Source organism: Candidatus Methylomirabilota bacterium (assembly GCA_035764725.1).
GTDB lineage: Bacteria > Methylomirabilota > Methylomirabilia > Rokubacteriales > CSP1-6 > DASRWT01.
The window spans coordinates 1-57671 of the sequence record DASTYT010000019.1; the positions used below are offsets into that span (position 1 = coordinate 1).

General features: G+C 69.9%; 53 protein-coding genes and 1 pseudogene (1 of these 54 running past the window's edge). 32 read left to right on the forward strand and 22 right to left on the reverse strand.

All coding sequences use genetic code 11. The annotated features are described in order from the left end of the window. Positions 1-883, reverse strand: an 883-nt coding sequence (locus tag VFX14_02405; protein HEU5188520.1) for an outer membrane beta-barrel protein, incomplete at its 3' end; no start/stop codon positions are given. Between the two features lie 341 nt (positions 884-1224). Here VFX14_02405 and VFX14_02410 point away from each other — a divergent pair. Next, entirely contained in the window at positions 1225-4689 is a 3465-nt protein-coding gene (locus VFX14_02410) for an adenylate/guanylate cyclase domain-containing protein (GenBank protein ID HEU5188521.1), read from the forward strand. Positions 4690-4720: 31 nt separating this feature from the next. Here VFX14_02410 and VFX14_02415 read toward each other — a convergent pair whose 3' ends face one another. The 11 genes from VFX14_02415 to VFX14_02465 all read right to left on the reverse strand — a co-directional run bounded on the left by VFX14_02415 (position 4721) and on the right by VFX14_02465 (position 15071). Next, positions 4721-5005: a putative quinol monooxygenase gene (locus VFX14_02415; protein ID HEU5188522.1), complete on the reverse strand. Its 285-nt coding sequence runs from the start codon at positions 5003-5005 to the stop codon at positions 4721-4723. Continuing rightward, the gene (locus VFX14_02420) at positions 5005-5526 is read right to left on the reverse strand and encodes a PH domain-containing protein (GenBank protein HEU5188523.1); all 522 of its coding nucleotides are present in this window, start codon (positions 5524-5526) and stop codon (positions 5005-5007) included. Before VFX14_02420 ends, VFX14_02415 begins: the two co-directional genes overlap by 1 nt. Before the next feature lie 4 nt (positions 5527-5530). After that, positions 5531-6310, reverse strand: a complete 780-nt coding sequence (locus VFX14_02425) for an SDR family NAD(P)-dependent oxidoreductase (protein HEU5188524.1) — start codon at positions 6308-6310, stop codon at positions 5531-5533. A gap of 17 nt (positions 6311-6327) precedes the next feature. Continuing rightward, a complete protein-coding gene (locus VFX14_02430; protein ID HEU5188525.1) occupies positions 6328-7569 on the reverse strand; it encodes a lipocalin-like domain-containing protein in 1242 nt (413 codons plus the stop codon). Then, the gene (locus VFX14_02435; GenBank protein HEU5188526.1) at positions 7562-10114 is read right to left on the reverse strand and encodes an ABC transporter permease; all 2553 of its coding nucleotides are present in this window, start codon (positions 10112-10114) and stop codon (positions 7562-7564) included. The genes VFX14_02430 and VFX14_02435 overlap by 8 nt, the downstream gene beginning before the upstream one ends. Further along, positions 10111-10809, reverse strand: coding sequence for an ABC transporter ATP-binding protein (locus VFX14_02440; protein HEU5188527.1), 699 nt, complete (start codon positions 10807-10809; stop codon positions 10111-10113). Before VFX14_02440 ends, VFX14_02435 begins: the two co-directional genes overlap by 4 nt. 118 nt (positions 10810-10927) lie before the next feature. Further along, positions 10928-11659: a nuclease-related domain-containing protein gene (locus VFX14_02445; GenBank protein ID HEU5188528.1), complete on the reverse strand. Its 732-nt coding sequence runs from the start codon at positions 11657-11659 to the stop codon at positions 10928-10930. Positions 11660-11870: 211 nt separating this feature from the next. Then, positions 11871-12260 carry a Rid family detoxifying hydrolase gene (locus tag VFX14_02450; protein ID HEU5188529.1) on the reverse strand — a complete coding sequence of 130 codons (390 nt, stop codon included), beginning with the start codon at positions 12258-12260 and terminating at the stop codon, positions 11871-11873. Between the two features lie 2 nt (positions 12261-12262). Beyond that, positions 12263-13450 (reverse strand): M20 family metallopeptidase, encoded by a 1188-nt coding sequence (locus tag VFX14_02455; GenBank protein ID HEU5188530.1) that lies wholly within the window; start codon positions 13448-13450, stop codon positions 12263-12265. A 15-nt stretch (positions 13451-13465) separates the two neighbouring features. Next, the gene (locus tag VFX14_02460; protein HEU5188531.1) at positions 13466-14674 is read right to left on the reverse strand and encodes an MFS transporter; all 1209 of its coding nucleotides are present in this window, start codon (positions 14672-14674) and stop codon (positions 13466-13468) included. A 19-nt stretch (positions 14675-14693) separates the two neighbouring features. After that, positions 14694-15071: a RidA family protein gene (locus VFX14_02465; protein ID HEU5188532.1), complete on the reverse strand. Its 378-nt coding sequence runs from the start codon at positions 15069-15071 to the stop codon at positions 14694-14696. A gap of 77 nt (positions 15072-15148) precedes the next feature. Between VFX14_02465 and VFX14_02470 the strand changes: the two genes are divergently transcribed. Genes VFX14_02470 through VFX14_02480 form a run of 3 tightly spaced genes read left to right on the forward strand, consistent with a single transcriptional unit; the run spans position 15149 to position 18030 of the window. Next, the gene (locus tag VFX14_02470; GenBank protein HEU5188533.1) at positions 15149-15583 is read left to right on the forward strand and encodes a PaaI family thioesterase; all 435 of its coding nucleotides are present in this window, start codon (positions 15149-15151) and stop codon (positions 15581-15583) included. A 25-nt stretch (positions 15584-15608) separates the two neighbouring features. Continuing rightward, positions 15609-16580 carry a 2-hydroxyacid dehydrogenase gene (locus VFX14_02475; GenBank protein HEU5188534.1) on the forward strand — a complete coding sequence of 324 codons (972 nt, stop codon included), beginning with the start codon at positions 15609-15611 and terminating at the stop codon, positions 16578-16580. Positions 16581-16602: 22 nt separating this feature from the next. Then, positions 16603-18030, forward strand: coding sequence for an amidase (locus VFX14_02480; protein HEU5188535.1), 1428 nt, complete (start codon positions 16603-16605; stop codon positions 18028-18030). Between the two features lie 21 nt (positions 18031-18051). On the opposite strand, the pseudogene VFX14_02485 reads toward VFX14_02480, so the two are convergent. The 3 genes and pseudogenes from VFX14_02485 to VFX14_02495 form a co-directional block, all read right to left on the reverse strand. After that, positions 18052-18623 (reverse strand): annotated as a pseudogene (locus VFX14_02485) (NADPH-dependent FMN reductase). After that, entirely contained in the window at positions 18620-19465 is an 846-nt protein-coding gene (locus tag VFX14_02490; protein ID HEU5188536.1) for an LLM class flavin-dependent oxidoreductase, read from the reverse strand. The pseudogene VFX14_02485 and the gene VFX14_02490 overlap by 4 nt, the downstream one beginning before the upstream one ends. A gap of 17 nt (positions 19466-19482) precedes the next feature. Then, a complete protein-coding gene (locus tag VFX14_02495; GenBank protein HEU5188537.1) occupies positions 19483-20733 on the reverse strand; it encodes an outer membrane beta-barrel protein in 1251 nt (416 codons plus the stop codon). Between the two features lie 82 nt (positions 20734-20815). Between VFX14_02495 and VFX14_02500 the strand changes: the two genes are divergently transcribed. The 5 genes from VFX14_02500 (at position 20816) to VFX14_02520 (ending at position 24322) form a co-directional block, all read left to right on the forward strand. Then, complete coding sequence (locus VFX14_02500) at positions 20816-21187, forward strand: DUF6152 family protein (GenBank protein HEU5188538.1); 372 nt, start codon at positions 20816-20818, stop codon at positions 21185-21187. Then, on the forward strand, positions 21184-21681 hold the full coding sequence (locus VFX14_02505; protein HEU5188539.1) for a DUF6644 family protein: 498 nt from the start codon (positions 21184-21186) through the stop codon (positions 21679-21681). Before VFX14_02500 ends, VFX14_02505 begins: the two co-directional genes overlap by 4 nt. Then, positions 21678-22544, forward strand: a complete 867-nt coding sequence (locus tag VFX14_02510; GenBank protein HEU5188540.1) for an EamA family transporter — start codon at positions 21678-21680, stop codon at positions 22542-22544. Before VFX14_02505 ends, VFX14_02510 begins: the two co-directional genes overlap by 4 nt. Positions 22545-22647: 103 nt before the next feature. Next, positions 22648-23544 carry a TIGR03619 family F420-dependent LLM class oxidoreductase gene (locus VFX14_02515; protein HEU5188541.1) on the forward strand — a complete coding sequence of 299 codons (897 nt, stop codon included), beginning with the start codon at positions 22648-22650 and terminating at the stop codon, positions 23542-23544. Between the two features lie 4 nt (positions 23545-23548). After that, entirely contained in the window at positions 23549-24322 is a 774-nt protein-coding gene (locus VFX14_02520; GenBank protein HEU5188542.1) for a DUF4239 domain-containing protein, read from the forward strand. Between the two features lie 30 nt (positions 24323-24352). Here the strand turns inward: VFX14_02520 and VFX14_02525 are convergent, their stop codons facing one another. Both VFX14_02525 and VFX14_02530 read right to left on the reverse strand, forming a co-directional pair. After that, positions 24353-25156 carry an alpha/beta hydrolase gene (locus tag VFX14_02525; GenBank protein ID HEU5188543.1) on the reverse strand — a complete coding sequence of 268 codons (804 nt, stop codon included), beginning with the start codon at positions 25154-25156 and terminating at the stop codon, positions 24353-24355. Then, on the reverse strand, positions 25153-26040 hold the full coding sequence (locus tag VFX14_02530; GenBank protein HEU5188544.1) for a phytanoyl-CoA dioxygenase family protein: 888 nt from the start codon (positions 26038-26040) through the stop codon (positions 25153-25155). The genes VFX14_02525 and VFX14_02530 overlap by 4 nt, the downstream gene beginning before the upstream one ends. A 76-nt stretch (positions 26041-26116) precedes the next feature. On the opposite strand from VFX14_02530, the gene VFX14_02535 reads away from it, so the two are divergent. From VFX14_02535 to VFX14_02610, 16 genes are all read left to right on the forward strand, one after another. Then, positions 26117-27469: an extracellular solute-binding protein gene (locus VFX14_02535; GenBank protein ID HEU5188545.1), complete on the forward strand. Its 1353-nt coding sequence runs from the start codon at positions 26117-26119 to the stop codon at positions 27467-27469. Continuing rightward, entirely contained in the window at positions 27466-28371 is a 906-nt protein-coding gene (locus tag VFX14_02540) for a sugar ABC transporter permease (protein ID HEU5188546.1), read from the forward strand. The genes VFX14_02535 and VFX14_02540 overlap by 4 nt, the downstream gene beginning before the upstream one ends. Before the next feature lie 7 nt (positions 28372-28378). Further along, a complete protein-coding gene (locus tag VFX14_02545; GenBank protein ID HEU5188547.1) occupies positions 28379-29194 on the forward strand; it encodes a carbohydrate ABC transporter permease in 816 nt (271 codons plus the stop codon). A 146-nt stretch (positions 29195-29340) separates the two neighbouring features. After that, on the forward strand, positions 29341-29613 hold the full coding sequence (locus VFX14_02550; GenBank protein ID HEU5188548.1) for a hypothetical protein: 273 nt from the start codon (positions 29341-29343) through the stop codon (positions 29611-29613). A gap of 14 nt (positions 29614-29627) precedes the next feature. Then, a complete protein-coding gene (locus VFX14_02555) occupies positions 29628-30512 on the forward strand; it encodes an alpha/beta hydrolase (protein ID HEU5188549.1) in 885 nt (294 codons plus the stop codon). A gap of 13 nt (positions 30513-30525) precedes the next feature. After that, positions 30526-31410 carry a haloalkane dehalogenase gene (locus tag VFX14_02560; protein ID HEU5188550.1) on the forward strand — a complete coding sequence of 295 codons (885 nt, stop codon included), beginning with the start codon at positions 30526-30528 and terminating at the stop codon, positions 31408-31410. Next, positions 31407-33884 carry a CoA transferase gene (locus VFX14_02565; protein ID HEU5188551.1) on the forward strand — a complete coding sequence of 826 codons (2478 nt, stop codon included), beginning with the start codon at positions 31407-31409 and terminating at the stop codon, positions 33882-33884. Before VFX14_02560 ends, VFX14_02565 begins: the two co-directional genes overlap by 4 nt. Positions 33885-33912: 28 nt before the next feature. Further along, positions 33913-35085: a cytochrome P450 gene (locus VFX14_02570; GenBank protein ID HEU5188552.1), complete on the forward strand. Its 1173-nt coding sequence runs from the start codon at positions 33913-33915 to the stop codon at positions 35083-35085. Positions 35086-35095: 10 nt separating this feature from the next. Continuing rightward, a complete protein-coding gene (locus tag VFX14_02575; GenBank protein ID HEU5188553.1) occupies positions 35096-36508 on the forward strand; it encodes an OB-fold domain-containing protein in 1413 nt (470 codons plus the stop codon). A 21-nt stretch (positions 36509-36529) separates the two neighbouring features. Beyond that, entirely contained in the window at positions 36530-37726 is a 1197-nt protein-coding gene (locus VFX14_02580; GenBank protein ID HEU5188554.1) for an acetyl-CoA acetyltransferase, read from the forward strand. Between the two features lie 4 nt (positions 37727-37730). Next, positions 37731-38642 (forward strand): sulfurtransferase, encoded by a 912-nt coding sequence (locus VFX14_02585; GenBank protein ID HEU5188555.1) that lies wholly within the window; start codon positions 37731-37733, stop codon positions 38640-38642. Between the two features lie 3 nt (positions 38643-38645). Beyond that, a complete protein-coding gene (locus VFX14_02590; protein HEU5188556.1) occupies positions 38646-39416 on the forward strand; it encodes an SDR family oxidoreductase in 771 nt (256 codons plus the stop codon). 80 nt (positions 39417-39496) lie between these two features. After that, positions 39497-39922 (forward strand): MaoC family dehydratase, encoded by a 426-nt coding sequence (locus VFX14_02595; protein ID HEU5188557.1) that lies wholly within the window; start codon positions 39497-39499, stop codon positions 39920-39922. 19 nt (positions 39923-39941) lie between these two features. Beyond that, positions 39942-40436: a nitroreductase family protein gene (locus VFX14_02600; GenBank protein ID HEU5188558.1), complete on the forward strand. Its 495-nt coding sequence runs from the start codon at positions 39942-39944 to the stop codon at positions 40434-40436. Next, positions 40436-41281 (forward strand): alpha/beta hydrolase, encoded by an 846-nt coding sequence (locus VFX14_02605; GenBank protein ID HEU5188559.1) that lies wholly within the window; start codon positions 40436-40438, stop codon positions 41279-41281. Before VFX14_02600 ends, VFX14_02605 begins: the two co-directional genes overlap by 1 nt. A gap of 906 nt (positions 41282-42187) precedes the next feature. After that, entirely contained in the window at positions 42188-42400 is a 213-nt protein-coding gene (locus tag VFX14_02610; GenBank protein ID HEU5188560.1) for a hypothetical protein, read from the forward strand. A 97-nt stretch (positions 42401-42497) separates the two neighbouring features. Here VFX14_02610 and VFX14_02615 read toward each other — a convergent pair whose 3' ends face one another. Genes VFX14_02615 through VFX14_02625 form a run of 3 tightly spaced genes read right to left on the reverse strand, consistent with a single transcriptional unit; the run spans position 42498 to position 44267 of the window. Continuing rightward, positions 42498-42800: a hypothetical protein gene (locus tag VFX14_02615; GenBank protein ID HEU5188561.1), complete on the reverse strand. Its 303-nt coding sequence runs from the start codon at positions 42798-42800 to the stop codon at positions 42498-42500. Then, a complete protein-coding gene (locus VFX14_02620; protein ID HEU5188562.1) occupies positions 42801-43019 on the reverse strand; it encodes a hypothetical protein in 219 nt (72 codons plus the stop codon). A gap of 57 nt (positions 43020-43076) precedes the next feature. Beyond that, positions 43077-44267: a branched-chain amino acid ABC transporter substrate-binding protein gene (locus VFX14_02625; protein ID HEU5188563.1), complete on the reverse strand. Its 1191-nt coding sequence runs from the start codon at positions 44265-44267 to the stop codon at positions 43077-43079. A gap of 99 nt (positions 44268-44366) precedes the next feature. Here VFX14_02625 and VFX14_02630 point away from each other — a divergent pair, with 99 nt between their 5' ends. Both VFX14_02630 and VFX14_02635 read left to right on the forward strand, forming a co-directional pair. Continuing rightward, the gene (locus VFX14_02630; protein ID HEU5188564.1) at positions 44367-45002 is read left to right on the forward strand and encodes a CGNR zinc finger domain-containing protein; all 636 of its coding nucleotides are present in this window, start codon (positions 44367-44369) and stop codon (positions 45000-45002) included. 150 nt (positions 45003-45152) lie between these two features. After that, on the forward strand, positions 45153-45473 hold the full coding sequence (locus tag VFX14_02635) for a DUF411 domain-containing protein (GenBank protein HEU5188565.1): 321 nt from the start codon (positions 45153-45155) through the stop codon (positions 45471-45473). A 45-nt stretch (positions 45474-45518) separates the two neighbouring features. Here the strand turns inward: VFX14_02635 and cydB are convergent, their stop codons facing one another. Beyond that, entirely contained in the window at positions 45519-46565 is a 1047-nt protein-coding gene (cydB, locus tag VFX14_02640; GenBank protein HEU5188566.1) for a cytochrome d ubiquinol oxidase subunit II, read from the reverse strand. Beyond that, on the reverse strand, positions 46558-47916 hold the full coding sequence (locus tag VFX14_02645) for a cytochrome ubiquinol oxidase subunit I (protein HEU5188567.1): 1359 nt from the start codon (positions 47914-47916) through the stop codon (positions 46558-46560). The genes cydB and VFX14_02645 overlap by 8 nt, the downstream gene beginning before the upstream one ends. A gap of 111 nt (positions 47917-48027) precedes the next feature. Here VFX14_02645 and VFX14_02650 point away from each other — a divergent pair, with 111 nt between their 5' ends. From VFX14_02650 to VFX14_02670, 5 genes are all read left to right on the forward strand, one after another. After that, entirely contained in the window at positions 48028-50754 is a 2727-nt protein-coding gene (locus tag VFX14_02650; GenBank protein HEU5188568.1) for a glucosidase, read from the forward strand. A 1-nt stretch (position 50755) separates the two neighbouring features. Next, positions 50756-52234, forward strand: coding sequence for an alpha-amylase family glycosyl hydrolase (locus tag VFX14_02655; GenBank protein HEU5188569.1), 1479 nt, complete (start codon positions 50756-50758; stop codon positions 52232-52234). After that, positions 52231-53427 carry a hypothetical protein gene (locus VFX14_02660; GenBank protein ID HEU5188570.1) on the forward strand — a complete coding sequence of 399 codons (1197 nt, stop codon included), beginning with the start codon at positions 52231-52233 and terminating at the stop codon, positions 53425-53427. Before VFX14_02655 ends, VFX14_02660 begins: the two co-directional genes overlap by 4 nt. 251 nt (positions 53428-53678) lie before the next feature. Next, positions 53679-54998, forward strand: coding sequence for an OprD family outer membrane porin (locus VFX14_02665; GenBank protein ID HEU5188571.1), 1320 nt, complete (start codon positions 53679-53681; stop codon positions 54996-54998). A gap of 33 nt (positions 54999-55031) precedes the next feature. Beyond that, positions 55032-57671 carry the 5' portion of a decarboxylase gene (locus VFX14_02670; protein ID HEU5188572.1) on the forward strand. 135 nt of this gene lie beyond the right edge of the window, so only the first 2640 of its 2775 coding nucleotides appear in the window; the start codon lies at positions 55032-55034; its stop codon lies beyond the right edge, outside the window.

The window sequence follows — 57671 nt, forward strand, 5'->3', positions numbered from 1 at the left end:
CGAACATGCGACCGACATCCACGCTATCGTCACTCGAGCCGATCCGGACGTTCTTGAGGCGGAGGTATTGCCAATCGGCGTAGGCACTGAACTTATCGGATGGGCGCCAGCCGAGGCCCGCGCGAATGTTCAGCGAGCGCGTATTGTCCGTGAAATCGATGGTGCTGAGGCCCGGCCCAAATGGGGGCGGCGGAAGGTCCAAGAAGCCGGTCGTCTCCCCACGGGCCCAGCCAAGCCCCGCGAACACCCCCAGGAGCCAGTGCCGATGCAACGCCACGAGCACACCGAGGTTGCCTTCAATGCCGAGGGACTCCGTGCTGGTATGGAGGGGAAAATCAGCGAAGAGGCTCGACATACTCACCCGCGACTCGCTGAGACGAACCGACCCCCCGACAGCGATCCACTGCTCGACGCGGTGGCTGTACGTCAAGCGCAGCTCGTTCGATCTCAGGGTGAAATGGTCATCCTGATGACCTTCGACGTCCTGTGAGTCGATACGCGTGTAGGACGCGAGAAAGGTGCCGGCGGAAGGGAGTCGGTAGGTTGCACTCGCGGCACCGGCGGTGATCGAGCTACCGTTGTTGAACGCGACATAGGCCCCGGTGAGGGTCCCGATGAACCGGAACTCGTTGGGGAACTCTCGCAGGAAATCGCCCGCCGCAGGATTCACCGACGACAGGTAGGGGTACGCGGTGGAGGCTGACAACGCGATGACGTCCGTGAAGGTGGACGCGCGGTCCAGCGTCAAGCCTAGCCTCAGGCCGAAGGCCTCGTCGCTGAGGTCGCCGGCGGAGCAAGATTCAGCCGTCGCCAGCGCAACGAATGCCAAACTACCGAGCGCCAGCGCATAGCGTCCACGCCTGAAAGGCTTCCTCCACGCCACTGGCTACTCCCGTGGTCCGATAGGGAAGGGAACGAACGTTCTCGCGTGGCGAGCGAATATGCCAGACGGAGTGATTGTAGTCAATCATCGCTCGCCTCCGGAGACCTCGACTTGGGGCCTCCGCCTTGACGCCGGGCGCCGGCGACCGCTAGTATTCTGAGTCAGCCGCCCGGCCCTGGCGGCGGTAGCTCATGCGCTGCCCACGCTGCCAACAGGAAGCGCCCGCCGACGCGGATTTCTGCCCCCGGTGCGGGGCCCGGGTAGCCGCTTGCCCGGACTGCGGCACGCCCGCCGCTCCCAATGACGCCTTCTGCCGTCGCTGCGGCCGGGCGCTCGGCGCCATGGGGCCCCCGGCCCGCTTTGCTAACCCTCGGGGCTACACGCCGCGTCACCTGGCCGACAAGATTCTCACCTCGCGCAGCGCGCTCGAGGGTGAGCGCAAGACGGTGACCGTTCTCTTCTGCGACCTCGTGGATTCGACGGAGCTCTCCGCACGCATTGGCCCCGACGCGATGCACCAACTGGTGGAACGCTTCTTCGAGCTCGTGCTCCGGGAAGTGCACCGTTACGAGGGCACCGTCAACCAGTTCCTCGGCGACGGCTTCATGGCCCTCTTCGGCGCTCCCATCGCTTACGAGGACCATGCCCGCCGCGGCGTGCTCGCCGCCCTCGGCATCCGCCATGCTCTCGCCGACCCCGCGGCGAATGCCGAGCGGTTCGGGGTGCGCGACCTGCCCATTCGCATTGGACTCAACACCGGCCTGGTGGTGGTGGCCTCCATCGGGGATAACCTACGGATGGACTACACGGCCGTGGGGGACACCACGAACCTGGCCGCACGCATGCAGCAGATCGCCGCGCCGGGAGAAATCCTCATGACGGAGTCCACACACCACCCGGTGGAGCGGCACGTGGCGTGCGATCACGTCGGCCCCCGGACGGTCAAGGGGCGCTCGCAGCCCGTTCGAGTTTACCGGGCGCTGCACGCGCGGACGTTTCCGGAAGGCCTTTCGCGGCGGCCAACCACTGCGCCGATGGTCGGTCGGGATCGCGAGCTCGGCTCACTGCTTCAGAAGCTGGACGCGCTGGACGCGGGGACGGGCGGCATCGTGGGGGTGCTGGGGGAGGCCGGTGTCGGCAAGTCACGGCTGGTGGCCGAGGCGCGCCGGCACGCGATGGAAGGACGAGCCCTGTGGCTGGAGGGACATTCGCTGTCCTTCACCCAGGGCATCAGCTACTGGCCGTTTCTCCAGGTGATCCGAGGCTGGCTTGGCGTCGGTGAGGACGCGGCGGAGGCCGACGTGTGGCGGAGGCTGACCGAGGCGGTCGACGACCTGTTCGGCGCGGAACGCGATGACGTCCTGCCGTACCTTGCCACCTTGCTCGGCGTCCTCGTCCCAGAGACGGCGTCCGAGCGTGTGCGCTTTCTAGACGCCGAGGCGCTAGGCCGCCAGATCGTCTTGAGCGTGCATAGGCTCTTCGAGCGCCTGGCGAGCGAGCGACCACTGGTGCTCGTCCTGGATGATATTCAGTGGCTCGACGGCTCGTCGGCCGAGCTTCTCGAGCACCTGCTGCCCTTGACGGCCCAGGTGCCGTTGCTGGTCTGCTGGAAGGCACGCGTCGATCCAGAAGGCCTCGCGGAGCGGCTGGCCGTGACGGCCCGTGGGCGGTTCGTCGGAGCCTACACCGAGATCCGCCTGACGTCTCTCGCGCCGCGCGACGCGCGGGAGCTGATCGCGCACCTGATGGGGCACGGCGAGCTCGCACCGCATCTGACCGACGACATACTCCGAAAGGCCGACGGCAACCCGTTCTTCGTGGAGGAAGTGATCCACGCGATGATCGACCTCGGGGCCCTGACGCGCGATGAGGCCCTCGGCGGCTGGCGCGCCACCGACCGTGCCGAGCCTATCAGCATCCCCGACACCATCCAAGGGCTCGTCATGGCGAGAGTGGACCGTCTCGATGAGAGCGTAAAGCAGCTCCTGAAGACGGCCTCCGTGATCGGCCGCAGCTTCCTCTACCGTCTCGTGCAGGCCGTGGCGGAGGCACGTGACGCGGTGGACCGACATCTAAGGGAACTGGTGCGGGTGGAGCTGATCCGCGAGGCGGCGAGCTTGCCGGAGCTGACCTACATCTTCAAGCACGCACTCGTCCAGGAGGCCGCCTACGAGAGCATGCTTTTCGAGCAGCGCCGCCGTCTGCACGGGGCCGTGGCGGTCTGCGTCGAGCGGCTCTTCCCCGATCGGCTCGATGAATTTTCGGGCGTCCTCGCCTACCATTACACGCGCGCCGAGCAGTGGGAGAAGGCGCACGAGTTCCTGGTGCGCGCGGGGGACCAGGCGGCGGCAGTCGCCGCTGACGCCGAGGCGCTCGAGCACTACACCGGCGCGTTCCGTGCGTATGAGCGCCGCTTCGGAGATCGATGGGAGCCGCGCCAGCGGGCGGGCTTGGAGCGCAAGATTGGTCAGGCACTTTTCCGGCGCGGGGAGCACGCACGGGCCGCCGAGTACCTGGGATGGGCCCTCGTCAACCTCGGCGAACGCCCCCTCCCCGCGTCACCCCAGGCGGTCGGCTGGGCAATCACCCGGAGCGTCGCCACCCAGGTCCTGCACCGCTTGCTCCCAGAAGTGTGGTGGCGCGCTCCGGCCAGCACGGATGACTCGACAGCGCGTGAGTGCATCCGCATCTACGAGATGCTGGGCTGGATGGACTACTTCCGTGCCGACAAGCGCGTGGCGCTCGATACGCTCCTCTTGCTGAACCTCGCCGAGCGGCATGGGCTGCCGCTCGACGCCGCCCTCGGTGCCGCCGGCATCGGCATCATGTGCGACTTCGCCGGAGTGTCGCGCATCGGGGGCAACTACCACCGTCGAGCTCAACGGATCGCCGCACAGCACGGGCACCCGATCGCCGTGGCCTATGCCCACTTCGGCCGGGGCGTGCACGGCTGGGTCTCCGGACGCTGGGACGAGGGAATCCGCTACTACCGAGCCGCCGCCGAGATGTACCGGAGCGCCGGCGAACTCCGCGGCTGGGGGTTGGCGACCGTCTCGGCCGGCTGGCTCCTCTTCCTGCGCGGTGAACTCGAGGAGAGCCGCGAGCTCACGGAGCAGGTGATCCAGGTCGGTGAGGCGTCGGGCGATCGTCAGACCCTCGCTCTCGGGCTTGCGGATGGCGGCCTCCTGGCGCTCCATCATGACGCAAGCCCCGAGTCGGCCACGCCGCTGCTGGAGCGGGCGATCGAGCTCTTCGAAACGGTACCCGACCTTTCCTCGGTGACGTGGGCGCGCGCCGCGCTGGTCGAGTGTCTCCTGCACATGGGGGATCTCGATCGGGCCCTGCGGGTGGCCGAGGAGAACGCAACCGTGATCGCCAAGCACACGTTGAGCGGGCCCTATATCACGGTTCCACTGAACAGCCTGGCCGCGGCGAGGCTGGCGGCCGTCGACCGCGACGGGAAGAGCGCGGGAGATGCGGTGCTCAAGGCCGCCCGGGCGGCATGTAGACAGGCCCTCGCAGAAGGAAGACGCTTTGCCGACGGGCTGCCCGGAGCGTGCCGGCACTGGGGAACCTACCACTGGTTACGGGGCCGGCCACAACGGGCGAGGCGATGGTGGCGACGAGCCCTGGACGCGGCTCACCGGCTGGGGGCGCGCTACGAGGTAGGCCTCATCCACCTGGAGCGGGGCCGCCGTACTGGTGCCTCGGAGGACGTCGAGCACGCCGAGCGTCTCTTCGCCGAGATCGGGGACCGCCTCGACCAGGCACGAGCCCGGGATGCGCTCGCGCGGCCGATCACGTGAGCTTGGCGCAGGAGTCTTGAGGCGGAAAGCTCTAAATCTCCGTGAGCCGCACCACGTCGGCGCGACCGTCCATGTACTCGCCCATCTTCCGGCCGAGCGCCTTGAAGTAGTCGGTGCCCCGGTGGGCCTCCACCGCCGCCTGGTCGGTGTAGCGCTCCATGAATACGTAGGTCCCCGCCGCCTCGTTCCGGTGCAGCGCGTAGAGCTTGCAGCCCGGCTCGTTCGCGTTGACCTTGGCCACCAGCTCCTTCGCCACCGCCTCGAACTCCTTCTCCATCCCGGCCTTCACCTTGATCGTCGCGACGACGCCGAGCATCACGCTCTCCGTTCCGGGCCGCGCGCGGCCCCTGGGGTGCCGTCGGGGGCACCGTGGTCGATGGACGCCTGCTGGACGTGGTTCCTGAAGCCGACCGGATCGCGCACGCGCCGAAACACCTCGTGCGTGCCGCCGGTGCCGATGACGGTGATGTCCCCGTAGTTGACGAGCCGCCCGGCCAGCCCCTGCTCCACGCCGATCGACTCCACCTTGGCGAGCAGCAGCTCAGTGGTGTAGCGGGCGACGAGCCCGACCTTGAAGATGACGCGGGTCGAGGTCACCGCGAACTCGCTCGTCATCAGCTCCACCCAGTGAATGAGCCCGAACCCGAGGCCCACGAGGACGATGGCGGGCCCGATCAGCCAGAGCCACCGCGGCTCCGGGACCGATCTGTAGAGGGCGATCCCCAGCGCCACTCCGAGGAGCACGAGAAGCGCCGGGCGGAGGAAGAGGATCCAGTGCAGCCGCGTCTTGTAGAGGACGCGCTCGCCCCGCAGGAGGTGGCGCTCGACGTAGCCCATCGGCTCAGAAGAGCACGTAGCCGCCGTCGATCACCAATGTGTCCCCGGTGTGATACGCGGACAGGTCGCTGGCAAGGTACACCGCGATGCCGCCGAAATCGTCGCCGACGCCCCACCGCCGCAAAGGCACCCGGGGCAGTACCTTCTGGGTGAAGGCCTCTCCGTGCAGCGCCTGCTCGGTCATCGGGGTGTCGATCCACCCCGGTACGATCGCGTTGACCCGGATCTTGTGGCGGGCCAGCTCGACGGCGAGCGCGCGCATCAGCGAGATCACCGCGCCCTTGGTGGCCGCGTAGTGCTGGCTGCGCGGCGCCCCCATGATCGCGGAGAGGCTGGAAGTGACGGCGAGCGAGCCGCCCCCGCCCCGCTCGACCATGTGCCGCGCCGCCGCCCGCAGGGTGAAGAACGCGCCGTCGAGGTTCACGCCCATGACCCGGCGCCACTCCGCGGTGGTCATGTTGGCGAAGCCGCCCCCGCCGCCGCCCCGCCCGCTCACCCCGGCGTTGACGAAGCACGCGTCGACACGGCCGAGCGCCTTCACCGTCTCCGCGAACGCCTCGTCCACGGCGGCCTCGTCCGCCACGTCGCAGCGGAGCGCGAGGGTCCGGCCACCGTGCTTGTCGAGGCGCGCCGTCGCCGCCGCGTTCTTTTCCTGGTTGGTGCCCCATACGCACACGCTCGCGCCCGCCTGGGCAAGAGCCTCGGCCATGCCGAGGCCGATGCCGCTGTTGCCGCCGGTGACGAGCGCCACCTTGCCGGTGAGATCGAAGCCGCGATGGCTCATCGCTCTCCTTTCCATCATCATCGCTTCGTCGCGGGCAGCCGGTCGTCGTAGCCGACCAGCTCGACATAGCCAGTGCCGAGCACAGTCCGTGTGCCCTCGAGCCCGTGCGCCTGCACCGCGCCCTCCCAGTATCGTGCCCCCACGTCCAGCTCCTGATCGGCGAGTCGCGGCTCGATCTCCAGCCTGAGCCCGCCGCGGAGATCGGTGAGTCGCCAGCCCGAAGGATAGCCGATCCCGGTGCGCTGGCTCCGCCACGTGCCGCGCGGCTCCACCCGCACATCGCCCGCGGCGAGCGGGCGCGTGCCCCCCCGGGCATCCACGAGCACGCCGGCGCTCCACGGGGCCGCGCGGCCGTCCTTTCGGCGGAGCTGATAGAACATGAGATCGCGCCCGTCGTCGAGGTTCAGGGCGAACCAGTCCCAGCCCGCGAGGTCGGAGCCGAGCGCGCTCGTGCTCCACTCGCGGTCCATCCACGCGAGGCCCTCGACGTCGAGGCGCTCGCCGCGCACCCGGAGGACGCCGCGGACGGGCATGCGGGTGAGCGAGTAGTAGTAGGACGCGTTGCCGGGCTCGGGGCCCTTGCGGGAGAGCCCCTGGTCACCCTGGAGCACCGGCGGCTTGGTGCTGTCGAGCGAGACCTCGAGGCTCACGTCCTCCTCGCCCGCGCGCAGGCGGATGGGCAGGGGCCCGGGCCCCTCCGCGCGCACCTCCCAGTCGCCCACCCAGACCCGGAGGGGCTCCGTGGTCGCGCCCGCGAGGTCCAGGGCGCCGCGGCTGGTGCGCGCCCACGCTCGGAAGCGCTCGCTGCGCGTGTCGGTGAGGGCGAAGTGCGCCATGTAGACCTGGTTGGTCGCCCACGCCGACTCGCGCGGCGGCGCCTTGGGCGCCAGCGCGGTGCGAAAGAACGTGAGCTGAAAGCCGAAATGCCGCCCCGACGCGGTGGCGAGGTTGCCCGTCCAGTACCACCACTCCGTGCGGAACTCGGGATGCGGCCCGTGGTCGTGCGGGAACACGAAGGCGCGCGGCTCCTCCGCGCGCGCGAAGCCCTCGGCGGGCGGCGCGGACAGCGCGGACGCGACGGACAGCCGCGCGCGCACCGGGCCCGCCGGATTCCACCGCGGCCCCTCCGTGACCATCAGCAGCGCGACCACGCCGATCACGAGGAAGAGGACCAGCACCGCGATGCGCGCGGCCGCCCAGCGCATCCATCTCGAGGCGGCCGGCGAGAACGCGTCACGCTCGTCGAATGGGTCACTCATCGTGCAGGGCCTCCGCGGGCGCCGCGCGCGCCATGCGGGCCGCCGGGTACGCGCCGGCGAGCGCCGCCGCCACCACCGCGAGGAGCAGGCCCTGGAGCAGGATGTCCGGGCGCACGTCGATGGGCATGGTCCACCCGAACGAGCGCCGGTTGATCACGAAGACGAGCACGCCGGCCAGCAGCACCCCCACCGGCATGGCGAGGAGCCCCGCGACCAGCCCGATGAGGCCGGTCTGCGCGGTGACGACGCCCCATACCTGGCCGGGGGTGAGGCCGAGCGCGCGCGCGAGCCCCATCTCGCGCACGCGCTCGAGCTCGAGGGCCATGAGCGCCGAGAGCACGCCCACGAATGCGACCAGCACGATCAAGAGGCGCAGGACCCGGGTGACCGCGAAGGTGCGGTCGAAGATCACCAGCGAGGCCTCGCGGAGCGCGCGGTTGGAGCGGATCAGCACCTCGGCGCCGGCGGGCCCCTCGGCGGCGCGTGCGCGCAGCGCCGCGATGAGCGTCGGGACATCCGTGCCGGGCGCGGCGTAGAGCGCCACCGACGACACCCCGCGGTCCGTCCAGTGGCGCTCGTAAGTGGCGCGGCTCATCATGACCACGCCGGCGCTCGACCCGTAGTCGTAGAAGATGCCGGCGATGCGGAACCGCTGCTCGCCGTGGTCGGTGCGCAGCCGCACCGCGTCCTCCACCCCCACGCGATGCCGGTAGGCGAATGGCTCCGACACGATCACCCAGCCGCGCTCGAGGGCGGACCATACTGCCTCGGGCCGGCCTCGCTTGAAGGTGAAGCCGGGCGGCTGTCCCGCCGCCACCCCGATGGCGACGACGTGCACCGGGCCGCGCGGGCTCGCCACCGTGACCCCCCGGGCGGTGCCGGCGGCGGCCACACCCGGCGTCGTCGCCAGGCGCTCGATCAGGGCGGGATCCAGCGTCGAGTCGGGCCGGCTGCCGATGAGGCTCGGCGGCGAGACGTAGACGTCGGCGCGCAGCGTTCCCTCGAGCCAGCGGACCACCGCCTCGCGGAAGCTCGCGATCATGATGCCGACGCCGACGGTGGCGGAGACCGCGATCATGAGGGCGGCGATCGCCACGCCGGTGCGCGACAGCGCGGCGGTGATCCCGCGCGCGGCCATGCGGCCGAGCAGCCCACCCGCGTGGGCGATCGGCACGTCGAGGGCCAGCAGGATCACCGTCACCGCCAGCGGCGTCACCAGCGCCGTCCCCATGAGCAGGGCGAAGAGTCCCGCGAAGCCCCATATCGGCCCGCTCGGCACCAGCAGGAGGAGGAGGCCGAGCGCGCCGAGGGCTACGCCGCCCAGCGCGGCACGCGGGGCGGCCCGGCGGCTCGCCGCCTCCAGCCGGGAGCGCAGCAGCGCCTCGCGCGGCCGGATCCCCGTGGCCTCGCGGGCGGGCGCGAGCGCGGCGATCAGCGTGGTGCCGAGCCCGAGCGCCACGCCCTCCAGCAGCGCCACGGGCGTGAGATGCACGTCGCGAACGGACAGCGCGAAGTAGAGATCGTTGATGGTCCGGGTGACGAGATGGAGCAGGCCCTGGGCGAGGCCGAGCCCGAGGCCGATGCCGAGGAGCGTTCCCACCGCCCCGATCATGAGCGCTTCGAGGGCGACCAGGGCGAAGACCTCCTCGCGCGTCACGCCGAGCGCGCGCAAGGTGCCCAGCAGCGTCCGGCGCTGCACCACCGAGAAGGTCATCGTGTTGTAGATGAGGAACATCCCAACCACGAGGGCGAGCAGGGAGAGGGCGCGGAGATTCAGGGTGAAGGCCGCCGTCATCGACGCGGTCGCCCCGGCCTGCGCACCCGCGGGGACCAGCTCGACCCCCGGCGGCAGCGCCTTGCGAACGCGCTCGAGCAGCGCGCGATCGACGGGGCGGTAGCCGATCATGAGGTCGATACGCGACAGGCGGCCGCGGAGGCCCGCGACTTCCTGGGCGGTGGCGATGTCGGTGACGAGCACGCTCTCGAGCGCCTGCGTCGAGAGCGCATCGGCGGGCTCGAACGTGCCCACGAGGACGAGCGGGCGCCGCACACCCAGCACGCGCACGACCAGCGTGGCGCCGGGGGAAAGCCCCAGCTCTCGGGCGGCCGGGCCCGACATGAGCATGGCCCCGGGACGGGTCAGCAGCGCGGACACCGTACCGAGCGGATCGTCTCCCGCGAGATGCGGGCGGAAGGGCGTCTCCGCGAAGGGATCCACGCCCATCAGCTGCATCACCCGTCCGGGATGGTCGGGGAGCGCCACGTCCGCCGCCACCACCGGCGCCGCGCGCGGCACGGCGAGGTCGAGGCGAATCGTGCGATAGATCTCCTCGGGCAGCCCGCCGGGCCCGCCCACGATCTGATGGGTCGCGCGCCCGGTCACCGCCTCGGTGGCCAGCTCGAACGCGCGCCGCGCGCTCTCGGTGGCAAGCCCGACGGCGAGCGCCACCGCGACGCCGAGCGCGATGCCGACCACGGACAGCCCGATCTGCCAGGGGTGGCGCACCAGGTGGCGCCGGCTCGCCCGCCAGAGCAGCGGGCTCATCGACCGATCCCCTCGCGCTGCTCCGCGAGCTGGCCGTGCTGGACGAGGAACACCCGGTCGGCGCTGCCCACGACCTCGGCGCTGTGGGTGGCCATGACCACGGTCTTCCCCAGCTCGCGCACGAGCTGATCGAGCAGCTCCACCACCACCTTGGCGGTCTCGGCGTCGAGATTGCCGGTGGGCTCGTCGGCGAGGACCAGCGCGGGGTCGTGCACGAGGGCGCGGGCGACCGCGACGCGCTGCTGCTCGCCGCCGGAGAGGCGGTCCGGATAGGCGCGCGCGCGGTCGGCGAGGCCCACGCGGTCCAGGAGCTCGGCGGCGCGGGCGCGTCCGCGCGCGTCGGCGCGGCCCAGGAGGTCCAGGGGCAGGAGGAGATTCTCCTCCACGGTGAGGAGGGGGATGAGATTGAAGAACTGGAAGACGAAGCCGATGTGCTCGCGCCGGAACAGCGTGCGCGCCCGCTCGTCGAGCGTGGTGAGATCGGTGCCGTTGACGAGCACGCTGCCCGTGCTGGGCCGATCGATTCCGCTGATGAGGTTCAGCAGCGTGGACTTGCCCGACCCGCTGCGCCCCACGAACACCGCGATCTCGCCGAGCCACAGCGTGGCGTTGACGTCGCGCAGCACCGTGCGCTCGCTGTCGCCTTCGCGGTAGTGCTTGGTGAGGCCGCGAAGCTCGACCGCGGGGAGGAGCATGGGGCCGTCATTGTAGCAGCGTGGCGGGCCGCGCCGGAAGCTCGCACCTTTGGATCCTCGCCATGCGGTGGGGCCCGCGGCGAGCGAGGGGCCGCGCATCCCCTCGGATCTTAGGAGGTCAGGAGGCGGCGGAGATCATGCGAGCGCTCGGCGACACGACGACGCCGTCGCCGCGCGAGAGGGCGCCCGCCAGGATCTCGCCCAGCGCGCTCGTGTAGCGGGCCCGACGCGGCATGCCCTCGAGGAAGGCGCGCAGCGCGGTGGACCGCATCACGGGATGCCAAGGCCGGTCGAGGGTGACGCGGCAGGAGGGATGCGTGAGCACCACCGCGGTCTCCACCCAGCGCAGCAGCGAGCCGGCGAGCTCGGGATGGGCGCGCACGAGGAAGTTCTTCACCGACGCGGCGGCGTCGGACAGCTCCCGGGACAGGCCGACGCGCGGGAGGCCGTTGACGGTCCACCGGTCGCGCTCGACGCGGATCCGCCCCGACCAGCGCCTCGCTGCGATCACCATCACGCCGCACGGCCCGATGAGGACGTGGTCCACCGGACCGCGGTGTCCGGGCACGGCGACGTCGTCCACGAGGAAGTACTCGTCCGGCAGCCCACGGAGCTGGGCGGCCACGCCGGTCGCGCCGTCGCGCGCCGCGCGGACGCTGCGCAACCGGCCGAGCGCCGGCCCGGCCATCGTGCCGACGCCGAGCCCGGTCAGGAGCCCCACGTACGGATTCACGGCGAGCCCGGCGGCCACGCTAGCCAGCAGTCCGCCGGCCGCGAACCCCACTGCCTCGAGCCGCTGATGGCGCTGTCGCCGCGCCAGATGTACCCCGCTCGCCCGCTTGATGTGCACGCTACGTCCTCCTGCTTCGTCCCCTTCTGGATTGCACGGGCCGGGCCAGCAGGATGCGGAGGGCGCATTTGTTGCGGCGTCTCCCGATGTCGTTGTCGCGCAGGCAGTTAGCGGGCGGGGGGGCCCGGGAGCGCCTCGTGCCCCCCTTCGACGGGGGACCAATCCCGTCAGCGCGCCGTGCCGAAATTCGCACGGCGCGATCAACACTTACTCAAAGGTGGGCGATAGCCTCGATCTCGACGAGCGCGCCGGCCGGGATCGCGGCCACCTGTACCGTCGAGCGGGCGGCCGGCGTGTTGCCCGCGTGCTTCTTGTACACCTCGTTCATCGCCGGGAAATCGGCAAGGTCCTTCAGGAACACCGTGGTCTTCACCAAGCGATCGAGCCCGCTGCCCGCCGCCTCGAGGATGGCGCGGAGATTCGCGAACACCTGCTCGGTCTGCTCCGCGATCCCCGGGCCCACGAGCTGGCTGGCGCCCGGCTTGAGCGGGATCTGCCCCGAGACGAACACGAGATCGCCCACGCGGATGGCTTGCGAGTACGGCGCGCCCGCGAAGGGCGCAGGCGCGTGCTCGGTGCGGACGGTGGTCTTCGCAAGCATCGCTACGAGCCCATCGCCGCGCGCATGATCTCGAGCCCGGTGCGCAGTCCCACCGCGAGGCCGGCCTCGTTCATCTCGAACTCGGGCGCGTGGTGCGGGCGGGGCTTGCCGTGGGTGGGCGCGATGCCGACCCGGAAGTAGCATCCCGGGCGCTCCCGTAGGAAGAGGCTCATGTCGTCCGAGGCCATCACCCGCCCGCCCTCGACCACCGCGGCCTCGTCGACCGCGGCGGCGGCGCAGCGATGCACGAAGTCGGTCTCCTTCGCGTGATTCACCACGGCGGGGCACGAGCCCCCGTCCATGAGGAGCCGCGCCTCCGCGCGGAACGCCCGCGCCTGATGGGTCACGAAGTCACCCAGGCGCTGGATCAGCATGTCGCGAATCGACTGCTCGAACGCCCGGATGGTGCCCTTCATCACCGCGCGGTCGGGGATGATGTTGCCCTTGGTACCGGAGACGATCTGGCCCACGGTGAGCACCGCGGTGTCCTGCGCCGGGACTTCGCGCGCGACCAGGCTCTGCATGCCGAGCAGGATGCTCGCGGCGGCGGTGATGGGATCCACGGAGAGGTGCGGCATCGCCCCGTGGCCGCCCGCCCCCTTCACCTCCACCGTGAAGGCGTCGGCGGAGGCCATGATGGGGCCGGGCCGCACCTGCACCACGCCCGCGGGCTGAAGCGTCGTGAGGTGGAGGCCGTAGACCTCGTCCACGCGCGGGTTCTCGAGCACGCCGGCCTGGATCATCGGCCGCGCGCCGCCCAGCACCTCCTCCGCGGGCTGGAAAATGAACACCGCGGTGCCCGGCATCTCGCGGCGCCGCGCGGCGAGGATCTCCGCCATCGTGATGGCGATCGCGGTGTGGCCGTCGTGCCCGCACGCGTGCATGACACCCGGGGTGCCGGAGGCGAACGGCGCCTCCAGCAGCTCGGTGAGCGGCAGCGCGTCCGTGTCGGCACGCCACGCTACCGTGCGGCCGGGCGCGTCTCCGCGCAGCACGCCCACCACCCCGGTGCCGGCGATGCCGGTGCGCACCTCGAGCCCGGCGGCGTGCAGCCGCTCGGCGATGATGCCGGCGGTGCGCTGCTCCTGGAACGACAGCTCCGGGTGGCGGTGGAAATCCCGCCGCAGCGCGATCATGCCATCTTCCTTCCGCCCCGCTTCCTCGGACCACGCGAGCCGTGTCGTCGTCATGCCGGCCACCGTACCTTACTCCGAATCGGAGCGCCACCAGACCGTGATGACGGCCAGCCCCGCAAGCCCGCACATGCCCGCGGCGAGATAGGCGATCGACACGCCCCGGCGCTCGGAGATCCAGCCGACGAGGAAGGAGCCGATGGGGAAGGAGCCGCCGAAGATCAGCGTGTAGAGGCTCATGACCCGCCCGCGCAGCTTGTCGGGGGCGGCGAGCTGGAGCGCGGTGTTGCAGGAGGCCACCAGCATGATGCTGGAGACGCCGATCACGAACAGCATGGGCATGGCGACGGCGAAGCGCGTCACCGTGCTCATGACGACCAAACCGCCGCAAGCGACGAAGCCGGAGGCGAGGACGGTGGGCAGTGCGAGCTGAGTCTGGCGGAGATTGCCGAGGGCGAGCGCGCCCGTGACCGCGCCCACGCCCACCGCCGCCATGAGGAAGCCGAAGCCGGCCGCGTCCACGTGGAGCACCGTGCGGGCGAGGAGGGGCACGTACACGGAGAAGTTGAACACGGTGATGCTGACCACGAAGAGGAGGAGCAGGAGCAGGCGGATGTAGCGGACCTCAAACGCATAGCGGAGGCCCTCGCCCACGTCGGCGAGCATGGTGGTGCCGTGCGTCTCCCGCGGCCGGCCCTCCGTGCGCATGCGGATCAGCGCGGCGATCACCAGGGTGAACGACAGCGCGTTCAGCAGGAACGCGATGGAGACCCCGAAGCGCGCGATGAGGAGCCCCGCCGCCACCGGCCCGACGATGCGCGCGGTGTTGAAGGCGGCGGAGTTCAGCGCCACCGCGTTGACGATGTCGTCCTTGCTCACCAGCTCGGCCACGAAGGACTGCCGCGTGGGCATGTCCAGCGTGTTGACGCAGCCGAGGATGGTGGCGAGCACGCACACGTGCCAGTACTCCACGTGGCCGAAGCGCACGAGCAGGCCCAGGGTGAGCGCGAGCGAGGCGATGCCGATCTGGGTGGCGAGGAGCACGCGGCGCTTGGGTAGCCGGTCGGCGAGGGCGCCGGTGAACACGGAGAAGAGCAGCACCGGCGCAAACTGTAGCGTGCCGATCAGGCCGAGCTTGAGCGGCGAGCCGGTGAGCTGGAGGACCAGCCAGGCCTGTCCCACCGACTGCATCCACGAACCCACCTGCGAGACGACCTGGCCGATGTAGAAGCGCCGGTAGTCCGGGTGATTGAGGGCGCGGAGCCCCTGCGGGAATCGCACTACGACGCGGCCCGCCCCGCTACGCGAGCGCGATGCACGCGAACGCGACTTTGGCGGTGGTGGGCACGCCGAAGCGCGCGGTGTGGCGGGCAGGAAGGCCGCGGGGAAAGTGCTTCACGTACTCCGCGTTGATCGCGTGGTAGTCGGCGGGATCGGTGATGAGCAGCGTCACCTGCACCACGCGCTCCAGCGAGGTGCCCGCCGCGCGCAGGATCGCCGAGACGTTCTCCAGCGCCCAGCGCGTCTCCTGCGCGGCGGTGCCCGCGCGCGGCGTGCCGCCGATGTCGTTGCCCGCCCCGGTGCCCGAGACGAAGACGAGGCCCGCCGCGCGCGTGGCGCGAGAAAAGGCGCCCGGCGCCGGTGCTTCGGGCGGATTGAAGAACTCGATCACGCTCATACCGAATGACCCACGGGCGTCCTCCTTGACGAACGGGCGGCGGTGACCGATGATGCTGGCTGCGTCCCAACCCTAACATGCCATCGACATCCGGAGACCTGCTCGCGAGCGTGCGCGAGCGCGCCCAGTCGAATCTCTTCTGGCGCACCCTCGGCGTCCAGGTCGAGGACGCGCGTGAGGGCTGGGTGCGGCTGCGCGTCCCCGCGCGCGACGAGCTCCGTAACGCCGCCGGCGCCCCCGTGCACGGGGGCGTGCTCTCCGCCCTCGTCGACATGGCGGTGGGCGGCGCGCTGTCCACGATGCACGCCGACGCGGCGGGCGGCGTGGGCCAGAGCACGCTCGACCTCAACGTGTCCTTCCTGTCCGCCGCGCGCGGCGACGTCGTCGCCGAGGGCCGCATCCTCCGCCGCGGGCGCAGCATCGCCTTCGGTGAGGCCGCCGTCACCGACGCCGCCGGGACCACCGTGGCGGTGGGCCGCGCGACGTACATGATCCTCGCCCCGAACCCGTAGGCTCGAATCCCGAAAGGAGCGCCCCGTGGCCACCAAGATCGTCTTCTCCCCGCCGATGCCGAAGGACATCATGGACGCGTGCCGCGCCATGGTCCCGCAAGGGTACGAGCTGGCCGTGGTGGATCGCGCGGTAGGCGGGGGGCTCGAGGCCCACAAGGACGCCGAGTACTTCATCGGATTCGCCCGCGGGGACATGGGGCCGGACTTCTACAAGACCTTGCCCAGGCTCAAGCTCATCCAGCTCATCAGCGCGGGCTACGACCGCCTCGACATCGCCGCCGCCAAGGCGGCGGGCGTCCCCGTCGCCAACAACGGCGGCGCCAACTCCACCGCGGTGGCCGAGCACACGTGGCTCCTCATCCTCGGCGTGCTCAAGCGCCTGGCCTGGCAGCACGCGAACGTGGTGGCGGGGAAGTGGCGCATCGGCGATCTCGCCGAGAACCGGCTCTACGAGGTGGAGGGAAAGACCCTCGGCATCGTGGGCCTCGGGACTATCGGGAAGAAGGTCGCGCGCCGAGCGCACGGCTTCGACATGCCGGTGATCTACTACGACGTGGTGCGTCTCACCGAGGACCAGGAGAACGCGCTCGGCGTGCGCTTCGTGCTCCTCGACGAGCTGCTGCGCGAGGCCGACGTGGTGAGCCTGCACGTGCCGCTGAACGCCGCCACGAAGAACCTCATGAGCACGCGCCAGTTCAACTTGATGAAGCCCTCCGCGGTGCTGATCAACACCTGCCGCGGGCCGGTGGTGGACGAGGCGGCGCTGAACCAGGCGCTGGTGAGCGGGCAGATCGCGGGCGCCGGTCTCGACGTGATGGTCGAGGAGCCGGGCAAGCCGGGCCATCCCCTCTACACCGCCCCCAACATCACGATCACCCCGCACATGGCGGGCCCGACGTGGGAGAACTGGCCGAAGGCCTTCCGCAACGCGTTCGACAACATTCAGCGTGTGGCCCGCGGGGACCGCGCGATGTGGATCATTCCCGAGCTGCGCTAGCCGGCCGGAGCTCCGGTACCACGTGACGTTTCCCGAATACGAGCAGTACGACGCCCTCGGCCTCGCCGAGCTCGTGAAGTGGGGGAAGATCTCCCCGCCCGAGCTCCTCGAGGCGGCCATCGAGCGCGTCGAGGCGCGCAATCCCACCGTCAACGCGGTGGTGATGAAGCTCTACGACTACGGACGCAAGGCCATCGCGGACGGGCTCCCCGACGGGCCCTTCCGCGGTGTGCCGTACTTGATGAAGGACCTCACGGCGTCGATCGCGGGCGTGCCGATGACGCGCGGGTCGAAGTTCTTCGCCGACACTCCCCCCGCCGCCGAGGACAGCGAGCACGTCAAGCGGCTCAAGCGCGCCGGCCTCGTGATCTTCGGTCGCACGAACACCTGCGAGCTCGGGCTCTCGCTCACGTGCGAGCCGGTGCTCCACGGCCCGACCAAGAATCCGTGGGATCCCACGCGCATCTCCGGGGGCAGCAGTGGGGGCGCCGCCGCCGCAGTGGGCGCGCGCATGCTGCCGATCGCGCACGCCTCCGACGGCTTCGGCTCGATCCGCGCCCCCGCCGCCTGCTGCGGCCTCGTGGGCCTCAAGCCCACCCGGGCGCGGAACACCATGGCGCCGGGGCTCGGCGAAGGCCTGGGCGGCCTGTCCACGGAGCACGCGGTGACGCTCTCCGTGCGCGACTGCGCCGCGCTGCTCGACGCGACCGCCGGCGCCGGCGCGGGCGATCCCTACGTGGCGCCCGCCGCCAGCCGGCCGTTCCTCAGAGAAATCGGCGCCGACGCGGGCCGGCTGCGCATCGCCTTCACCACCCGGACGCCGAACGGCGCCGTGGTGGACCCCCAGAGCCTGCAAGCCCTCGCCGACACCGTGCGACTCTGCGCGGATCTCGGGCACACCGTCGAGGAGGCCAATCCCGAGATCGACGGTGCCGCCGTGGTGCCCACTTTCCTCACCCTCGCCGCCGCCAACACCGTGGTGAACCTCGCGAGCCATCCCAGCGGCCGGCCGCCGCGCGAAGGTGACGTCGAGAAGGTGACGGCGGGCACGGCCCGGCTCGGCGAGCGCCTGACGGGCGCCGACTACGTGAAGGCCACCCAGGTCGCCCACCGGCTCGGGCGCCAGATGGCGGCGTTCCACATGCGCTGGGACGTGCTCCTCACGCCGGGGCTCGCCACGCTGCCGCCCAAGCTCGGCTGGATCGACATGATGCTCGACGACGTGCAGGAGTACTGGCGGCGCGTCTTCCACATGTCGCCGTTCACGGTGTGGTTCAACCTCAGCGGTCAGCCGGCCATGATGCTGCCCCTCCGCGTCAGCGCGGAGGGCTTGCCGCTCGCCACCCAGCTCGTGGGCCGCTACGGCGACGAGGCCACGCTGTTCCGCCTGGCCTCGCAGCTTGAAAAGGCCAGGCCCTGGTTCGATCGGGTGCCGGCCCTCGCGCGCTAGCCGGGCGCCGGCCGTCGGACGTTACTTCGGCTGCAGCCTCCACGTCCAAGCCGCCAGCGCTTCCAGCAGCTCGCGGATCCGCGTGCGCACTGTCTCGTCGGTGAGCCGGCCGCTCGCGTCGAACTTGGTCTGGGCGGCCGGCACGAACACCTCGGGCTTGTTCAGCGGGAGCATGTTGAGGAACACGCAGGTCTGACGCAGGTGATACTGCGCGCGCGCCGTGCCCAACGTGCCCGCCGAGGCGCCCATCATCGCCACCGGCTTGCCGTTGAACGGCTGCACCTGGCGGGCCGGCGACGGCCGCGAGCCCCAGTCGATCGCGTTCTTCAGCACGCCGGCCATGGAGTAGTTGTACTCGGGCAGGCAAAGAGGATCGCGTCGGCGGCCTCGATGCGCCGCTGGAAGTCCTGCACAGGCTCCGGCAGGCCCGCCGCCTCGAGGTCGCCACTGTAGAGCGGCAGCGCCGCGATCTCGTACGCCTCCAGGCTCATGCCCTCGGGCAGCATCTCGGCGGCGGCTCGAAGCAGGCCGCGGTTGAAGGAGGCCTTGCGCAGGCTGCCGGCAATGCCGAGCACGCGAATCGGAGTGGTCATGAGGCCTCCGGGCGGGTGGGAAGGAGCCGCCCCGCTGCGCGGATGCGGGCGAGGTCGTAGGGCGGCGACACGAGCAGGATCACGCGGGCGACGCCGAGGGCCTCGAGGCCGCGGCGCGGGCCCGAGTCAGCGCCGAGCCAGCCATCGGCCAGCCCGGCGAACACGGTGACGAGGAAGCGCGCGGGATCGCGCCCGGCCTTCGCGTGCGCCTCGCGCGCGACGCCGACGAGCTCGGCGAGCTGCGGGTGCCGCGCCGGCGTGTTGAAGCCGTCGGCCCAGCGGCCCGCGATCGCCGCCATGCGCGGGCCGAAGCCTCCGACCACGATGGGCGGGGCGGGATCTGATCGTAGAAAGCCGGTCGGCTGTTCGAGGCGATAGTGCGTGCCCGTGAAGTCGGACGCGTCGCCCGCCCAGAGCCGCCGCAGCACCTGGCATGCCTCGGCGACACGCGCCGCCCGCACCGCGTCGCGCTCCACCGGCATGCCGATGCCCTCCTGCTCCCGCACGTAGGGCGTGGCGCGGCTGCCTCCGGCGCCGAGCCCGAGCAGCAGGCGGCCCCCGGAGACTTGCTGAAGCGTGGCCGCCATGTTCGCGAGCAGCCCCGGCTGGCGCATGCCGACGTTCAGCACGAGCGGGCCCAGCATGATTCGCCGGGTGGCCTCAGCGAGCGCGGCGAGAGTGGTCCACACTTCCGGCACCGAGGACGCGGCGCCCCCGTCCGGATCGCGGAGATGGTCCCAGGTCCAGAGCCCGTCGAAGCCCGCCTCCTCCGCGGCCACCGCGGCCGCCCGCATCTCGGTGTAGCGGGCGCCCATAGGGACGAGGAGGAGATCGGTCTTCATGTCGGGGTCTCGCAATCCTAGAAGAACGTGTAGGAGGCGCTCAGCGAGATCGTGTCCATCGAGTGCGACGTCGGCACGAGCGTGCGCGTCTTGTCGTAGCGCTCGCGGAACGCGCGCTCGTTCGCCTGGTCGTGTCGATACTCGAGCCGGCTCACGAGGCCCCGCCAGATCTTGTACTGGAACGTGAGCGTGGTCGACCAGAGGGAGAGTCCCTTGCCGAATCCCGTGCGCGCCCCGTCGGCATCCTTGAAGTATTCCTGGCGCAGCGCGGTGCGGAAGCGGCTCGTCCAGTCGTAGGCCGCCCAGAGCCCCCAGCCCCACCACGAGGCGTCGGCATCCTGGCGCGTGTCCAGCGCGACCAGCGAGGCCTCGCGATCCTCCTTGCCGCCGGTGATCTCGCCGGCGAGCGTCAGCTTGTCGATCCCCGTGTAGACCCCGACGAGATCGAGCACCCAGCGGGTGTGGGTGTGGTTGTCGTTCTGCTCGGGCCCCACGATGGTGCCGATCGTCAGCGTGAGGTCCTTGCGCGGGGCGAGCTGAAAGCCGCCCCCGAACGACGGCCGGTCATTGTTGTCGACGGTCGTGTCCGAGCCGGTGCTCACGCCGGCCTGGACGGTGAGCCAGTCCGTGAAGGCGTAGGTGGCGACGACGCCGGTCTGGGTGAACGGGCCCGCGAGGTTGAAGAGATAGCCCCGCGAGAAATTGAGGTTGCTGGGCGACTCGATGACCTCGTAGCCGAGGAGGCTCACCCACTTCCCGGCCTTGAGGATGAGGCCGGTCCCCAGGGGAATCCGGACCGAGAGGTACGCCTCCTGGAGATCGAAGTGCGACGTGTTCCGGAATGGAAACTGATCGTCCTCGTCGCGGAATATCCCGAGCGAGTGGTTCTTCTGCGAATCCTGCCCCACCGTGAGCACGAGGCCGAACCCGAACGGGTACCGCTCGGACGGGTCCTTCTTCACGGAGAACTCGGCGATGTTGAAGGTGAAGCCCTCGACGTCGTCGTACACGCGGAACTCGTTCACCCCGCCCCGGCTGGCCCCGCCGAGATTCCACGTGTAGCTCATCTCGAGATAGGCGAAGAGACGGACCTCGTCGCGGAAGCTGGGCGTCTTCTCCTCGGGCGCCGGCGGTGTGGCGGGCGCGGCGTCGGGCGCGGCCGCGGGCTCGGCCGGCGGAGCGGGGACCGTCGTCTGCGCGCGCGCCGCAAGGGGCGCGGCGGCGAGCACCAGGGCCAGGAGCGCGAGGAGCAGGTCGGCGCGTGTCATCGACGGCTCTCGCGATCATATCCGGGCGGGCCGATCGCCCCGCTGCCAATTTCATGGGAGAATCTCCCGCGAGGACCCGACGATGACATCGCGCACCGTGACCGCTCCCTTCGCGCTCGTGCTTGCCATCGCCGTCACGCTCGTCGCCGCCCCGCACGCGAGCGCCCATCACGGCTGGAGCGGCTACGATTCCGGCACCACGCTGAACCTCACCGGCACCATCAAGGAAGCCGGGTACGAGCACCCGCACGGCTATGTGCAGCTCCAGGTCCCCGGCAAGACCTGGCGGGTCGTGCTCGCCCCACCCTCCCGGATGGAGAACCGCGGTTTGCCGCGCACCGCCCTCAGCCCCGGCAAGACGGTGACGGTCGTCGGCTATCCGAACCGCACCGACCCCGAGGAGATGCGCGCGGAGCGGATCACCGTCGACGGCAAGACCACCGAGCTGCGTTGATCCACGATCCGCGGGCGGCGGCCTGGCTGGTCTGGCTCGAATCCAGCCCCGTCGCGGTGGCGATGCGGCAGTGGCTCTGGCTCTACCCCGCGGTGGAAGTCCTCCACATCGCGGGCATCGCTGCGCTGGTCGGGGGCGCCGTGATGTTCGACCTTCGCCTCCTCGGCGTCTCCCGCGGCTTGCCCGTGGCCGCGCTCGCTGCGCACCTCCTGCCCTGGGCCCGCGTCGGGCTCGGCATGGTGGCCCTCTCGGGGGCGCTCATGTTCACCGCCCACGCGACGGAGTGGGCGCAGAATCCGGCGTTCCGAGTCAAGCTGCTCCTGATCGCCGCCGCCGGCGCGAACGCGTGGGCCTTCCACCGCTGGCCCTTCCGCGCCGTGGCGCGCTGGGACCGCGATCTGCCCGCCCCCGCCCCTGCCCGCGTCGCCGCGCTCCTCTCGATGATCCTCTGGCTGTCCGTCATCGCCTGCGGACGGCTGCTCGCCTACCTCTGACCTGGTTCGCGCTCGCCCTCGGCGCCGCGCTGCTGCAGGCGGGCCAGATCACCTTCGTCAAGGGCAAGGCGCCGCACATTCCCCCGCTGATCCTCGTGGTCTGGACGCAGGGAGTCGGCCTCGTGCTCTGGACCACGGGTATCTACCTCACGGGCGGCCGCTTGCAGATCCCGCTGCACATGTGGGGCTGGATCGGGCTCGCGACCGGCTGCGCGGGCGGGTACTCCCTTCTCCTCACCCGCGCGAGCGCGCGCGGCGACATCTCGATCGTGGGCCCGGTGCTGGCGCTTGCGCCGGTCTTCTCGGTCCTTCCCGACTGGTGGCTCACCGGCACCCTGCCCCACGGCGTCGGCTGGATCGGCGTGGGGCTGGCGGTGCTCGGCACGGCGGGGCTCAGCGCAACGTCCGGCCATAGGCTCGATCTCTCGGGCCTCTTCGCGCGTGCCGACGCGCTCGACGCGCTGGGCGCCGCGTTCTTCCTGGGCATCCTCGCCGCCATCGACCGGCACAATGTGCTCGCGATGCACGTGCCGTCCTATCTGGTGGGTGCCTATCTCGCGCTCGCGGTGCCGCTGCTCGTCCTGGCCCTGCTCCGTCGCCCTCGCGCGCTCGCCGCTTCCGCCCGCCCCGACCAGCTGCTCCGGGTGCTGATCCACGCGCTCCTCGTGCTCTCGGGTACGGGCTGTCAGGTCTTCGCGCTCGGACTGGCGCCCGCCGCCTACGTTGCGTCGATCCGCCGCACCTCCGCGGTGTTCAGCGTGCTGATGGGCAGCGCGCTGTTCCGCGAGCAGGGCCTGGCCGGCCGGCTCACCGCCGCCATCCTGACCGTGCTGGGCGCGGTGTGCCTGGTGCTGGGGCGCTAGCGAGCCCGCTCCGCGCGGTGACAGTTGCGCACGGTGAGCGCTTCGCAGTAGGCTTCCCGCGCCGCATGGCCATCGGACTCACCACACCGAAGGAGGCTTCCCCATGAAATTCGGCGCGGTCCTTCCCATCTGGCGGCTCACCACGGCGGACGCGGAGCGGCTCACCCTCGAGGCGGAGGAGCTCGGCTGGGACGGCATCTTCGTCCCCGATCACATCCTCGCCAAGCCGGCCACCACCCAGCACTACGGCCCCTCGTGGCCCGATCCCTTCTCGCTGCTGTCTTTCCTCGCCGGCCGAACCACGCGCATCCACGTGGGAGCCAGCGTCATCGTGCTCCCGTATCGCAACCCGCTCGTCGCCGCCAAGGCCGCGGCCACCGTGGATCAGGTCTCGCGCGGCCGCTTCATCTTCGGCATCGGCGTGGGCTGGGACGAGGCGGAGTTCAAGGACCTCAACCTCCCCTTCAAGGAGCGCGGCGCCCAGACCGACGAGTACTTGAAGATCATCAAGGCGGCGTGGGCCGCGGACGTTCCGCAGTTCGCGGGCCGCTACTTCACGTTCAGCGGGGCCACGTTCGCGCCGCGCCCCGCGCAGAAGCCTCATCCGCCCATCTGGGCGGGCGGCGCGCCGGGCGCGCTCTCCGCGCCGGCGATGCGGCGGGCCGCCGAGCAATGCGACGGCTGGCATCCCCTGGGGCTTTCCTGGGCGGACCTCGAGAAGGGCATCGCCACGGTGAAGGAGCTGGCCAAGCGCGCGGGGCGGCCCGACGGCGCGGTGCGCTTCGCGCCGCGCAACATGTTGGGGCTCGGGGCCAAGGACGGCAGCGCGGACCGCGTCCCGTACGCCGGCGCGCCCGATCAGGTGGCGGGCGACGTGAAGCGCGCGGCGCGGCTCGGCTGCGAGTGGGTCACCTTCGACATGCCGCCCGCCGCGGATGTGGCGGGGATGATGGCGGTGCTGGAGCGCTTCGCCCGGGAGGTCAAGCCGACGGTCGGCTAAGCGCATGAACCCTACCCACATCGGCATCGGACTGGGGATCGTCCTGTTCATCGGGATGGTCGTCATGATCGAGGCCGGACGTCTCTTCGGCCGACGGACGAAGAGCGACGACGCATCTCAGACCGGACGTACCGCCATCGGGGGCGCGGTCTACGGCCTCCTCGCGCTCCTCATCGCCTTCACGTTCTCAGGGGCGGCGACACGCTTCGACTCGCGCCGGTATCTCATCGTGGACGAGGCGAACGCAATCGGGACCGCGTACCTGCGACTCGATCTCCTGCCCGCGGCGGTCCAGCCTTCGCTCCGCGACCTGTTTCGCCGCTACACCGACTCGCGAATCGCGACGTACCGGAAGGTTCCGGACATGGCCGCGATCCAAACGGAGCTCGACCGCGGGATCGCCATCCAAGGCGAGATCTGGCGGCAGGGGGTCGCGGGATGTCAGCGGCCGGAGAACCCGCCCGCCACGTGCAACCTTCTGATCCCTGCGCTCAACTCGATGTTCGATCTCAACACCACCCGCACCATGGCCAACAAGATCCACCCGCCCGCCATCGTCTTCGTCATGCTGCTGGCGCTCGCACTGATCACGGCGCTCCTGACCGGCTTCGACCTCTCGCGCGCCGAGAAGCGGGACTGGGTGCACGTGATCGGGTTCTCGATCATCCTGTCCGTCACCGTCTACGTGATCATGGACATCGAGTACCCGCGGCTGGGCTTCTTCCGGATCGATGCCATCGACGAGGTGATGCTGCAGCTGCGCGCCAGCATGAAGTAGGGGGGCTGACGACCGAGGGTCGAGAGCGGGCTAGCGGGTGATCCAGGCCGCGATCTTCGCGATCACGTCCCCCTCGATCCCGTTGTACCCGTGGTGCGCGAAGGCTTCGCACGGGTCGCCGCGCGTGGCGCCGCCCTCGAACACCATGACCTCCTTGCGGGGCGCCCCGGTCAGCTTCTCCGTGAGGAGCGGGAGGTCCGTGTAGCGGCAGTGCTCGCAGCCGTCGTGCTTGTGATGCACGACGAGGACGGGGACCTTGATGAACTGGAGCGGCATCCCCGGCACCGCGCGGCTTCCGCGCCGCTCGGTGAGGATGGTCGAGGTCAGCACGACCCCGTCGGGGCCGCCGGCATCGCGCGGCAGCTCGGTGGCGAGAAAGGCGGCGGACTGGGTGCCGCGGCTCGTGCCCATGAGCCATACCGGACTGGCCGCGTGCTGGCGCAGCGCCGCGATCACCGCCTTGACGTCGGCGGCATGCTCGCGCGTTTGCCGGAAACCGTTCAGGAACGGCTCGCCCTGGCGGTCGGAGGGGGCGTCCAGCGTCGCGACGTTCACGCCCTGCGCGGCGAGCATCTGCCGCGTCCGCACGAGGAAATTGCCGGCGCCCCAGCCGATCTTGCCGTCCGGGGTGAGGCGCAGCCCCCCGTGACCGCCCGCGAACAGGATCACGGTGGCCTTGGCGTCGGGGGTCGCGATGAAGAGCAGCCGCTCGCTCACGCCCGGCCGCGTGGGCACGTCGATCACGCGCTCGGGCTCCGCCCAGGCGGGCGGGCAAGAAACCGCGTGGACCAAGGCGAGCAGCAGCACCGCGCCGAGGCGGGCGGCGACGCTCACGTGCGGGACGGCGCCTCCGCCTCCGGAGTGAACGAGAAGAAGCGGCGCGCCGCGGTCTGATTCTCGTAGATCGAGCCCTGGTTGAGGGCGGGCGGCAGCGGCATCCGCACCGGCACCGGCGTGACGCGCGGCTCGAGGGTGGAGGCGCCCGCCACCAGGCGCGCATCGAACTCCGCGAGGTCCTTCACGCCCATGAGGGGCCACGCGTCCGCAGCGGCGTACTCGTAGAGGAGCAGCGCGCGGGGGAGCTTCGACACGTTCTGCGCGGAGCCGTGGAGGAGCCGCACGTGGTGGAAGGACATCGAGCCCGCGCGGCCGCTGAGCGGCACTGCCTTGGCGATCTCGTCCTTGACCGCCACCGGGTCCACCGCGCCGCAGAAGTAGCCGTCGGCGTGGTGGTCGAAGATGGGCCCGCGGTGGCTGCCCGGGACCACCATGAGCGGCCCGTTGTCGCTGGTGGCGTCGTTCAGCATCACGCCCACCGCGAGCACGTCGTCGTTGGTGTGCGGGTAGAACGCCCAGTCCTGGTGCCACTCCACCGGCGAGCCGTATCCCGGCGCCTTGAGGTTGAGCTTCGAGCCGTGCAGCCGGACGTCGGGTCCCAGCAAGGCCTGGAGGATCGACACGAGCGTGGGGTCACGGTACAGGCGCTTGAAGCCGTCGAAGAACTTGTGCGGCGTCTTCACCCTGCGCACGCGGGGCGCGTCGGGACGGTGGCCCGGCTCGAGATCGTAGACATCGGTGTGGGCAGTCACCTCGCGCGCGCCCTCGAGGATGGCATCGAGCTCGCGGCGCAGCGTGTCCACCGTGGCGACGTCGAGCACGCCCGGGACCACGAGATAGCCGTGTTCGCGATAATGGGCGACGTCCTTGGCGCTGATCATGTGTCTACGGTATCATGGCGCCCGTTTAGAGCGCATCTCGACACCTCACGATCATCGGAGATCAGGAGACCTAGCCATGTCACAGCGCCGCATCAGCCGTCGCGCCGTCCTCGCGGGCGCCCTCGGCGCCACCGCCGCCCTCTCGCTGCCCCGGATCGGCTTCCCCGCCGTGAAGAAGGGCACCGCCCTGCGCATGTGGATCCTCAAGACGTACGTGGAGCCCACCAACAAGGCCATCGAGGCGAGCGCCCATCGCTGGGCGCAGAAGCACGGGGCAAGCGTCACCGTGGAGTACTTCACGTTCGAGGACATGCAGACCAAGTACGTGGCGGCGATCGAGAGCAACAGCACGCCGGACGTCGGCCAGCTCGAGACCGGCGCCCCCGCGCGCTTCGCCGGCATGGGCCAGCTGCTCGATCTCACCTCGTTCTCGAAGTCGATCGAGGGCCAGGTGGGCAAGGCGCCCGCGAACATCGCGCCCGTCACCCTGATCGACGGCAAGGTGTACTCGGTGCCGTGGTACGTCATGGGCGCGTTCTGGTACGTGTGGCGCGACGTCTTCGAGAAGGCCAAGGTCAAGTTGCCGAACACGTTCGCGGAGGCCAAGGAAGCCGCGCAGGCGCTCACCCGGCCCAAGGACAACTTCTACGGGATGGGGCAGAGCTGGAACCGCACCGCCGACGGCTACGGCGTGATGCAGAGCCTGATGTACTCCTACGGCGTGGGCTGGGCGGACAAAAGCGGCAAGTACAAGTCCATCAAGACACCGCAGATGCAGACGGTCATGAAGTGGGCCACCGACATCTACACGAATCAGCTTCAGCCCGCCGACACCCTGACCTGGACGGGGTCTGGTAGCAACGAGAACTTCATCGCGAAGAACATCGCGCAGACCTCGAACGGGCCCAGCATCACCTTCGCCATGGAGAACGCGGTGGCCAAGGCCACCGACGCCAAGGACAAGAAGATGAAGGAGGAGGCGCTGGCCAACCACGTGGCGCTGCCCCATCTCGCCGGCCCGGACGGGCGCCGCATGCAGGCCATCGCGATGTCCATGGGGGTGTTCAAGGGCAGCAAGGATCCCGAGGCGGCCATGAGCCTCATCGCCCATCTCGTCTCGCCCGAGGAGACAGTGCTGGTGATGAAGGACTCCTACGGCCAGTTCGCGCCGGTGCTGGAGAAGGCCAAGGCCGCCTCCAAGGACTACTTCAACAAGAACGAGAACTACCGGACGTTCGGCCGCGCGGCGGAGTGGTTCGCGCCCACCGGCTGGCCCGGCCCCGTCACCGCGGCGGCGGCGGAGGTGCAGGCGTCCAACGTCCTCACCGACGCGCCCGCCAAGGTCATCGTCGACAAGTGGTCGGTGGACCAGGCCATCGAGTGGGAAGACAAGAAGATCAAGGAACTCTACGACACGCTGAAGGGGTGAGCTCGCGCTCGCGTCGCTGGATCGGGGCGCGGGGCCGGGAAACCGGCACCGCGCTCCTTTTTCTCCTCCCGCTCTTCGTCCTGGTAGTCGGGCTCATCATCTACCCCTTCTATCGGGCAATCTGGCTGTCGCTCACCGACAAGCTGGTCGGCTATCCCGAGCGCTTCGTGGGACTCCGCAACTACATCTACCTGGCGCAGGACGACGCCTTCCAGCAGGTCATCTGGAACAGCCTGGTCTTCACAATGGTCTCGGTGGCGCTCAAGGTCGTCACCGGACTGGGCATGGCGCTGGTCCTCAACAACGTGATCCGCGGCCGCAACTTCCTCCGCGGGCTCTTCCTCCTGCCCTGGATCACCTCCACCGTCATCATCGCGCTCACGTGGCGCTGGATGTTCGACGCCTTCCCGGGACGCGGCTTCCTCAACAGCTTCCTGCTCGACGTGGGGCTCCTGTCCCAGCCCATCGCCTTCATGGCCACGCCGGCGGGCGCAATGGCCGCGGTGATCATCGCCAACTGGTGGCGCGCCTTCCCGTTCTTCGGCGTGTCCTTCCTCGCGGGGATGGTGAGCATCCCCCGCGAGCTCTACGAGGCGGCGTCGGTGGACGGGGCAGGCTCCGGGCGGCGCTTCTGGCACATCACGCTGCCCGGGCTCAAGCACGTGATCATCGTCACCACGCTGCTCTCGTTCATCCTCACCATCAACGACTTCAACATCATCTACGTGATGACCCGGGGCGGGCCCGGTACCGCCACCCAGGTGTTCGCCACCTACTCGTACCAGGTGGCGTTCAACCAGCTCCGCTGGGGCCGCGGCGTGACCATCTCGATCTTCGTGGTGCCAATCCTCGTGGTCGGGATCATCCTGATCAGCCGCTATCTCTTGCGGGACCGGAGGTGAGGCGGCCATGACGCGCGCCATGACCTGGATCGGCCTGGTGTTCTTCCTGCTAGTGATCCTCGTGCCGTTCTGGTGGATCGCCAGCATGTCGTTCAAGACCTACGAGCAGATCCAGTTCGCGGTGAGCATCTACGTCCCAAACCCCTTCACGTGGGAGAACTACACCGGGCTCTGGACGGAGACGCGCTTCCCTCTATGGCTCCGCAACAGCCTGGTGACAGCGCTCGTGGTCACGCTGATCACCAGCGTGGTGGCGAGCCTCGCGGGCTACGCGGTGGCGCGTCTCCGCTTCCCCGGCCGCGAAGCGGTGGCGAGCCTGATCCTCATCGTCTATCTGATCCCGCCCGCGCTGCTCTTCATCCCGCTCTACCGCGTGCTCACCGAGCTCGGCGCCACCAATCGCCTCGCCGCGCTCTTCCTCTCCTACCCGACGTTCACCGTACCGTTCTGCACCTGGCTCCTCATCGGCTTCTTCAAGGCGCTGCCCGAGGAGCTGGAGGAGGCGGCGCTCATCGATGGGGCGGGGCGGATCACCGCCTTCGTCCGCGTGCTGCTGCCGCTCGCCGCGCCCGGCCTCGTTGCCTCGGCCATCTTCGCCTTCACCCTGTCGTGGAACGAGTTCCTCTACGCCCTGGTGTTCATCACGGACGAGACGCGGATCACGGTGCCGGTGGGGCTCAACCTCCTCATCTACGGCGACGTATTTCACTGGGGCCAGCTCATGGCGGCCTCGGTCATCACGACCATCCCGGTGGTCGCGCTCTACGTCTTCATCCACCGCTGGATGGCGGAGGGGCTGGTCGCAGGCTCGGTCAAAGGATAACCGGGTGGCGAGAAGGGGTCAGCCGCGAGGCGCCGCCCGAGAGCCGTGCGCGAGGGGTATGCCGCATACGTCGAGCGGCTGGCCGAGGGCGGCAACGAAGCGGATGGCCCCTTATCGGCGCCCGGGGGTTGGCGTATCATCGGCGCATGACCCCGCACGCGCTTGCCGGCCTCGTCATCGGCCTCGTGCTGCTCGCCCTCGCGGGCTGCGGGCCGTCCAGCAAGGAAGACCTCCTCACCAAGGCGCGCGGCATCACCACCCGCGCCGAGCTGGAAAAGGCTCTCGGCAAGCCGTCGGATATCAGCAAGCTCGGCCCCCTCGAGAAGTGGACGTACAAGGCCTCCAACGGCGAAGTGGTGTACGTGATCGTGGGCGACGCGGTCACGCTCGAAGCCGCCGGCGAAACGCCGAAGAAGTAGGAGGAGACGACCCCATGCCCACGCATCACTACGCGGACGTCAATGGCCAGCGCCTGCACTACGCCTCCGAGGGCAAGGGCCCGCTCATGATGTTCGTCCACGGCTTCCCCGAGTTCTGGTACGCCTGGCAGGGCCAGCTCACCGAGTTCGGGCGTGACCACCACGCGGTGGCGCCGGACATGCGCGGCTACAACCTCTCGTCCAAGCCGAAGGACGTGAAGGACTACGCGGTGCCCCTGCTCGTGGAGGATCTCGCCGCCCTCGCCGATCACCTGGGCGCGCGCAAGTTCACGCTGGTCGCCCACGACTGGGGCGGAGCCGTCGCCTGGGCCTTTTCGCTCATGAAGCCCGAGCGGCTCGAGCGCCTCGTCATCGTGAACGCGCCGCACCCGGCCGTCTTCCAGCGTCTGCTCGCGGAGAATCCGCACCAGCAGAAGGCGAGCCAGTACATGCTCATGTTCCGGAGCCCGGAAGCGGAAGCGACGCTCAGCCACGACAACTTCGCCCTGCTGAGGCAGATGGTGCTGGGCGAAGGCCAGCCGTCGGGCTGGGCCACGCCCGCGGACAGCAAGGCCTATCTGGAGGCGTGGGGTCAGCCCGGCGCGCTCACCGGCGGCCTCAACTTCTACCGCGCGGCGCGCGTGGGCCCGCCCGCGCCGGGCGAGGCGCCGCGCGGCATCTCGCCGGACCTCTCGGCCATGACCGTGAAGGTACCCACGCTGGTGATCTGGGGCGAGAAGGACCGGGCCCTCCTCACCGCCAACCTGGACGGCCTCGAGAAGTTCGTGCCCGACCTCACCGTGCGCCGCATCCCGGACGGCACGCACTGGGTCGCCCACGAGAAGCCCGCGGAGGTGAACGGCTACATCCGCGACTTCCTCAAGGCGCGCCCGGCCTGATCGCGTCGCGGAGATGAGCGAGCCGATCAGCGCTGCCGACCCGCATCCGCGGCGCCGCGCGCGTGTCCTGGACACCGAGTTGTCCTACGTGGACTTGGGACAGGGCAAGCCGGTGGTGTTCCTCCACGGCAATCCGACCTCGTCCTATCTCTGGCGCAATATCATCCCGCACGTGGCCGACCGCCACCGGTGCCTGGCTCCCGATCTCGTGGGCATGGGCGAGTCCGGCAAGGCGCCCGGTGGCTCCTACCGCTTCGCCGACCATCAGCGCTATCTCGACGCCTGGTTCGAGGGGCTCGGCCTCACGCAGGGCATCACGCTCGTCGTCCACGACTGGGGCTCGGCGCTGGGCTTTCACTGGGCACGGCGGCATCCCGAGCGCGTCCGCGGGCTCGTCTACATGGAGGCGATCGTGCGCCCGCTGACATGGGCCGAGTGGCCCGAGGTCGCGCGCAAGGTCTTCCAGGCCATGCGCTCCCCCGCAGGCGACGAGATGGTGCTGGAGAAGAACGTCTTCGTGGAGCGCATCCTCCCCTTGAGCGTGCTGCGCGGCCTCACCGACGCGGAGATGGCTGTCTACCGGAAGCCGTATCTCGAGTCCGGCGAGTCGCGGCGGCCCACCCTCACCTGGCCGCGCCAGATTCCCATCGACGGGGAGCCGGCCGACGTGGTCGCCATCGTGGAGGAGTACGGGCGCTGGCTCGCCAAGAGCCCGCTGCCCAAGCTCTTCGTGAACGCCGATCCCGGCACCATCCTCACCGGCCCCCAGCGCGAGTTCTGCCGCACCTGGCCGCATCAGGACGAGATCACGGTGCGCGGCAGCCACTTCATCCAGGAAGATTCGCCGCACGAGATCGGCCGGGCCATCGCCGGCTTCCTCTCCCGCATCCCTTCGTGACCGCGACGCCCGGCGCGCTCGCTCCGTACCGCGTCCTCGATCTGGTGGGCCCGCTGGGCGCGCTCGCGGGCAAGATGCTCGCCGACCTGGGCGCCGACGTCGTGCGCGTGGAGCCGCCCGAGGGCAGCGCGCTGCGGCGGCTCCCGCCCTTCGCCGATGGGGTGACCCCGCCGGAGGCGAGCCTGGCCTGGTGGGCCTATGCCGGCGGCACCCGCAGCGTGGCGCTCGACCTGGAGTCGCCGGACGGCCGCGCGCGCTTCCTCGACCTCGTGCGCGCGGCCGACTTCCTCTTCGAGGCGCTGCCGCCGGGCACGCTGGACCGCTGGGGCCTCGGCTGGCCCGCGCTCCATCGCGAGAACCGGCGCCTCATCCTGACCTCCATCTCTCCTTTCGGGCAGTCGGGCCCCCACCGCGACTGGCGCGGGCCGGAGCTGATCGTGCAGGCCATGGGCGGCATGCTCTATCCCGTCGGTGATCCCGACCGGCCACCGGTGCGGGTGGGTGGCGCCCAAGCCGCATGTCAGGCCGCGGGGCAGGCGGTGCTCGGAGCCCTCGTCGCCCACTTCGAGCGCGAGCAGACCGGCGAAGGCCGCTGGGTGGACGCCTCGGCGCAGCACGCGGTGGTGAATACGCTCCTGAGCGCGACCGCGTTGCCGGCATTGCACGGCTTCACGCCGAACCGCGAGGGCTCTGCGGTGCGTACCTCGGGCTTCCGGCGGCGCATCCTCTTCCGCGCCAGGGACGGCTTCGTGGCCCTCACCGTGGGCGGCGGCGTGCTGTCGGGCGCCATGATGACGGCGCTGGTGAAGTGGATGGCCGAGGAGGGCGCGGCCCCGGACTTCATGCGCGAGCGTGACTGGGTGAAGTGGGACAACGCGTATCTCCACGCCGCGGGGGCGCGCGGCCAGGAGGACCTCGATCGCGTCGCCGACGTGGTGGCCGCATTCACTGCCACGCGCACCAAGGCCCAGCTCTACGAGGCGGCGCTACAACGCGGGCTGCTCATCGCGCCGGTGGCCGACATGGCGGATCTCGCCGAGGACCGCCAGCTCGCCGCGCGCGGCTTCTTCGTGCCGGTGGCCGAGCCCCGCCTGCGCCGTACGGTGCCCGTGCCGGCCGCGTGGGCCAAGCTCTCCCTCACGCCGCTGCGCCCGCCCGCGCCCGCGCCGCGCCTCGGCGAGGACACCGTCGCGGTGCTCCGCGACTGGGCGGCGCCCCGCGCCGACGGGGAGCCGGCCCCGGAGACGATGCGCGCGGTGCACGGGCGCCGGGCGTTCGAGGGCCTGCGCGTGGTGGATTTCGCCTGGGTGGCCACGGGCCCGCTTACCGGGCGGCTCCTCGCCGACCACGGCGCCGACGTGATCCGCCTCGAGTCGGCCCGGCGCCTGGACCCCGGGCGCACGCTCACGCCGTGGGCCGAGGGCAAGGCCGGGCCCAATCGCAGCCAGGGCTTCGCCAACTACAACGCCGGCAAGCGCTCGATGGCGCTGGATCTCGCCAAGCCGGAAGCGCGCGACCTGGCGCGCCGACTGATCGCCACCGCCGACGTGGTGGTGGAGTCGTTCAGCGCGGGCACCACCGCCCGCTGGGGCCTGGACTGGACCACGCTCAGCGGCGACCACCCGCGTCTCATCTATCTCTCCTCGTGCCAGCAAGGGCAGACGGGGCCCCACGCGCACTATCGCGGCTACGGCTCGCTCGCCGCCGCGCTCGCCGGCTTCTACTCGGTGACGGGCTGGCCCGACCGCGAGCCCGCCATGATCTACGGGGCCTACACCGACTTCGTGGCGCATCACTTCGCCTCCACCGCCGTCCTCGCCGCCCTGGATCATCGCCGGCGCACCGGGCTCGGTCAGCACATCGACCTCTCGCAGCTGGAGTCGAGCCTGCACTTCCTGGCGCCCGAGATCCTGGAGTACACGGTGAACGGGCGCGTGCCGCGCTCGGGCGGCAACGCGGATGCGGTGATGGCGCCGCACGGGATCTATCCCTGCCGGTCAACGGACGGTGAGCGGTGGTGCGCGATCGTCTGCGAGGACGACGCGCAGTGGCACGCGTTGGTCGAGGCGATGGGCAAGCCCGAATGGGCGCTCGATCCGCGCTGGCGCACCGCCGCCGGGCGCAAGACGCACGAGGCCGCGCTGGATGCGCGCCTCGCCGAGTGGACGTCGACCGAGTCCCCCGGCGCGCTGGCCGAGCGGCTCCAGGCCGCGGGCGTGCCGGCGGGCGTCGCGCAATCTTGCGCCGATCTTCACCAGGATCCGGGGCTCACGGCGCGGCGGGCCTTCGCCTGGGTCGAGCATCCCGAGATGGGCCGCACGCCCTACGAGACTTGGGCCTTCCGCATGGGCGAGGACGCGGCGCCGCGCCGGGCGCCGCTGCTGGGCGAGCACACGCGAGAGATCCTGACCCAGGTGCTGGGGCTCTCGCCGGACGAGATCGCGCGGCTGGTCGCCGCGGACGTCTTCGTCTGACGCGCCCGCCGAGCGTCGCCCTCGATCCATGAGCCTGCCGCCGCCTCGCGACCCCGTCTCCGCCGTCACCCATCCCGATCCCTACCCGTACTACGCGGAGCTGGTCGCCGCGCGCCCCTTCTACAAGGACGAGCTCCAGGGCTACTGGGTGGCATCGAGCGCGGAGGCGGTCACCGCGGCGCTCATGAGCGATCGCCTCCGCGTGCGGCCGCCTGCGGAGCCCGTGCCCCCGGCGCTGCGGGGCTCCCCGGCGGGCGAGATCTTCCGACAGTTGATCCGGATGACCGACGGTGGGAGTCACGAGGCCGCGAAGTACGCGGTGGCGGCCACGCTGCAATCGCTCGATGCCGAGCGCATCGCGGACGAGAGCGCGCGCTGGGCGCGCCCGCTCGCGGGCGACGGCGTCGATCCCGCCGCGCTCACGTCGTTCGTCTTCGCGCTGCCCGTCTACGTGGTCGCGAGCCTGCTCGGCATGCCGCCCGCGTTCCTGCGCCAGACCTCCCAGTGGATGCAGCATTTCGTGCGCTGCCTCGCGCCCGGCAGCACGCTCGCCCAGATCGAGCGCGGCAAGGACGCGGCGGGGCGCCTCCTCGACCTGGGGCAGATGACGTTGACCGACGGCCCGGCCGAGGGTCTCCTGCCCGTGCTCGCGCGCCAGGCGCGGCGGGCCGGGATCGAGAGCACCGACACGGTGGTCGCCAACGGGATCGGCTTCATGTCGCAGGCCTACGAGGCAACGGCCGGTCTCATCGGCAACATGCTGCTCGCGCTCGCGCGCGCGCCCGGCCTGCGCGCGGCCGTGGACGAGGAGCCCGCGCTCCTACCCGCGGTGGCGCGCGAGGTGCTGCGTCATGACCCCTCGGTGCAGAACACGCGGCGCTGGGTGGGCGCGGCCGGGCGCGTGAACGGTCAGGACATGGTGGAGGGCGAGATCGTGCTCGTGCTGCTGGCCGCGGCGAATCGCGATCCCGCCGCCAATCCACGCCCGGACGTCTTCGACGCGCGCCGCGCCGACCGGCGGCTCTTCACCTTCGGCGTGGGCGCGCATGCCTGCCCGGGCGAGATGCTGGCGGTTGGCATCGCCGCGGCCGGCGTGAGCGCGCTCCTGGATGCCGGTCTCGACCCCACCATCCTGCCCGCGCGGCGCACGTATCGGCCGTCGGTCAACACGCGCATCCCCCTGTTCGATATGCTAGATTGAGGGCAATCCCATGAACGGCATCGTCGCCTACGGCTCGTACCTTCCCTATTTCCGTCTCGATCGGAAGTCCATCGGCGACGCCCTCGCCAGCGGCGGGGGCAAGGGCACGAGGACGGTGGCCTCCTATGACGAGGACACGACGTCGATGGGCGTGGAGGCGGCCCGGGCCGCGCTCCGCGGCGCCCCGGGCGCGGCGCCGGGCGCGATCTACTTCGCCACCGCCGATCCCGCGTACCTCGACAAGACCAACGCGACCGCGATCCACGCCGCGCTCTCGCTCGACGACTCGGCGATGGCCTTCGACATGCTGGGGTCGATCCGATCGGGCGCGGGCGTGCTGCGCGCGGCCATCGACGCGGGCCGTCCGACGCTGGCGGTGATCGCCGACATCCGCACCGGGCTGCCGGGCGGCGGCGACGAGCGCGAGGGCGGCGACGCCGCGGTGGCCTTCCTGCTGGCCGCGGGTGACGCGCAGGCGCCCGTGCTCGCCGAGCACGTGGCCTCGGCCTCGGCGAGCGCCGAGTTCCTCGAGCGCTGGCGCATTCCCGGCGATGCCGCTTCCCGGCAATGGGAGGAGCGCTTCGGCGAGCACGCGTACGTGCCGCTGGCGGACGCCGCGATCACGAGTGCGCTCAAACAAGCCGGCCTCAACGCCGGCGACCTCGCCGCGCTGATCGTGGCCGGCCCGCACGGGCGCGCCAACAAGCGCGCGCAGGCCGCGGTGGGCGCCAAGCCCGAGGCCATCGCCGACGATCTGACCGGCACGGTGGGCAACACCGGCACCGCGCACGCGGGCCTCCTGCTCGCCGACGCGCTGGACCGCGCGAAGGCCGGCGACTTGATCGCGGTGGTCTCGCTGGCCGACGGCTGCGACGTGACGATCTGGCGCGCGACGGCGGCGCTCGCCGCCCATCGCCAGAAGGTGCCGGTGGCCAAGCAGGCGGCGGCCGGCGGCAAGGTCTCGTACGCGACGTTCCTCACCTGGCGCGGCTTCCTCAAGCGCGAGCCGCCGCGCCGGCCCGATCCCCAGGCGCCCGCGGCGCCGCCCGCCTTCCGCGCCGAGGCGTGGAAGTTCGGCTTCACGGGCAGCCGCTGCCAGGCCTGCGGCACTCGCGCGCTCCCGCCCGCGCGCGTCTGCATGAAGTGCCACGCGGTGGACAAGATGACGCCCGAGCGCATGGCGGATGTGCCCGCGACCATCGCGACCTACACGGTGGATCGCCTCGCCTACTCGCTGTCGCCGCCGGTGGTGGTCGGCGTGCTCGACTTCGAGGGCGGTGGCCGCTTCACCTGCGAACTGACCGACGTGGATCCCAAGGCCGTGAAGATCGGTGACCGCGTGGAGCTGACGTTCCGGCGGCCCATGACCGCCCACGGCGTGCACAACTACTTCTGGAAAGCCCGCCCGATCCAGGGCGACTGAGACCCCAAGGAGGCCAACACCATGGCGAGCAACGGCATTCGCGACCGGGTAGCGATCGTCGGCATGGGCTGCACGTCCTTCGGCGAGCGCTGGGACAAGAGCGTGAGCGATCTGCTCGTGGAGTCGTCCCAGGCCGCGCTCAACTCCGCCAACGTGCCCATCGACATGGTGGACGCCTTCTGGCTCGGCACGCTCTTCTCGGGGCAGAGCGGGCTCACGCTCTCACGGCCGCTCAAGCTCAACTACAAGCCGGTGAGCCGGCTTGAGAACTACTGCGCCACCGGCTCGGAGGCCTTTCGCAATGCCTGCTACGCCGTCGCCTGCGGCGCCTACGACGTCGCGATGGCCATCGGCGTGGAGAAGCTGAAGGACTCCGGCATCTCCGGCTTGCCCAGCATCGGCGCCCCCGAGGACGGCACGCGCGCCGGCCTCACCGCGCCCGCCACCTTCAGCCTGCTCGCGCCGGCCTACTGCAAGAAGTTCGGTGTGGACGAGGCCGCGTTCAAGGAGGCGATGACCCGCATCGCCTGGAAGAACCACAAGAACGGCGCGCTGAACCCGCGGGCGCAGTTCCGCAAGGAGGTGGCCAAGGACGTGATCGCGTGCTCGCCCCAGGTGGCGGGCGCGCTCGGCATCTTCGACTGCTCGGGCGTGTCCGACGGCTCCGCCGCCGCGGTGATCGTCCGCGCCGAGGACGCCTACAAGTACACGGACAAGCCGCTGTTCGTGAAGGCGCTCTCGTTCATCGCGGGCCCGGCCACCGGCCCCATCGATCCCGACTACGACTACACCACCTTCCCCGAGGTGGTCGCCTCCGCCTCCGACGCCTACGCGCAGGCCGGCGTGAAGGATCCGCGCGCCGAGCTGGCCATGGCGGAAGTGCACGACTGCTTCACGCCCACCGAGCTCGTGCTCATGGAAGATCTCGGCTTCGCCCAGCGCGGCACCGGCTGGAAGGAAGTGCTCAATGGGACGTTCGACCTCGAGGGCGAGCTGGCGGTGAATCCGGACGGCGGGCTCAAGTCCTTCGGCCACCCCATCGGCGCCTCGGGCCTCCGCATGCTGTTCGAGGCGTGGCTGCAGCTCCGGGGCGAGGCGGGCCAGCGGCAGATCGCCAGCGTCGCCCGCGGCCGGAAGCTCGCGCTCACGCACAATCTCGGCGGCGCGCCCGGCGAGTGCGTGTCGTTCGTGTCGGTCGTCGGCTCCGAGCGGAGCTAGCGCCGTGGAGGCGGCCGGCGATGCCTTCGTCCACCCCGAGTACCTGGTGACGACGGAGTGGCTGGCCGCCCACCTCGACGACCGGAACCTCCGCGTCTACGACTGCACCACGTATCTCAAGCCCGACCCGGTCACCACGTTCCGGGCGGAGAGCGGGCGCCCGAAGTGGGCCGAGGGGCATATCCCCGGCTCGGACTACCTCGATCTCCAGGGCGAGCTGTCCGACCTCTCCAGCAAGCTCCGCTTCACCATGCCTTCAGCCGATCAGTTCGCCGCCGCCATGTCACGCCACGGCCTCGGCGAGGGTACCCGCGCCGTGCTCTACAGCGCGGGCAACATCATGTGGGCCACGCGCATCTGGTGGATGCTCCGTGCGTTTGGCTTCGATGGGGCCGCCGTGCTGGACGGCGGCTGGGAGAAGTGGGCGGCGGAGGCGCGGCCCGTCTCGACGGAGCCCGCCACCTATCCGCCCGCGCGCTTCGTGGCCCGGCCCCGGCCGGAGCTGATCGCCACGCGCGAGGAAGTGCGCGCCAAGATCGCGGACCAGGGCGTCTGCACCATCAACGCGCTCTCGGCGGAGCAGCACACCGGCGAAGGCGGCATCAGCTACGGCCGCGCCGGCCGCATCAAGGGCAGCGTGAACGTGGCCTTCGCGCGGCTTCAGTCCGGCAAGCCCAGCACCTTCCGCCCGCCCGCGGAGCTGCGTGAGCTGTTCGCCGAGGTGGGGGCAAACCCCAACAAGAAGATCATCACGTACTGTGGCGGTGGCATCGCCGCTACCACCGACGCCTTCGTGATGACGATGCTGGGCTACCCGCGGGTGGCGGTGTACGACGGCTCGCTGGGCGAGTGGACGGCGGACCCCGCTATGCCGATGGAGACCGGGCGCGAGGGCACGCGGATCGCGGGAGGCTAGGCCATGCGCCTCAAGGGCAAGACCGCACTCATCACCGCCGCCGCCTCGGGCATCGGGCGCGCGGCCGCCGTGCTCTTTGCGCGCGAAGGCGCGGCGGTGGCCGTCGCCGACATCGACAAGGGGCGCATCGGCGACACCGTCAACGAGATCGTCAAGGCGGGCGGCCGCGCCCACGGGATCCCCTGCGACCTCACGCGGGAGGATGACAGCAAGAGGGTCGTCCGCGAGGCGGTGGCCGCCTTCGGCGGACTCGACATCCTCTGGAACAACGTGGGCCATCCCGGCCCGGGGCGCGTCGAGGGCGTGGACCTTGACGACGTCGACCTCGCGCTCTCGCTCAACTTGCGGACTGTCCTCATCACGACCGCGGAGGCGATCCCCGCCCTGCGGCAGCGCGGGGGCGGGAGCATTCTCTTCACCAGCTCCATCGCGGGCATCTACGGCTCGCCCTTCAGCCCGGTATACTCGGCGGCGAAGTTCGGCGTGACCGGGCTCACCAAGTCGCTGTCGATCCGGCTCGCGCCCGACGGGATCCGGGTCAACTGCGTCTGCCCGGCGCCGATCGACACGCCCATGCTCGACATCTTCATGGGCCGGCCCGACGTGGAGTCGAACAAGGCCGAGAACCTCGCCCGCATGAAGCAGGTAATCCCCCTCGGGCGCGTGGGCACGCCGATGGAGGTCGCCCAGGCCGGCCTCTTCCTGGCCTCCGACGACGCGAGTTACATCACCGGCGTCGCGCTCCCCGTGGACGGCGGCTACACCGCGCGCTAGCCGCCGCTTCCGTGGCCGCCGACCCGTCCGCCTTCGATCCCGCCGCGCATCGCTTCGGCGAGCCGCGCTACTTCGAGGACATGAAGGTCGGCGAGCAGTTCTACCTCCCCTCGCGCACCCTCACCGACGCCAACTTCGCCGCCTTCCAGGCGGTGTCCGGCGACAATCACCCGATCCACTACGACATCGAGTACTGCCGCCGCCAGGGCCATCCGGGACTCCTCGCCCATGGCTTCCAGGTGCTGGCCCAGACGGCGGCGGGCGCGGGCATCTTCCCGCACGTGATCGGCGAGTCCCTCGTCGGCTTCATCGAGCAGTCTTCGCGCTTCCTCAAGCCCGTCTACTCCGGCGACACTGTCTACCCGATGCTCACGATCACCGCCCTCACCCCCGGCCGCACCACCGGCGTCATCACCGTGCGCTCGACCCTGCACAATCAGCACCGCGAGCTCTGCCTCGAGGGAGAGCAGAAGTACCTCGTGCGCCGGCGCCGGCCGGCGGCCTGACCCGAGGACCCAAGCGGCCATGGACGCCTACCGCGCCGTTGTGGACAAGCGCGACCAGCGCTTCTTTCTCCTCCGCCCCATCCCCGAAGAAGCGCTGCGCCGCGTCCTCCAGGCCGCGCGCATGACCGGCAGCAGCAAGAACAGCGAGCCCAACCGCCTGGTCGTCGTGCGCGAGCGCGCCGGCCTCGAGGCCCTCGCCGCGCTGAGCCCCTACGCCAAGTTCATCGGGCGCTCCGCGGCCACCATCGTCATCGCGCAGACGGAGGAGCATCAGTTCGACGCCGGGCGCTGCGCGCAGAACATGATGGTGGCGGCATGGGCGGAGGGCATCGGCTCGTGCCCCGCCCAACTGCCCGAGGCCGCGGTGGCGCGCCTCCTCCGCACTCCGCCTGGCGTGGTGATCAATAGGGTCATTGCCTTCGGCTACGTGGACCCGGCGCGCGCGGCCGCGCCGCCGTCGGTCGCGCGCCGCCGCAAGCCCCTCACCGAGCTGGTGCACTGGGAGACCTGGTGATGCCGACCGCAAAGCTGGGCGACGTCGAGCTCTACTACGAGGAGACGGGCACCGGCACCCCGCTCGTGTGGAGCCACGAGTTCGGAGGCGACCACCGCTCGTGGGAGCCGCAGGTGCGCTACTTCTCCCGGCGGCACCGTGTCATCACCTACAACCATCGTGGGTATCCGCCCTCCACCGTACCCAGGGGCGCCGCGTCCTATTCGCAGGATCTGCTCGTGGGCGATCTCCACCGCCTGCTCACGCACCTGGGCGGGGCGCCCGTGCACCTCGGCGGCTGCTCCATGGGCGCCAACGTGGCGCGCGACTACGCGCTCGCGCACCCGGAGATGCTGCGGAGCCTCATCATGGTGGGGGCCGGGGCGGGCTCGGTCAACCGCGAGCAGTTCCTGAAGGGTCAGGCGGAGACGGCGGCGGGGCTCGAGCGCGAGGGTCAGGCGCATCGGGTCCGTGGCTTCGAGACCCTCGCCACGCGCGCCAGCTTCAAGGCCAAGGACCCGCGCGGCTTCGCCGAGTTCGCGCGCCAGGCCTCCGAGCACGACGCGCAGGCCTGCGCGCACCTGGCCCGCGAGGTCATGTCCAAGCGCAAGACGGTAGGCGAGCTGGAGGCCCCGTTGCGTGCGCTCCGCGTGCCCACCTTCATCATGGTGGGCGACCAGGACGCGCCCTGCGTGGAGCCCTCGCTGATGATGCGGGCGTTGATCCCGCACGCGGGGCTCGTGGTGTTCCCCGCGTGCGGGCACACGCCGAACATCGAGGAGCCCGGCCTCTTCAACATCCACGTGGCCGAGTTCCTCGCGGCGGTCGAGGGCGGCCGCTGGGCCGGCTGGCGCCGAGCTAGCTAGTGCGTCGCGGAGGATGCACCTGGAATGAGATAAACAGTTACCGGACGCGCCACTATGCGGACTTACGGCGGCGCCATCGTTACGGAGGACGCCATGGCACTCCCAAATATGACTCTGAACCCGCACTGGGACCGGCACCCCCCAAGGCCCGTAGCCCTCAAAAGACGCCGGGCCCAGCATATGCCCGCAACCCAACACCACCTCCTTGAAGCACCGCCCCTAGGGGCAAGTCGCCCCCCAGGGCTCATTCCAAGCCCGCTGCGACAAGCGTGATCTGCGTGGCGGGCAAAATTGCACTCGTGCGAGGCCCGTCCGCAGCGGCGGCGCTCTGGAGCCCGGGGCAGGTCAGGAGCGCGCGGCACCCCGAGGTCCGCTCGAAGACTTAGGGCAGGACGAGCACTGCCAATGTCACAGCGCACCCCGTCGCACTGTCCGGCGATCTTCACGAGCTCGCCGATCATCACTTCCTGCGTGGCCGGGGTGCCGTAGTCGAGCTGGAGCGTGTTGGGCCAGCCCGGAAAATACGCGTCGCGGCGGCCGTGAGCGAAAGTCCGGTCGCCCATCGCCCCCCTCACCCGGGTGAAGTCGTGCCTGGTTCCTTCTCGGCGGCAACACCGTTCACGCGGGTGAGCAGTGAAGCCTTCTCGACCCAGACGTAGGCCTTAGGTCCTATTTCTCCGCGTTGCGCGCCCGGCATAGCGTCCTCGCAAGGAGGAAACGACTATGCGCAATCTCTCGACGGGAATGCTATTGACTGTATTGGCTCTAACCATGGGGGCATGCGCGTCGGGCACGGCGAGCACAGCGCCGCCGAGCGCAGCGCCCGCCAGCAATGTCACGGGCCGCTGGGCGGGTAGCTGGGTCTTCGAGCCCGCGACTGCCGGGAACGGGGAGATCGTCCTGAACATGACACAGGACGGCAGCCAGGTGAAGGGGACCGTGGAGACGGTGTCCGGGCCTCACCGCGGGCGGGCGGGGTTCTTCAATGCCACCATGTCCGGCAACAACCTCACGATCACGGGACCGGACGCCACCGGCACATTGAAGGTGGAGGGGAATCAGATGACCGGCACGCTCAACGGCGTCCTGCCGGCCCGGGTCACGCTCCGCAAGCAGTAGCCGTTACTATACGCGGGCCGGCCCCTAGCCCGGCCGGCGCGCGACCACCCTCTTCGCGAAGCCGGGTCATGAGTGAGTGAGAAACTCCAAGTCCGCGTCAGGCCACCGGCGTCGAAAAGCCCTGCGGCTCCAGGCGGTAGGCCTTCGCGAACTTGCTGGCGAAGACCTGATAGCCGATCACGAAGGTCAGCTCGAGCCGCTCCGCCTTCGTGAAGTGCTCGGCGAGGCGCGCCTCGCCGGCGTCGGTGACCGCGCGATCGTCGCGCACGACCTCCTCCGCGAAGGCCAGCGCCGCGCGCTCACGCGCGCTGAACCAGGGGCTCGTCGCGTACTCCCCGAGCGCATCCAGCTTGGCCTCGGGGATCCCCGCCTTCACGCCCACGGCGTGGCGGATGTCCATTCAGTAGGGCACGCCGTAGACGGTGGCCACGTGGAGCTGGAGCAGCGCGCGGAGCTCGCGGTCCAGCGTGCCGCCGTACTCGATGGCGGTCCAGAGCCCGCCGAGGCCGAGCATCATCGCGGGCCGCTCGGCCATCAGCTTCTGGGGAGTGGGGACCTGGCCGAACAGACGCCGGCCCACCCGGTAGCTCGCCCGAACGAGAACGCCGTCGGTCTTCATGAGGGAGCCCTCCTTACCGGCAGTATGGAACGGCGGAGGGCCCCCTGCCACTCCTTGCTACTTGCCGCTGGGCGGGTCGATCCCGAGGCGCTTGATCAGCTTGTTCTCGCCCCACTTGGCCGGGTCGTCCGAGCCGACTTGCAGCACGAAGTAGCTCGCCTTCTTCCGATCGCCCTTGCCGTCGAGCTCGATGTGGCCGGTGATGCCGTCGAGCTTCACCGTGCGTACGGCCGCGGAGACCGCCTCGCGCGTAGGCGCCTTACCGCCCGCCGCCTTGGCTGCGCTCTCGATGGCCTTGAGCGCCACCACCGTCGCGTCATAGCTCTCCGCCGCGTAGGGCTCGGGGGCCTTGCCGAACTTGGCTTTGTAGTCCTTCACGAAGTCCTTGCCGCGCGGATAGAGGCTGGCCGGCGCGGAGGCCGACGTGTAGTACATGCCGACCACGGCCTTGCCGCCGATCTTGGCGGTATCGGAGGAGTCCATGCCGTCCGGCCCCATGAACGTGGCCTTGATGCCCTTCTCCGCCGCCTGCTTGAAGAGCGGCGCGCCCTGATCGTAGATGCCGCCGAAGTAGAGCATGTCGGGCCGGCGCGCCTTGACGCCGGTGAGGATCGGGTCGAAGTTCGACTTCTCCTCGGTGCCCTCGAACCCCACCACCTCGATGCCGAGCTTCTTGGCGTGGTCGCGGAAGAACTCCGCCACCGCCTGCCCGTAGGTGGTCTTGTCGTGGATGATGAACACCGACTTCACCTTGAGACTCTTGGCATGTTCCGCGCCCACCACGCCCTGCACGTCGTCGCGGCCGCACACCCGGCTCACCGTGGGATAGTTCCGCTCGGTGATGATGGGATTGGTGTTGGCGGGCGAGACCATGGCGAGCTTGGCGTCACGGTAGATCTCGGACGACGGGATCGCCACGCCGGAGTTGAGGTGGCCGATCACCGCGAGGATCTCGGGATCGGTGACGAGGTTCTTCGAGTTGGCCACACCCACATCGGGCTTGGCCTGGTCGTCGAAGGGTACCAGGGCAACCTTGAAGCCCATCCCTTCGAGGGCCTTGGACTGCTGCTCGATGGCGAGCTGAGTGCCCAGCTTGATGCCCTCGCCCAGCGATGACTGACCGCCGGACAGCGGGCTCTGGCTGGCGATCTTGATCGTGCCCTTGCCCTGGGCGGCCACGGGACCGGCGGCCAGCGCGAGGACCAGGAGCGGCAGCGCTCCGAGGAGCATGCGGCGGAGTTTAGGCATGCGGCGTCTCCTTTTGATGTTTTCTCTGACACTACCAAAACGGCTTTTAATGGTTAGCGGCCCAAGGATGCCCCGCTCGTGGTAAGTAGTCAAGCGCCCATGCCAGCCAGGACGGCGGCCGCCGACCCCGTGGTCTTCCACTTCGCCAGCGGCTGCCTCTGCCTCGATTTCGCCAACACGAAGAGCTGGCGGCCGAGCGCGGCGCCCCACGAGCGCCTGCACCACTTCGACGACCTGATCCGCTGGGGGGAAAAGGCTCACCTCGTCGGCCCCGCCCAGGCCGCCCGCCTCCGGGCCAGCGGGCGCCGGGGCGGCGCGGGGGCCGCCCTGCTCCGCGAGGCCCGGAGCCTCCGCGAGACCCTCTACCGCACGTTCTCGGCGGTGGCGGACGGCGCCCATGCCGACGGCGCCGACGCGGCCCGCCTCTATGCGGGCTGCGCCGGCCTCCTGCGGGGGACCCGGGTGCGGGCGCGCGGAGGCGCCCTGACCGCCGATGTGCCAGCCGCACGGCGGCCCTCGGCGAGCGTCGAGCGACTGATGTTCTGGCCGGTGATCTGGTCGGCGATGCGGCTCTTCGCCGCACCCGAGCTGGCCCACGTGCGGAAGTGCGCCGCGCCCGACTGCGGCTGGCTCTTCGTCGACGCCACCCGGAACCGCAGCCGCCGCTGGTGCGCGATGCAGGTGTGCGGCAATCGTGACAAGGTCCGGCGCTACCGCCGCCGGACGGGACGCTGATCAAGGGAGACCGGCATGACATCACGACGCAAGCTCCTCCTCGGCCTGCTCTTCGCCGGCGCCGCCCTCGCGGGCGCCCCAGCGCGCGCCGCCGCCAAGACGACGATCACCGTCCATCGCTCGCCCACCTGAGGCTGCTGCACCGCGTGGGTGGTCCACCTGCGCGAGCACGGCTTTGCGGTGACCGAGCGGCCCGAGGACGACCTCGCCCCGGTGAAGCGCCGTCTCGGGGTGCCGACGGCGCTCGAGTCCTGTCACACCGCGCTCGTCGAGGGCTACGTGATCGAGGGCCACGTGGCCGCCGACCTGATCGACCGCCTCCTGCGCGAGCGGCCGAAGATCGCCGGCCTCGCCGTGCCCGGCATGCCGGTGGGCTCGCCCGGCATGGAAACGCCCGGCGTCAAACCCGAGCGGTATCAGGTCTTCGCGTTCGACCGCGGGGGACGCACGACCGTCTTCGCCACGCGCTGAGGCGTGAGCGAGGGGCGGCCGCGCTCGGGCCGCCGGTCCGGCTGCCTAGTACCCTTCGCCCTCCGCGGCGGCAACCGCCTTGCCGCGATGCAGCCAGATCACGACACCCAGATAGATCAACGCGAGCGGCGCTCCGACGAGGAACCAGCGCAGCGCGATCCTGAGCCCCGCCTCGTCGCCGCCGCCCGTGTAGGCGGTGAGGGACAGCGCGTCGCCTCCGGTCGCGCGCAGCATCACCGGGAAGTACGAGGCGGCGCTGGCCCCGATGATGCCGAGCAGGAACGCGCACGAGCCGAGGAAGGCTCCGAAGTCGCCGCCCCGCGCGAGGCGGACGAAGACGGCCACGATGCCGGCAATCGCGAAGAGCGCGGCGGCGATGGCGAGCCAGCGGCGGCCCATGCCCGGAAACAGCGAGGAATTCACCACGTGACTCGCCGCGGTCACCACGGGCCAGAGCACCGCCACCGCGATCCAGAGTCGCCGCGCCGCCCGGCGGCTGCGGTCGTGCACCGGCCCGTCGGTCTTCCAGGCGAGGAACGTCGCGCCATGGGCCCCGAGGGCCAGCAGAGCGAACACCCCGGTCAGGACCGTGTACCAGTCGAGGATCCCCACGGGGTCGCGCGCGCTCCAGTCGGTGAAGAGCGGCAGCGCGAACCACCCGTCGCGATCCAGGGAGACACCGCGCATGAGATTGCCGAACGCGGCGCCGAAGAACACCGCGAGCAGGGTGCTGGCCGCCGCGAAGACGAAGTCCCAGGCGGCGCGCCACAGGGGCTCGACCACGTGACTCCGGAATTCGATGGCGATGCCGCGCCCGAGCAGGCACCAGAGCAGGAGGAAGATCGCGAAGTAGAAGCCCGAGATGCCGGAGGCGAGCACCCGTGGGAACGCCACGAACAGCGCGCCGCCCGCCGCGAGCAGCCACACCTCATTGCCGTCCCAGTACGGGCCGATGGCCGCCAGCACTTGACGCCGCTCGGGGTCGCTCCGCGCCACGAAGGGCGAGACGATGCCCGCCCCCAGGTCGAAGCCGTCGAGCGCCACGTAGATCGCAAACATCAGCGCAGCGATGACGTACCAGGTCTCAAGCATGCACGGGCTCCACGTGGCCGCGCCCGGCCGGTGACAGCGGCGCCGGGCCATGGGCGATCTCGCGCCCGATCAGGAACAGGAACAGGATGCCGAGGGCGAGATAGAGGCCGCAGAAGCCGATCAGGGTGAAGAGCACGGTCCCCGCATGGACGGTGGGGCTCGCGCCCTGCGCGGTGCGGAAGACGCCGAAGATGAGCCAGGGCTGACGGCCGAGCTCGGCGGTCATCCACCCGACGGTGTTGGCGATGTAGGGGAGCGGGAAGGCGAGCATGAGGATCCACAGCATGGGGCGGCTCCGCTCGAGGCGCCCCGCCCACCAGAGCAGGACGGCGACGAAGGCGATCGCGGTGAGAATGGTGCCCAGGCCCGCCATGATGTGGAACGAGTAGTAGAGCAGCTCGATGTTGTCGGGCCAGTCGTCACGCGGGAAGGCGTCCAGGCCCTGGACCGGGGCCTGGAAGGTGCCGAAGGCGAGGAACGAGAGCACCCAGGGAATCACGACGGGATTGTCCAGCCGGCGCGCGGACACGTTCGGCTGGCCGATGACGTTGAGCCCCGCGTGCGCGCCACTCTCGAAACGCCCCTCCATGGCGGCGAGCGCCACTGGCTGATGGCGCGCCACCAGCTTGGCCTGCCGGTCGCCGGTCACCGTCACGAGCACGCTGGCCACGAGCGCGGCCGTCACGCCGAGGCGAAGGAAGAGACCGGCGGTGGGCAGATGGCGTCGGGTCAGCGTGTAGTAGGCGCCGACGGCGGCCATCACGAACGCGCCGGTCACGACGGCGGCGACCATGTTGTGGGCGTACTGCACGATCGCCCACGGGCTCAGCACGAACGCCCAGAAGTCCACGAGGCGCAGCGTCCCGTCGGCGGCCACCGCGTGGCCCACCGGGTACTGCATGAAGGCATTGGTCGCGATGATGAAGTAGCCCGAGAGCCAGCTCCCGAGAAAGAGCGCGACCGCGGCGAGGAAGTGGCCGATCTTCGAGAGCCGCCGCTCGCCCCAGACCAGGAGGAAGAGGAAGCTCGACTCGAGAAAGAACGCGAAGAGCCCCTCCATCGCTAGAGTCTGGCCGATCACGCTGCCCGCGTGGCGGCTGAACTTCGCCCAGTTCGTGCCGAACTGGAACTCCATGGGGATGCCGGTGACGACGCCGACCGCGAAGTTGATCCCGAAGATGCGGATCCAGAAGCGCGCCGCGTCGTTCCAGCGCTCGCCGCCTTGGCGGAGGCCCAGCGCCTTCATGATCACGATGAGAAGGGCCAGCCCCATGGTGAGCTGCGGGAAGAGATAGTGGTAGACGATGGTGAACGCGAACTGCAGGCGATGAAAGACGAGCGCGTCATCCATCCCGTCACCCTCCCCCGGGGGGATCGTATCAGACCTTGGTCCACTCCCCTCGACATGCCAGGTGGCAGGTAATAGCATCGGGATACCCAACCTCTCGACGCGAGGTGAGCCATGACCGCTGAGCTGGATCGCTTGGAGCAAGCCCGAACCCGAAACGTGCCGTGGCGCAAGTGGGGGCCGTATCTCTCCGAGCGGCAGTGGGGCACGGTGCGCGAGGACTACAGCGACTCCGGAGACGCGTGGAACTACTTCAGCCACGACCAGGCGCGGTCGCGCGCGTATCGGTGGGGCGAGGACGGCCTCGCCGGCATCTCCGACGATCAGCAGACCCTGTGCTTCGCCCTGGCCCTCTGGAACGGCAGGGACCCGATCCTCAAGGAGCGGCTGTTCGGGCTGACCAACAGCGAGGGGAATCACGGCGAGGACGTCAAGGAGTACTACTTCTACCTTGACTCCACCCCGACCCACTCGTACATGAAGTATCTCTACAAGTACCCGCAGGCCGCGTATCCCTACTCGGATCTCGTCGAGACGAACCGGACACGCGGCCGGCTCGCCATGGAGTACGAGCTGCTCGACACCGGCGTGTTCAATCAGGACCGGTACTTCGACATCTTCGTCGAGTACGCCAAGGCCTCGCCCGACGACATCCTCGTCCAGATCACCGTGGAAAACCGCGGGCCGGAGGCGGCGGCGCTGCACGTCCTGCCGACGCTGTGGTTCCGCAACACATGGTCCTGGGGCCGAGACGCGACACGGCCCCTGCTCCGGCAGGACGCCCCTGGGGCGATCGGCGCCACCCACGCCACCCTCGGCGCTCGGCGCCTCTCCTGCGACGGCGCGCCGCCGCTGCTCTTCACCGAAAACGAGACGAACACGGAGCGGCTCTTCAACGCGCCCAACCGCACGCCGTTCGTCAAGGACGGCATCGACACCTGCATCGTTCACGGCCGGCTGGAGGCGGTGAATCCCCAGCAGGAGGGCACCAAAGCGGCCGCCCACTACCAGATCACGGTGGGGGGCGGACAGTCGCGGACACTGCGTCTTCGCCTGCACGATGCCTCCGTGGCTACTCCCTTCGCGGACTTCGATGCCGTGATGCGCGCGCGCCGCGAGGAGGCGGACGCCTTCTACGCCACCGTCATCCCGAAGACGCTGGATGCCGACGCCGCCAACGTGATGCGTCAGGCCCTGGCCGGCATGCTCTGGTCGAAGCAGTTCTACTACTACGACGTCGACCGCTGGCTCGAGGAGCGCGGGGCCGACCCCTTCAAGCCACACCGGCGTGCCGCCCCACGAAACGAGCACTGGCATCACGTGTACAACGCCGACATCATCTCGATGCCGGACAAGTGGGAATACCCCTGGTATGCGGCGTGGGACCTGGCCTTCCACGTGCTCGCCCTCACCTTGGTGGACGAGGACTTCGGCAAGCATCAGCTCGACCTGATGCTGCAGGAGCCCTACCTCCATCCCAGCGGGCAGATCCCTGCCTACGAGTGGAACTTCGGCGATGTCAACCCTCCCGTGCATGCCTGGTCCACCATCTTCACGTACACCCTCGAGCGCGTGCGGCGTGGCCAGGGGGATCTCGAGTGGCTCGAGCGCGCCTTCCAAAAGCTGGCGCTGAACTTCACCTGGTGGGTGAATCGCAAGGACCGCGCCGGCAACAATGCCTTCGAGGGCGGGTTCCTGGGCCTGGACAATATTGGGGTATTCGACCGCAGCGCGCCGCTCCCCACCGGAGGCTATCTCGAGCAGGCCGACGGCACCGCGTGGATGGCGCTCTTCTGCCAGAACATGGTCGAGATCGCGGCCGAGCTGACGATGCACCGGCCCGTCTATGCGGACATGGCCCTCAAGTTCGTCGAGCATTTCCTCTGGATCGGGGTCGCCCTGATGCGCGCCGGCGAAGGGGTGGGGATGTGGGACGAGGAGGACGGGTTCTTCTACGACGTGCTCCGGCTGCCCGACGGCCGGGCCGAGCGGCTGAAAGTGCGCTCCATGGTGGGGCTGCTCCCCATGTGCGCCGTCACCGTCTTCGACGGGCGGGTGCTTGAGCAATTTCCGGAGATGCGCGAGCGCCTCGGCCGATTCCTCGAAGGGCGCCAGGAGCTACGGGGCTTCATCCACGATCCGGTCAAGCTCGGACACAAGGGCCGGCGGCTCGCCGCGGTGCTGAACGAGGCCCGCCTCCGCCGGATTCTGGCCACGATGCTCGACGAGAAGGAGTTCTTGAGCCCCTACGGCATCCGGGCGGTGTCCCGGCACCACCAGGACCACCCGTACGTCTTCCACGTGAGCGGCCAGGAGTACCGCGTGTCGTATCTGCCCGCGGAGTCCGACAGCGGCATGTTCGGCGGCAACTCCAACTGGCGTGGGCCCATCTGGATGCCCGTGAACGCGCTGATCATCCGGGCCCTGCTCCAGTACTACATGTACTACGGCGACGAGTTCACCATCGAGTGCCCCACCGGCAGCGGCCGGCGAATGACGCTCTATCAGGTCGCCGAGGAGATCGCGCGCCGGCTCAGCAGCATCTTCCTGCGGGACAAGGACGGGCGGCGACCGGTGTACGGAGGTGCGAAGAAGTTCCAGGAGGACCCCCACTGGCGGGACTATCTGCAGTTCTACGAGTACTTCCACGGGGACAACGGGGCCGGCCTGGGCGCGAGCCACCAGACCGGCTGGACCGGCGTCGTCGCGAGAGGCATGCATCTCTTCGCCACGAGCTCGGCCGAAGAATTCCTCGAGTTCGGCAAGGCCGCGGGGGCCATGGAGCTGGATCCGCTGAAGGCTGCCGCCCTCGCCGAAGCGGCGCGCAACCGAGGACGCTGACGTGGGCGAGCCGCTCTACCCTTCGCTCTATCAGGTCAACACGCGCGTCTGGCTCACCGAGCGGGCGCGCGTGCTGGGGCGTGCGGCCACGCTCGACGACATCCCGGACGCCGAGCTGGACCGCGTGGCTGCGATGGGATTCGACTGGGTGTGGCTGCTCAGCGTGTGGCAAACGGGAGAGGCGGGCCGCCGAATCTCGCGCGCCAATCCCGAGTGGCGCCGGGAGTTCGAGGAGACGCTCCCCGATCTTCGGGAGGAGGACATCGGGGGGTCGGGATTTGCGATCACGGGCTACACGGTGGCCGCGGCGCTGGGGGGCGACGCGGCGCTGGCGCGGGTACGCAAGCGCCTGCGCGAGCGAGGCCTCCGGCTGATGCTCGACTTCGTCCCCAATCACACGGGTCTCGACCACCCCTGGGTGGACGACCACCCCGAATACTACGTGCCCGGCTCCGAGACCGAACGCGCGCGGGCGCCGCAGAACTATGTCTGGGTCAAGGGAAAGTACGGCGAGCGCGTGCTGGCCCACGGCCGCGATCCGTATTTTTCCGGGTGGCCGGACACGTTACAGCTTGACTACAGCAGTCCCGCTACCCAGGCGGCGATGGCCGGCGAGCTGTCGAGGATCTGCCAGCAGTGCGACGGCGTGCGCTGCGACATGGCCATGCTCGTCCTGCCCGACGTCTTCGAGCGGACCTGGGGCCGTCGGGCGCTGTCCTTCTGGCCCGAGGTGACGAGGCGGGTGCGCGACCGGGCGCCCGGCTTCCGCTTCATGGCCGAGGTCTACTGGGACCTCGAGTGGACGATGCTCCAGCAGGGCTTCGACTACGCCTACGACAAGCGGCTCTACGACCGCCTCCGCGAGGGCCACGCGCGCCCCGTGCGCGAGCATCTCCATGCCGGGCTCGACTACCAGGCGAAGCTGGCTCGCTTCCTGGAGAATCACGACGAGCCCCGCGCCGCCGCGACGTTCCCGCCCGCGATGCACGAGGCCGCCGCCGTCGTCACGTTCCTGTCCCCGGGGCTGCGGTTCCTCCATCAGGGGCAGATCGAGGGCCGGGCGAAGCGGATCTCCCCGCACCTGGTTCGGGGCCCGCGCGAGCTCCTGGACGACGCCCGGCAGAAATTCTACCTGCGGCTGCTGACGGTGCTCGCACAGCCTACCGTGCGTGACGGCGAGTGGCGCCTGCTCGAATGCGCACCGGCATGGGACGGAAACTGGACCTGGGACGGCTTCATCGTCTGGTCCTGGGAGGGGCCGGGCGGCCAGCGGCGCCTCGTCGCCGTCAACTACTCGGGCAATCAGGCCCAGTGCTATGTCCTCCTGCCGTACCCAGACCTGGCCGGCCGCTCCGTCCGGCTCCAGGATCTGCTGAGCGCTGCCCGCTACGATCGCGATGGGCACGAGCTCGCCTCACGCGGTCTCTATCTCGACCTGCCCGCCTGGGGCTATCACGCCTTCGAGGTCACGTCACGATGACGACCGCGGATGCCTCGGCCCGCCCGGACCCCTACGACTTCTCCGTGGTCCTGGGCGGGCCGCTCTATCAGCTCGTCCGCCGGGCGCACCTTTCCGGCGACGCGCTCGAGTTGGTCCGCCGCCGCATCATCGTCACCGCGATGCTCGTGTGGCTCCCGCCGTTCGTCCTGGCGGCGCTGGCCGGGCGCGCGTGGGGTAGCGCGGTCCGCGTGCCGTTCCTCATGGACGTCGAGGTCCACACGCGACTGCTGCTCGCCCTGCCCCTCCTCATCGTCGCCGAGCTCGTGGTGCATCAGCGCATGCGCCCGCTGGTTTGGCAATTCCTCGAGCGCGACCTGATCGCCGCCGAATCCCGGGCGAAGTTCGACGCCGCGGTCGCCTCCGCCCTGCGCATCCGGAACTCCGTGCTGACGGAGCTGGTGCTCATCGCGTTCATCTATGTCGGCGTCGTCTTCCTCTGGCCTCACTACGGCATCCTTCACTCGGCGACCTGGTATTCGCTCCCGACCGACGGCGGTTACCGCCTCACTCCGGCCGGGTGGTGGCTCGCGTACGTGAGCATCCCTGTGTTCCAGTTCATGCTGCTCCGCTGGTATTTCCGGATCTTCATCTGGATCCGCTTTCTCGGGCAGGTTGCGCGGTGCCGGCTGCGGCTCGTGCCCACGCACCCCGACCGCTCGGGCGGCCTGGGCTTCTTGGCCAACACGGCCGTCGCCTTCGCCCCGCTCCTCGCCGCTCACGGGGCGCTGCTCGCCGGCTTCATCGCCAACCGCATCTTCTTCCAGGGCGCGACATTGCCCGACTTCAAGCTCGAGCTGGTGGCGGTCGTCGGCTTTCTCCTCCTCATCGTGGTGGGGCCCCTTCTCCTCTTCACGCCCCAGCTGGCGACGGCCCGGCGTATCGGCCTGCGCGAGTACGGCACGCTGGCCCGGCGCTACGTGCAGGAGTTCGACGACAAGTGGCTCCGTGGGCGGGCGCCGGCGGGCGAGCCCCTGATCGGCAGCGCGGACATCCAGTCCCTGGCGGATCTCGCCAATAGCTTCGAGGTCGTGCGCGGCATGAGCCCGGTGCCGTTCACCAGGAACACGGTGGTCCAGCTCGCGGTGATTACCCTCCTTCCCGTGGCCCCGCTGCTCCTCACGATGATCTCGCTGGAGGAGCTGCTCGGGCGTCTGCTGCAAGTGGTCCTCTAGCCCGGCCGAACGACGCGACCGCGGCGCGCGCCGCCGCCCGGGAATCCTCCGTGGGACCTTTGTCCTATAGCGGCACCCGAGGGCCGCGACTACGATTCGTCAGTCGCGAGGGCGGGATCGGGACTCGGGCGCCCCACTAGGGCTGTCGCGCCTCGACACGCTGGAACGAAAAGTCCGAAGGATCAATGATTTGGCGCTGGCATGGTTCATGAGTGAAGCCCGGGAGGCCAAAATTGAGACAACGAGCCGTCTTGACGTTCGGACTCTCGTTCCTCGTCACCACCACCGTCTGGTCTTCCGCGTGCGCCGAGGATGCGCCGCCGCCCCCTCTGTTCCCTCCGGACGAACCTCCGATCGAACGGCTCTTCGATCCGCTGCAGAAGAAGCTCCAGGCAAGCCCGCTCCCCACGTTCCTGAAAGACAGCGACCTCAAGGTGCATTTCCGCACCTACTACTTCAACCGCAACAAGACCGACGACTCGAAGAACGAGGCGCTCGCGACCGGAGGCTGGATCTCGTTTCAGTCGGGCTGGCTGGCCGACACCTTCGCGATGGGAGCCACCCTTTACGGCTCGGCCAAGCTCTACGGGCCGGAGGATCGGGACGGCACGCTTCTGCTCAAGCCGAGCCAGGAGAGCTACTACGTGCCCGGCGAGGCCTGGGGCGCGCTGAAATACCAGGACTACGTGATCCTCAAGGGCTATCGCCAGCAGGTGGACCAGGGCTATATCAATCCCGCGGACAACCGCATGACGCCCAACACCTTCCAGGGCGTCACGGTGGGCGGCAAGGTCGGCTGGGTCCAGTACCTCGGCGGCTATCTCTTCAAGATCAAGCCGAGGAACGCGGATGAATTCATTAGCATGTCCGAGCAGGCCGGCGCGAGGGACAGCGACGAAGGGGTCGCGTTCGGAGGCGTGCGCCTTACCCCCCTGCCGGGGCTCCGCTTCGACCTCCACAACGACTACGGCGTCAACACGTTCAACACCATCTACACGGAGGCGGTCTACGAGATCCCGCTCGACGCCATGAAGGTTCGGCTCGGGGCGCAGTTCACCGACCAGCGGGCCGTCGGCGACGCCCTGCTCGCGCCCACGACCGACGGTCGCCACTGGAGCACGCAGCACGGCGGCGGGCGTGCACAGTTCATCATCGGCGACCTTACCCTGACCGGGGCGTTCTCCTTCACGGCCAAGGGCAACAACATCCAGACCCCCTGGGGCTCCTTCCCGGGCTATCTCTCGATGATCGATCAGGACTTCAACCGGGCTGGCGAGAAGGCGTTCCTCATCGGCGCCGCCTACGACTTCTCGAACATCATCACCAAGGGCTTGAGCGCGAACATGAACCTCGTCTGGGGTAAGGACGCCATCAATCCCACCACGGGGAGAGACGCCCCGGATCAGGGCGAGTATGACCTCACCGTGGACTATCGCCCGCCCTTCAAGTGGCCGGCGTTTCTCCAGGGCGTGTGGTTCCGGGCGCGCGGAGCGATCAACACGCAGCAAGACGCGAGGGCGACGGGCTATCAGTTCCGACTGATCATCAACTGGGAGCGAGATCTGATCTGAATCACCCGCGTATCGGGTGTGGAGGGCAGTGGCATGGCCAAGACGGAGACTGAAGGCAAGGTTCAGGACTTCCAGGAGTTCTTCTCCGCGGCGGAAGCACGGCTCGACCGTTGGCGCGAGCTGAGCGCGGTCGGGCGCGCGTGGGAGGCGTCGGTCTCGCGCGGTCAGCCCGCCGACTCCGCGCACGGTGATGCCTCGCGCGTGCTCGCCGAACTCTCCGCGCTCGAGGACTACTGGGCGTATCCGGGCCCGCGCCTCATGGCGACGATGGCGGAAGCGCTCAAAGAGCGGAACGCCGCGGTGTTCGCCCGGCTGGCGGGCAAGATCTCGACCGCCCTCGTCACCGGCACCTACCGCCACGACACCAAGGCCTGGGATCCACTGGAGGAGGCCGACGCGCGGGTCGCCGACGTGCTGCCGCCCGATACCCAGCCCGGCGAGACGCACAAGCCCTACTTCGAGGTCCTGATCGTCACTCCGAATGATCCCAGCCGCTGGGAGCGCTCGCGCGCCGATCTGCGCCGGCTGCGGCGGCCCGAGGACTCCTTCGTCTACGAGGTGGTCCAGGTGGGCAGCTTCGAGGACGCCGCTATCGGCGCGATCTTCAACACCAACGTGCAGGCCGTCGTGATCTTCGACGGCTTCCAGTTCGCCTCCCGCCACGACATGCCGGCCATGCGAGACTTCCTCACCCGCAACCTCCGCGTCGATCCCTCGAGCATCGAGCCCGGCGCCCTCGCGACCGCCCTCGCCCAGCGGATCAAGGGCTACCGCCCCGAGCTGGACATCTACCTCCTCACCGACCGGGCCGTCGAGCATCTCGCGGGCAGCCCGGAGGTCGCGCCCATCCGGCGCATGTTCCACCAGGTCGAAGAGCTGATGGAGATCCATCTCTCCATCCTCGATGGGGTCAGCGACCGCTACGAGACGCCGTACTTCTCGAACCTGAAGAAATACGCCCAGCGGCCCATCGGAACGTTCCACGCCCTGCCCATCGCGCGCGGGAAGTCCGTGTTCCGCTCGAACTGGATCCGCGACATGGGCCAGTTCTACGGGACGAATCTGTTCCTGGCCGAATCCTCCGCGACCACCGGCGGCCTCGACAGCCTGCTCGAACCCACCGGCAACATCAAGAAGGCGCAGGATCTCGCGGCGCGGGCCTTCGGGGCCAAGCGGGCCTATCTCGCGACCAACGGCACGTCGACCTCAAACAAGATCGTGGTCCAGGCCGTCTGCCGACCCGGTGACATCGTCATCGTCGACCGCAATTGCCACAAATCGCACCACTACGGCTTCGTGCTCGCGGGCGCCCAGCCGTACTACGTGGAGGCCTATCCACTCACCCAGTACTCGATGTACGGCGCGGTGCCGCTCAAGACCATCAAGGCCGCCCTTCTCGCCTGCAAGGCCGAGGGCACGCTCTCGCGGGTCCGGGCAGTGGATCTCACCAACTGCACGTTCGACGGCCACATGTACAACCCCGTGCGCGTGATGGAGGAGTGCCTTGCCATCAAGCCGGATCTCGTCTTCCTCTGGGACGAGGCCTGGTTCGGCTTCGCGCGCTTCAACCCGCTTCACCGCCGGCGCACCGCCATGGGCGCCGCGGCCATTCTCACCGCGCGGTACCGCGATCCCGCCTACCGCGAGCGCTACAAGGCGTTCGCCGCGAAGCATGGCAAGCTCGATCCCAACGATCGGTCGCTGCTCGACACGCACCTGCTCCCCGATCCGGACAAGGTGCGCATTCGCGTCTACCAGACGAACTCCACCCACAAGTCGATGTCGGCGCTCCGGCAGGGCTCGATGATCCTGGTGTGGGACGAGGACTTCCACCACGTGGAGGGTCCGTTCCAGGAGGCGTTCCTCACGCACACCTCCACCTCGCCGAACCTCCAGATCATCGCCTCCCTCGACGTGGCGCGGCGCCAGATGGAGCTGGAAGGGTACGAGCTCACCATGAAGATGACCGAGCTCGCCCTGCGTCTCCGCCGGGAGATCAACACGCATCCCCTCATCTCGAAGTACTTCCACGTGGCGACGCCGGAGGAGATGGTGCCGGCGGAGTTCCGCGCGTCCGGCATCCGGGACTACGGCCCGCCCACTTCCTCCTGGCGGCAGGCCATAGAGGCCTGGGACGGCGATGAGTTCGCCCTGGACCCCACGCGCCTCACGATCATCTGCGGCTCGGGCGGCTTCGACGGGACCCAGTTCAAGGGGCTGCTCGCCGAGCGGTTCGACATCCAGATCAACAAGACCTCGCGCAACAGCATCCTGGTCCAGACCAACATCAACAATACCCGGAGCGACGCCGCCCTCATCATCAAGGTGCTGGCAGATCTCTCGCGCGAGATTGAGCAGCGCCTCGCCCAGGGCGGCCCGCCGGAGCAGGCCGCCTTCGCGGCCCGCGTGAAGTCGCTCATGACCGACGTGCCTGACCTGCCGAACTTCAGCCGCTTCCAGGACACCTTCCGCGACAACCCCAAGGGGGCGAGCAACGAGGGCCACGTGCGCCCCGCGTTCTTCATGGCCTACGACGAGGCCAACTGCGAGTTCGTGAAGCTCGCCAGCCCGGACATCGACAAGCGGCTGAAGAGCGGGCCCGAGATGGTGTCCGCGAACTTCGTGATTCCCTACCCGCCGGGCTTCCCCATCATGGTGCCCGGCCAGGTGATC

Bases quoted from the DNA above. Each gene is read 5' to 3' on its own strand.
- VFX14_02410 (HEU5188521.1), top strand. From the start codon at position 1,225: ATGGGGCCCCCGGCCCGCTTTGCTAACCCTCGGGGCTACACGCCGCGT.
- VFX14_02415 (HEU5188522.1), bottom strand. From the start codon at position 5,005: ATGCTCGGCGTCGTCGCGACGATCAAGGTGAAGGCCGGGATGGAGAAG.
- VFX14_02420 (HEU5188523.1), bottom strand. From the start codon at position 5,526: ATGGGCTACGTCGAGCGCCACCTCCTGCGGGGCGAGCGCGTCCTCTAC.
- VFX14_02425 (HEU5188524.1), bottom strand. From the start codon at position 6,310: ATGAGCCATCGCGGCTTCGATCTCACCGGCAAGGTGGCGCTCGTCACC.
- VFX14_02430 (HEU5188525.1), bottom strand. From the start codon at position 7,569: ATGAGTGACCCATTCGACGAGCGTGACGCGTTCTCGCCGGCCGCCTCG.
- VFX14_02435 (HEU5188526.1), bottom strand. From the start codon at position 10,114: ATGAGCCCGCTGCTCTGGCGGGCGAGCCGGCGCCACCTGGTGCGCCAC.
- VFX14_02440 (HEU5188527.1), bottom strand. From the start codon at position 10,809: ATGCTCCTCCCCGCGGTCGAGCTTCGCGGCCTCACCAAGCACTACCGC.
- VFX14_02450 (HEU5188529.1), bottom strand. From the start codon at position 12,260: ATGCTTGCGAAGACCACCGTCCGCACCGAGCACGCGCCTGCGCCCTTC.
- VFX14_02455 (HEU5188530.1), bottom strand. From the start codon at position 13,450: ATGACGACGACACGGCTCGCGTGGTCCGAGGAAGCGGGGCGGAAGGAA.
- VFX14_02465 (HEU5188532.1), bottom strand. From the start codon at position 15,071: ATGAGCGTGATCGAGTTCTTCAATCCGCCCGAAGCACCGGCGCCGGGC.
- VFX14_02470 (HEU5188533.1), top strand. From the start codon at position 15,149: ATGCCATCGACATCCGGAGACCTGCTCGCGAGCGTGCGCGAGCGCGCC.
- VFX14_02490 (HEU5188536.1), bottom strand. From the start codon at position 19,465: ATGAAGACCGATCTCCTCCTCGTCCCTATGGGCGCCCGCTACACCGAG.
- VFX14_02495 (HEU5188537.1), bottom strand. From the start codon at position 20,733: ATGACACGCGCCGACCTGCTCCTCGCGCTCCTGGCCCTGGTGCTCGCC.
- VFX14_02500 (HEU5188538.1), top strand. From the start codon at position 20,816: ATGACATCGCGCACCGTGACCGCTCCCTTCGCGCTCGTGCTTGCCATC.
- VFX14_02515 (HEU5188541.1), top strand. From the start codon at position 22,648: ATGAAATTCGGCGCGGTCCTTCCCATCTGGCGGCTCACCACGGCGGAC.
- VFX14_02520 (HEU5188542.1), top strand. From the start codon at position 23,549: ATGAACCCTACCCACATCGGCATCGGACTGGGGATCGTCCTGTTCATC.
- VFX14_02530 (HEU5188544.1), bottom strand. From the start codon at position 26,040: ATGATCAGCGCCAAGGACGTCGCCCATTATCGCGAACACGGCTATCTC.
- VFX14_02535 (HEU5188545.1), top strand. From the start codon at position 26,117: ATGTCACAGCGCCGCATCAGCCGTCGCGCCGTCCTCGCGGGCGCCCTC.
- VFX14_02545 (HEU5188547.1), top strand. From the start codon at position 28,379: ATGACGCGCGCCATGACCTGGATCGGCCTGGTGTTCTTCCTGCTAGTG.
- VFX14_02550 (HEU5188548.1), top strand. From the start codon at position 29,341: ATGACCCCGCACGCGCTTGCCGGCCTCGTCATCGGCCTCGTGCTGCTC.
- VFX14_02555 (HEU5188549.1), top strand. From the start codon at position 29,628: ATGCCCACGCATCACTACGCGGACGTCAATGGCCAGCGCCTGCACTAC.
- VFX14_02560 (HEU5188550.1), top strand. From the start codon at position 30,526: ATGAGCGAGCCGATCAGCGCTGCCGACCCGCATCCGCGGCGCCGCGCG.
- VFX14_02570 (HEU5188552.1), top strand. From the start codon at position 33,913: ATGAGCCTGCCGCCGCCTCGCGACCCCGTCTCCGCCGTCACCCATCCC.
- VFX14_02575 (HEU5188553.1), top strand. From the start codon at position 35,096: ATGAACGGCATCGTCGCCTACGGCTCGTACCTTCCCTATTTCCGTCTC.
- VFX14_02580 (HEU5188554.1), top strand. From the start codon at position 36,530: ATGGCGAGCAACGGCATTCGCGACCGGGTAGCGATCGTCGGCATGGGC.
- VFX14_02590 (HEU5188556.1), top strand. From the start codon at position 38,646: ATGCGCCTCAAGGGCAAGACCGCACTCATCACCGCCGCCGCCTCGGGC.
- VFX14_02595 (HEU5188557.1), top strand. From the start codon at position 39,497: ATGAAGGTCGGCGAGCAGTTCTACCTCCCCTCGCGCACCCTCACCGAC.
- VFX14_02600 (HEU5188558.1), top strand. From the start codon at position 39,942: ATGGACGCCTACCGCGCCGTTGTGGACAAGCGCGACCAGCGCTTCTTT.
- VFX14_02605 (HEU5188559.1), top strand. From the start codon at position 40,436: ATGCCGACCGCAAAGCTGGGCGACGTCGAGCTCTACTACGAGGAGACG.
- VFX14_02610 (HEU5188560.1), top strand. From the start codon at position 42,188: ATGACACAGGACGGCAGCCAGGTGAAGGGGACCGTGGAGACGGTGTCC.
- VFX14_02615 (HEU5188561.1), bottom strand. From the start codon at position 42,800: ATGGACATCCGCCACGCCGTGGGCGTGAAGGCGGGGATCCCCGAGGCC.
- VFX14_02620 (HEU5188562.1), bottom strand. From the start codon at position 43,019: ATGAAGACCGACGGCGTTCTCGTTCGGGCGAGCTACCGGGTGGGCCGG.
- VFX14_02625 (HEU5188563.1), bottom strand. From the start codon at position 44,267: ATGCCTAAACTCCGCCGCATGCTCCTCGGAGCGCTGCCGCTCCTGGTC.
- VFX14_02630 (HEU5188564.1), top strand. From the start codon at position 44,367: ATGCCAGCCAGGACGGCGGCCGCCGACCCCGTGGTCTTCCACTTCGCC.
- cydB (HEU5188566.1), bottom strand. From the start codon at position 46,565: ATGCTTGAGACCTGGTACGTCATCGCTGCGCTGATGTTTGCGATCTAC.
- VFX14_02645 (HEU5188567.1), bottom strand. From the start codon at position 47,916: ATGGATGACGCGCTCGTCTTTCATCGCCTGCAGTTCGCGTTCACCATC.
- VFX14_02650 (HEU5188568.1), top strand. From the start codon at position 48,028: ATGACCGCTGAGCTGGATCGCTTGGAGCAAGCCCGAACCCGAAACGTG.
- VFX14_02660 (HEU5188570.1), top strand. From the start codon at position 52,231: ATGACGACCGCGGATGCCTCGGCCCGCCCGGACCCCTACGACTTCTCC.